Origin of the sequence: Paenibacillus tepidiphilus (genome assembly GCF_008635795.1) — a bacterium.
Lineage (GTDB): Bacteria > Bacillota > Bacilli > Paenibacillales > Paenibacillaceae > Paenibacillus_AQ > Paenibacillus_AQ tepidiphilus.
Genome location: NZ_VWRQ01000034.1, coordinates 1 through 47714 on the forward strand (window position 1 = coordinate 1; position 47714 = coordinate 47714).

32 protein-coding genes and 1 pseudogene are annotated in these 47714 nt (G+C 54.7%); 11 read left to right on the top strand and 22 right to left on the bottom strand.

What is annotated here, in order from left to right; all coding sequences use genetic code 11:
- The 3 genes and pseudogenes from F1379_RS27755 to F1379_RS27765 form a co-directional block, all read right to left on the bottom strand.
- A pseudogene (locus F1379_RS27755) lies at positions 1-2555 on the bottom strand (HNH endonuclease); the annotation flags it as partial.
- Positions 2556-2812: 257 nt separating this feature from the next.
- A complete protein-coding gene (locus F1379_RS27760; RefSeq protein ID WP_150275717.1) occupies positions 2813-3079 on the bottom strand; it encodes a hemolysin XhlA in 267 nt (88 codons plus the stop codon).
- 89 nt (positions 3080-3168) lie between these two features.
- Positions 3169-10734 (bottom strand): HYR domain-containing protein, encoded by a 7566-nt coding sequence (locus F1379_RS27765; protein ID WP_150275718.1) that lies wholly within the window; start codon positions 10732-10734, stop codon positions 3169-3171.
- Positions 10735-11086: 352 nt separating this feature from the next.
- Between F1379_RS27765 and F1379_RS27770 the strand changes: the two genes are divergently transcribed.
- Both F1379_RS27770 and F1379_RS30480 read left to right on the top strand, forming a co-directional pair.
- Positions 11087-11446: a sigma-70 RNA polymerase sigma factor region 4 domain-containing protein gene (locus tag F1379_RS27770; RefSeq protein WP_150275719.1), complete on the top strand. Its 360-nt coding sequence runs from the start codon at positions 11087-11089 to the stop codon at positions 11444-11446.
- Between the two features lie 29 nt (positions 11447-11475).
- Positions 11476-11604 (top strand): hypothetical protein, encoded by a 129-nt coding sequence (locus F1379_RS30480; protein WP_239004844.1) that lies wholly within the window; start codon positions 11476-11478, stop codon positions 11602-11604.
- A 174-nt stretch (positions 11605-11778) separates the two neighbouring features.
- Here F1379_RS30480 and F1379_RS27780 read toward each other — a convergent pair whose 3' ends face one another.
- A complete protein-coding gene (locus tag F1379_RS27780) occupies positions 11779-12315 on the bottom strand; it encodes a hypothetical protein (protein WP_203457188.1) in 537 nt (178 codons plus the stop codon).
- 245 nt (positions 12316-12560) lie between these two features.
- Between F1379_RS27780 and F1379_RS27785 the strand changes: the two genes are divergently transcribed.
- The gene (locus F1379_RS27785; protein WP_150275721.1) at positions 12561-12923 is read left to right on the top strand and encodes a hypothetical protein; all 363 of its coding nucleotides are present in this window, start codon (positions 12561-12563) and stop codon (positions 12921-12923) included.
- An 88-nt stretch (positions 12924-13011) separates the two neighbouring features.
- On the opposite strand, the gene F1379_RS30120 is transcribed toward F1379_RS27785, so the two are convergent.
- The 4 genes from F1379_RS30120 to F1379_RS27800 form a co-directional block, all read right to left on the bottom strand.
- Entirely contained in the window at positions 13012-13182 is a 171-nt protein-coding gene (locus F1379_RS30120) for a hypothetical protein (RefSeq protein WP_203457189.1), read from the bottom strand.
- Between the two features lie 124 nt (positions 13183-13306).
- The gene (locus tag F1379_RS27790; RefSeq protein ID WP_150275722.1) at positions 13307-15292 is read right to left on the bottom strand and encodes a chemotaxis protein CheA; all 1986 of its coding nucleotides are present in this window, start codon (positions 15290-15292) and stop codon (positions 13307-13309) included.
- Between the two features lie 18 nt (positions 15293-15310).
- Entirely contained in the window at positions 15311-15736 is a 426-nt protein-coding gene (locus tag F1379_RS27795) for a chemotaxis protein CheW (protein ID WP_150275723.1), read from the bottom strand.
- A 24-nt stretch (positions 15737-15760) separates the two neighbouring features.
- The gene (locus F1379_RS27800) at positions 15761-17350 is read right to left on the bottom strand and encodes a methyl-accepting chemotaxis protein (RefSeq protein ID WP_150275724.1); all 1590 of its coding nucleotides are present in this window, start codon (positions 17348-17350) and stop codon (positions 15761-15763) included.
- A 322-nt stretch (positions 17351-17672) separates the two neighbouring features.
- Between F1379_RS27800 and F1379_RS27805 the strand changes: the two genes are divergently transcribed.
- Positions 17673-18101, top strand: coding sequence for a PH domain-containing protein (locus F1379_RS27805; protein ID WP_150275725.1), 429 nt, complete (start codon positions 17673-17675; stop codon positions 18099-18101).
- Positions 18102-18262: 161 nt separating this feature from the next.
- On the opposite strand, the gene F1379_RS27810 is transcribed toward F1379_RS27805, so the two are convergent.
- The 8 genes from F1379_RS27810 to F1379_RS27845 all read right to left on the bottom strand — a co-directional run bounded on the left by F1379_RS27810 (position 18263) and on the right by F1379_RS27845 (position 28544).
- Positions 18263-19075, bottom strand: a complete 813-nt coding sequence (locus F1379_RS27810) for an alpha/beta hydrolase (protein WP_150275726.1) — start codon at positions 19073-19075, stop codon at positions 18263-18265.
- Entirely contained in the window at positions 19072-20118 is a 1047-nt protein-coding gene (locus tag F1379_RS27815) for an ABC transporter substrate-binding protein (RefSeq protein ID WP_150275727.1), read from the bottom strand. The genes F1379_RS27810 and F1379_RS27815 overlap by 4 nt, the downstream gene beginning before the upstream one ends.
- Before the next feature lie 63 nt (positions 20119-20181).
- A complete protein-coding gene (locus tag F1379_RS27820; protein ID WP_150275728.1) occupies positions 20182-21366 on the bottom strand; it encodes a helix-turn-helix domain-containing protein in 1185 nt (394 codons plus the stop codon).
- Between the two features lie 675 nt (positions 21367-22041).
- On the bottom strand, positions 22042-22872 hold the full coding sequence (locus F1379_RS27825; protein ID WP_150275729.1) for a GNAT family N-acetyltransferase: 831 nt from the start codon (positions 22870-22872) through the stop codon (positions 22042-22044).
- Positions 22873-22878: 6 nt separating this feature from the next.
- The gene (locus F1379_RS27830; protein ID WP_162551303.1) at positions 22879-24480 is read right to left on the bottom strand and encodes an HAD hydrolase-like protein; all 1602 of its coding nucleotides are present in this window, start codon (positions 24478-24480) and stop codon (positions 22879-22881) included.
- Positions 24481-24637: 157 nt separating this feature from the next.
- Positions 24638-25813, bottom strand: coding sequence for a sugar ABC transporter permease (locus tag F1379_RS27835; protein ID WP_150275731.1), 1176 nt, complete (start codon positions 25811-25813; stop codon positions 24638-24640).
- Positions 25814-25824: 11 nt separating this feature from the next.
- Positions 25825-27348, bottom strand: coding sequence for a sugar ABC transporter ATP-binding protein (locus tag F1379_RS27840; RefSeq protein WP_150275732.1), 1524 nt, complete (start codon positions 27346-27348; stop codon positions 25825-25827).
- Between the two features lie 89 nt (positions 27349-27437).
- On the bottom strand, positions 27438-28544 hold the full coding sequence (locus F1379_RS27845; RefSeq protein WP_150275733.1) for a sugar ABC transporter substrate-binding protein: 1107 nt from the start codon (positions 28542-28544) through the stop codon (positions 27438-27440).
- A 255-nt stretch (positions 28545-28799) separates the two neighbouring features.
- On the opposite strand from F1379_RS27845, the gene F1379_RS27850 reads away from it, so the two are divergent.
- A complete protein-coding gene (locus tag F1379_RS27850) occupies positions 28800-29837 on the top strand; it encodes an asparaginase (RefSeq protein WP_150275734.1) in 1038 nt (345 codons plus the stop codon).
- Between the two features lie 373 nt (positions 29838-30210).
- A complete protein-coding gene (locus tag F1379_RS27855) occupies positions 30211-30897 on the top strand; it encodes a hypothetical protein (RefSeq protein ID WP_150275735.1) in 687 nt (228 codons plus the stop codon).
- Positions 30898-31005: 108 nt separating this feature from the next.
- Here F1379_RS27855 and F1379_RS27860 read toward each other — a convergent pair whose 3' ends face one another.
- The 6 genes from F1379_RS27860 to F1379_RS27885 form a co-directional block, all read right to left on the bottom strand.
- Positions 31006-32562 (bottom strand): amino acid permease, encoded by a 1557-nt coding sequence (locus F1379_RS27860; protein ID WP_150275736.1) that lies wholly within the window; start codon positions 32560-32562, stop codon positions 31006-31008.
- A 344-nt stretch (positions 32563-32906) separates the two neighbouring features.
- Complete coding sequence (locus F1379_RS27865) at positions 32907-38330, bottom strand: diguanylate cyclase (RefSeq protein WP_150275737.1); 5424 nt, start codon at positions 38328-38330, stop codon at positions 32907-32909.
- Positions 38331-38343: 13 nt separating this feature from the next.
- Positions 38344-39519 (bottom strand): small-conductance mechanosensitive channel, encoded by a 1176-nt coding sequence (locus F1379_RS27870; RefSeq protein WP_150275738.1) that lies wholly within the window; start codon positions 39517-39519, stop codon positions 38344-38346.
- 86 nt (positions 39520-39605) lie between these two features.
- Positions 39606-39836: a hypothetical protein gene (locus tag F1379_RS27875; protein ID WP_150275739.1), complete on the bottom strand. Its 231-nt coding sequence runs from the start codon at positions 39834-39836 to the stop codon at positions 39606-39608.
- Between the two features lie 6 nt (positions 39837-39842).
- On the bottom strand, positions 39843-41057 hold the full coding sequence (locus F1379_RS27880) for a Ger(x)C family spore germination protein (protein ID WP_150275740.1): 1215 nt from the start codon (positions 41055-41057) through the stop codon (positions 39843-39845).
- Complete coding sequence (locus F1379_RS27885) at positions 41050-42576, bottom strand: spore germination protein (protein ID WP_150275741.1); 1527 nt, start codon at positions 42574-42576, stop codon at positions 41050-41052. The genes F1379_RS27880 and F1379_RS27885 overlap by 8 nt, the downstream gene beginning before the upstream one ends.
- 157 nt (positions 42577-42733) lie before the next feature.
- On the opposite strand from F1379_RS27885, the gene F1379_RS27890 reads away from it, so the two are divergent.
- The 5 genes from F1379_RS27890 to F1379_RS27910 all read left to right on the top strand — a co-directional run bounded on the left by F1379_RS27890 (position 42734) and on the right by F1379_RS27910 (position 47157).
- Positions 42734-43837, top strand: coding sequence for a GerAB/ArcD/ProY family transporter (locus tag F1379_RS27890; RefSeq protein WP_150275742.1), 1104 nt, complete (start codon positions 42734-42736; stop codon positions 43835-43837).
- Between the two features lie 73 nt (positions 43838-43910).
- The gene (locus F1379_RS27895) at positions 43911-44804 is read left to right on the top strand and encodes a TIM barrel protein (RefSeq protein ID WP_150275743.1); all 894 of its coding nucleotides are present in this window, start codon (positions 43911-43913) and stop codon (positions 44802-44804) included.
- 70 nt (positions 44805-44874) lie between these two features.
- The gene (locus F1379_RS27900) at positions 44875-45303 is read left to right on the top strand and encodes a VOC family protein (protein WP_150275744.1); all 429 of its coding nucleotides are present in this window, start codon (positions 44875-44877) and stop codon (positions 45301-45303) included.
- 122 nt (positions 45304-45425) lie between these two features.
- A complete protein-coding gene (locus F1379_RS27905; RefSeq protein WP_150275745.1) occupies positions 45426-46679 on the top strand; it encodes a serine hydrolase in 1254 nt (417 codons plus the stop codon).
- A 73-nt stretch (positions 46680-46752) separates the two neighbouring features.
- On the top strand, positions 46753-47157 hold the full coding sequence (locus F1379_RS27910) for a CBS domain-containing protein (protein WP_150275746.1): 405 nt from the start codon (positions 46753-46755) through the stop codon (positions 47155-47157).
- The last annotated feature ends 557 nt before the right edge of the window (positions 47158-47714 follow it).

Sequence of the window (47714 nt, forward strand, 5' to 3'; positions counted from 1 at the left end):
GCCGACAGCTTCCCGGCTTCTCCGGCGTCCGCCGCAGCCGTCTGCTCCGCCGCCGCTTCTCCTTCCGCCATTTCACCCAGCGGCTTCGAAATATCTACACCGAGCAGATATTCCCACATCTTGCCCTCCAGATGGCTGAACGAGCGTTTGGCCGCCTTGCCGAGTGCGCCGATCCGCTCCATGACATCGAGGAATACGCTGATGAGGATGGAACCCAGAGCCGAGATCAGCTTCGTATAGAATTTCTGCAGCGCACCGAGCGCCTGATCGACCTTGGAAGCGAGGAAGTCCAGCGCCTGCGCCGCTTTGGCCTTGAGCTTCTTGGCAATCTGGTTGACCAGCTTCACGGCCTTGTCGACCACACTGTCGATGCGGGCACAGATTCGCTTGGCAATCCCCGGAAATTTCGCGAAGACGACGTTGACGAGCTTCTTCAGCAGGGTACCCAGCCCTTTGATCAGTCCGGTAATCAGCTTGCGGCCGAGCTCAATGAGGCCGATAACCGCCTGTTTGGCTTTCTCGAAGATGAACTTCACAGCCTTGCGCAGATTGTCAAAAATAAAGTTGACCGCCTTTTTGACCAGCTCCACAACCGCTTCGAATTTATCCTTGATCCAGCCGAGCACACCGCCCTTCTTCTTTTTCTCTTTTTCCTCCTCTTCCTTCTTTTTGCCGTCGGCGTCCTTTTTGGCCTTGCTGTAGGCGACTGTAGCTTCCTGCTCCGCCTCTGACTGCTTCTTCTGCGCTTCGCGCTCCTTCTCCGTGCGGACCTGCTCAATTTCACCCTTCTTCTGCTGAACCGCTGCCCCGGCTTGCTGCTTATAATCCCCTTCGGCTGCATCCAGCTCGCTCCGCCATTCGCCCCTTAGCTTGTTAACCTCCGCTTTGGCGCCGGACTGCTCCTTGGTCTGCTGATCCTCCGCCTCCTGCTCGGCCTGGCGGATTTGCGTATCGCTTTCGCTCCTGGAGAGCTGGACCTTGTCGTCATACTTCTGTTTCTCCGCGCCGTATTCGGCCTGCTTCTCGCCAAACCGCTTGTTCATTTCCGGGGCCAATGCCTTGTTCATATTCGCTGCCATACCGCCCGGCAGCTCCAGTGCAGGAACGGCTTTGCCTGACGGCGCAGCGCTTCCCTTCAGCGCCTTGGCGGACTTCAGGCGTCCGCTGTCCGGTTCGGGATAAATGTCTTCCTCCCCGAACGGAACACCGATCTGCTGCTGCTCGGCCTGCTTCGCGGCAGCTACCTCCTGCCCAGCCTCCTGGTTAAATCCGGCCAGCTGATTAGGATCGGCCTCCCCGTCCATGCGGATGGCTGCCCGCTGGCCGGAGGCCGCGCGGATCTCGCCCAGAATGGCCTCGGGGTTGTCCCCGGAGCCGCCGGAGCGGATATTCATGCCGGCGGGCAAGCCCGCCGCAGCTGAACCGCCGGAGCGTTCGCTCTTGAAGCCTGCTGCGGCTTTGTGCACCGGCGCCGCCTGCTTCTTCCGGGCCTTCAAGGCCCGGCCCTTCAGCCCTGTCGGCACAGGAACAGCGGGCAAGCCCTGCTGCGCCTTACGCGCCTGCTTCGACATCGCCTCACCCGAAGCCTGAGCGGCCTGCGCATAGGCTTCGCCCATCTGGGTCGGCGGCACCTTGGACAGCTGCTCCAGAATCTGTCCCGGGTCCTCGGCGCGGATGTTTATCTTCTTGGCCTTGGCCGGCGCTTCTTTCTCCCCGGCCATTCCGCCAAGCAGATCGCCAAGCGACGGCTCCTTGGCGGCACCCGCCTCTTTCTCCCCGCCGGCCTTCTCTTCCTTCGGCTTGGCTTTGGCCGGCTTGGCTTCGCCCTGTTCCCCGCCGGGTTCAGGCTTGCCCGCTTCTGCTGGGGGCGTCTCCCGGCTTTCCTTTGGCTTCGCCTTATCGCCTGTAGGCTCAGCCGCCTCCGCTTGCCGTTCACCTTCCGCCTGCGCCTGACGTTCGCCATCAGCTACCGCCTCCGCTTGCGGCTTCTCCTGCTTGGCCCCCTGTCCCTGCGGGCTGGTCTTCACCAGCCCTTTGGCAGGGGCCTTGGCAGCAGCCAGCTGCTTATCGCCGTCTTCGGCAAGCTTAGATTCTTCCGCTGCTGCTCCGGAAGCCGGCTGTTTTATAGCTGCCTGTGTTTGCTGCACCTGGACAGGCATCTTTTCCTTCTCCTCCTGCACCTGGGCAGGTATCTCTTCCTTCTCCTCCGGCACCTGGGCGAGAACGGCATTACCACGCTCCTTCTCGGTAACCGGCGTCTTGCCTGCCGGCTCTCCTGCAGTTGAAGCTTCTGCCTTGTTTCCCTGCTCCTTCGCCCGGTCAGCGGACAGCTGTCCCAGCACTTCTGCGGCTGCCCGCCGTCCAATAGCCCGCTGCAGCAGGGCTAGCTCTTCCTTCGTCAATGACTCCGGATTGCGCCGGGCCCGGCGCAGCACCTCCACCGGGTCCGGACCGCGCACAGCTGCCGGCTTCACCGGCTCCAGCGGCTTATGATATAGAATCTGCCGGGCGGGAGCTTTATCCTTCTCTTTGCCTACACTAGCGTTGGTCTGCAAATCGTATCCCCCTTATGCCAAGATGCACTCTATAGATTAAGTAAAATTAGGGGGACTTTTCACAGCCTGAGAAGGAAACTTTTACATATAATGGAGTAACATAAAAAAGCCGCCCAAGGCGGCCGCACGTTGCTGATAAGTATTGTGATCGTTACAATTCAAGTTTCCTGGCACTTAGGCAATTCACTGGTCGATCGGTGACGCCGATATTCGTGTCAAGTCTGTTTGATCGTTTCTTTCCTTTTTAAATTGCTGCGCTACCCGACCATCATTTTCAACAGCAATCCGGCTGCCGCAATGAACAGTCCGGCGCTGCTGATGACCGTACCGGCCAGCCAGCGCTGATTCTCTCCCTGACGGGCCTTCAGCCTGGACAGCTCATCCCGTATCTCATCCATCCGCAGATGTGCGGATTTGCTGCTCTGCATGGCTTCAAGGGCAATATCCCGCGCGGTGTTCATAATATCTAGCTTGGTCTCGACGCGGGTTAGCCGCTGCAGTATCTCATTCATGTCGTCTGCCATATCAAGTTCCCCCGGAAGTAGAGCTGGTTTTGATGAAGCTCCGGACGCCGCCCATCTTGGCTGGACGTCCGGATATAATGCCGTAATGCTTAAGGTTCAATGCCTGCTACCAGATTTCCGGAGGCGTATACGGTTATTTTATTGGTATCCGTGTAATCTGTAGCTGTAGCATTGAAGGAATAATCGTTCGTTTGCATATAAGATGACAGACCGGTCTTCCAGAAGGTGCTTTGGATCTGCAGCTTTTCTCCCGCCTTGAGCGTTCCTGCCCCGCTGCCGAAGCTGATCTCCAGATAATAATCGCTGCCCGTCTTGCCTGCAGTCTTCTGGAAGCTGCCTGACACATGCGACAGAACGCTGCGGGAGCTTGAGGAACCGGACACACGGGCGTAGTCAAACAGATAGCCCTGGTTTCTCTCTCCGTCAATCGTGTAGTAATACCGGATCTTCACATTCGAGAGCTGGATATCGCTGCTTCCCGAATTCTCGATGGAGATCCGCGGTCCAATAACGTTAGTGGTTGCCGACCGGGTACTGTTGTACGATTGCACCTTGATCATTTGGGTGACGGTGACATATTGCACGGCCGTCGCAGTATTGCCGTTCACATCTGTAACGGTCCAGGTAACCGGTGTTTTGCCGACCGGGAAGCCGTCCGAAGGGGCATTATTCGTTATCTTAAATCCGAAAATATCCGTGGCGGTTGCCTGGCCGATATTCACCGGCGTCTTTGCGCCAGTAGCTATGACAGAGATATCCGCAGGAATCTTCAGCACTGGCTTCGTCTTATCTACTACCGTAATTTTCTGTTCACCAGTGACCGTGTTGCCGTTGGCATCCGTCGCGGTCCACAGGACCGTTGTTGTGCCCAGCTCATACGCTTCTGGAGCATTCGAGCTCACGGTTACCGGATAGATATCCGTGGCTGTGGCTGTTCCAATCACGACCGGCGTCTTCAACGCCGTAGCTTCCACCGTCTTGTCTTCCGGCAGCTTCAGCACCGGCTTCGTCTTGTCGGTAACCGTAATTTTTTGTTCACCAGTAATCGTGTTGCCATTGGCATCCGTCGCGGTCCACAGGACCGTTGTTGTACCCAGCTCATACGCTTCTGGAGCATTCGATGTTACATTCACCGGATAGATATCGGTCGCTGTGGCTGTTCCGATCACGACCGGCGTCTTCAACGCCGTAGCTTCCACCGTCTTGTCCTCCGGCAGCTTCAGCACCGGCTTCGTCTTGTCGGTTACTGTAATCTTTTGCTCACCAGTAATCGTGTTGCCATTGGCATCCGTCGCGGTCCACAGGACCGTGGTTGTACCCAGCTCATACGCTTCTGGAGCATTCGATGTTACATTCACCGGATAGATATCGGTCGCTGTGGCTGTTCCGATCACGACCGGCGTCTTCAACGCCGTAGCTTCCACCGTCTTGTCCTCCGGTAGCTTCAGCACCGGCTTCGTCTTGTCGGTTACTGTAATCTTTTGCTCACCAGTAATGGTATTGCCGTTAGCATCCGTCGCGGTCCATAGGACCGTCGTGGTGCCCAGCTCATACGCTTCCGGAGCATTCGAAGTTACATTCACCGGATAGATATCCGTCGCTGTGGCTGTCCCGGTCTCCACCGGCGTCTTCAACGACGTAGCTTCCACCGTCTTGTCTTCCGGCAGCGTCAGCACCGGCTTCGTATTGTCCGTGACTGTAATCTTTTGCTCTCCGGTAATGGTATTTCCGTTCGCATCCGTCGCGGTCCACAGGACCGTTGTAGTGCCCAGCTCATACGCTTCCGGAGCATTCGAAGTCACGTTCACCGGATAGATATCCGTCGCTGTGGCTGTCCCGATCTCCACCGGCGTCTTCAAAGCCGTAGCTTCCACCGTCTTGTCCTCCGGCAGCGTTAGCACCGGCTTCGTCTTGTCGACTACCTCAATTTTTTGCTCTCCGGTAATGGTATTGCCGTTCGCATCCGTCGCGGTCCACTGGACCGTAGTTGTACCCAGCTCATACGCTTCCGGGGCATTCGAGGTCACGGTCACCGGATAGATATCCGTCGCTGTGGCTGTCCCGATCTCCACCGGTGTCTTTAAGGCCGTAGCCTCCACCGTCTTGTCTTCCGGCAGCTGCAGCACCGGCTTCGTCTTGTCGACTACCTCAATTTTTTGCTCTCCGGTAATGGTATTGCCGTTCGCATCCGTCGCGGTCCACAGGACCTTCGTGATGCCCAGCTCATACGCTTCCGGGGCATTCGAGGTCACGGTCACCGGATAGATATCCGTCGCTGTGGCTGTCCCGATCTCGACCGGCGTCTTCAAAGCCGTCGCTTCCAGCAGAATATCTGCAGGTACTTTTAAGACCGGCTTGGTCGTATCCTTGATGTTCACGGTCACAATACCCGTAATTTCATTGCCGCTGCTATCCACAGCTGTCCAGATGACTTTGGTTATGCCCAATGCAAAACGGGCTGTAATATGGCCTTCTTCTGTAATTGGACTCTGCGGATCGAATCCAGGAGCGTTTGTAGTAAGAACTACCGGGAAGATATCGGCAATTGCCGGCACTTCCAGCTCCACCGGGGTCTCTAAGCCTGTCGCTTCCAGCTCGATCGCCAGTGAGCCCTTGAATGACATCGCCGGCTTGGTAGAGTCCTCCACCGTAATCTTCTGCACCGCCGTGGTTACGTTGCCGCTGGTATCCTTAACGGTCCAGAGCACTTCAGTGGTGCCGAGCGGATAATCCGCCGGTGCATTGGAAGTAACGGTCACCGGGAAGATATCTGATCCTTTCGCTACCCCGATCTCTACCGGAGTCCGCACTGCCGATGCTTCAGCATGAATGTCTTCAGGGATTTGGATGCCGGGCTTGGTCGTATCGACCACCGTAACCAATTGCTTGGCTGTTGTTTCGTTACCGTTCGCATCCTTGGCTGTCCAGATAACTTCTGTTGTACCCAGCGGATAATCCGCCGGTGCATCCGATGTAACGGTTACAGGGAAGATATCTGTCGCTTCCGCCAGGCCGATATTTACAGCTGTCTGCACCGCTGAAGCTTCGACCGTAATGTCAGCAGGCGCCTTCAAGTCGGGTTTTATCGTATCTTTCACCGTAATATTCTGTACAACCGTTACTTCATTGCCGCTGAAATCTGTGGCCTTCCAATGAATCACTGTCCGTCCTAGAGGAAGATGTGCAGTGATTTCTTCTCCGCCAACCAGCGGTTCAATACCGATGTAGCCCGGCGCATCCGTGCCGACAACTACAGGGAAGATATCCTGCGGAGCCGGAACCTTCAATTTCACAGGCGTAATGACAGCCGTCGCTTCCAGCGTCAGGTCAGCAGGTGTAGCCAGCATTGGCTTCGTGGTATCCGTCACCTTGATTTTCTGCACAGCCGTCTGCGTATTGCCACGGGTATCCTTGACGGTCCAGATCACTTCAGTGATGCCCAGCGGATAATCCGCCGGCGCGTTCGAGGTAAGGGTTACCGGAAATATATCGCTTCCCTGGGCCTTCCCGATGTCCACCGGCGTCCGCACCGCCGTTGCCTCAACCGCAATATCGGAAGGTACCTCTAATTCCGGTAATGTTGTATCCACTACCGTAATTTTCTGAACCGCCGTTGTCACATTGCCGCTTGAATCCTTGGCTGTCCAGGTGACTTCAGTTGTGCCTAGCGGATAATCCGCAGGCGCGTCCGAGGTAACGGTTACGGCAAAGATATCCGTCCCTGCTGCTTGCCCGATCGCCACGGGTGTCTGTACTGCCGATGCTTCTACCGAAATATCCCCCGGTATCTTGAGCTCTGGCCGTGTCGTATCCGTGATCGTAACCTTCTGTACCACAGAGGAGAGGTTGCCGTTCTCATCCTTGACCCTCCAGGTTACCGGCGTTGTCCCAAGCGGGAAAGCGGCCGGGGCGTTATGGCTGATCTCCGCAATATGGAAGATATCCGATACTGCCGGAGCCTTCAATTCTACCGGAGTTTCCTTTGCACTGGCTTCCAGCTTCAATTCCGCCGGAGGCACAATAACAGGCGCGGTCGTATCGACTATCGTAATCGTTTGGGTGCCGGTGGTGATATTGCCATGCTTATCCACCGCCTTCCAGGTGACAAAGGTGTTGCCGAGCGTATACGCTGCCGGGGCATTGCTGGTGATGGTCACCGCGAAGAGGTCGGTAGCTGTCGCTTTGCCGATATCGACCGGTGTATTCACCGCCGTTGCTTCCTTACGGATATCGCCGGGCACCTGCAGAACCGGAGCGGTGCTGTCGGTGACCTTCACTTCCTGCTTGCCTGTCGACGTTCTGCCGTTCGCATCCGTTGCGGTCCAGGTGACCGTCGTAATGCCGACCGGATAATCCGCTGGTGCATCGCTGGTTACCTTCACCGGGAAGATATCCGTGGCCGTAGCCTGCCCGATCTCCACCTTGGTCCGGTCTCCGGTCGCTTCTGCCTTGGCTGCCGCAGGCACCTCAAGCTGCGGATCCGTCGTATCGGTCACCGTAACCTTCTGGATATCGATAGCCACATTACCGCTGGCATCCTTCGCCATCCACTTCACTTCAGTAAGTCCTACGGGGAAATCCTGCGGAGCATCGTTCGTAAGCTTGACTTCGAACAGATCCGTGGCCTTCGCCTGCCCAAGAGCTACGATCGAGCGCACGGCTGTAGCTTCCACAGTTACATCTCCCGGCGCTTCGAGCAGCGGATTCGTGGTATCGACAACCTGAACCTTTTGCGTACCCTCGGTCGTATTGCCGTTTGCATCCGTGATCGTCCAATGTACCACCGTCTCGCCAAGCGGATAATCCGCCGGGGCATCATTCGCCACCGTCACCGGGAAAATTTCCGAAATGACCGGCTTGCCGAGTTCAACAGGAGTGCGGACCCCGGTTGCTTCTGCCTTTCGATCCCCGGGCAAGGTAACCAGCGGTGCCGTGGTGTCCACCACATTGATTTCCTGTTTGCCGGTTGTGATATTGTCATGTTCATCCGTTGCCGTCCAGGTGACTACCGTAATTCCTACGCCAAAAGCTTTCGGCGCGTTATGGGTTACCGTAACCTTGAAAATATCTGTAGCCTGCGCTGCGCCTAAATCCACAGGTGTCTCAATACCCGTAGCTTCTACAGTTTTATTGTCCGGCACGGCAAGTACCGGTGCGGTCTTGTCTGTAACCGTAATCTTTTGCACTTTGTGTGTCACATTGCCATTCTCATCCTTGGCCGTCCAGACCACCTCGGTCGTGCCGACCGGATAATCTGCCAGCGCATTGTTCGACAAGAGAACCTCGAAGATATCCTTGGCCGAGCCCTTGCCGATATCCAGCTGCATCCGTTTCGCCGTCGCTTCCACAGTAATGTCCTGCGGGATGGTCAGCTCAGGTTTGGTGGTATCGGTGATTGTAACGATCTGCTCCGCCAGCGTGACATTTCCGTTAGCATCCTCCGCTTTCCAGACCACCTTCGTGGTTCCGACCGGATAGTCCGCAGGTGCATTATTCGTTACCGTAACCTTGAAAATATCGCTGGCCGTAGCCTTTCCAATATCAACCGCAGTCCGTCTCGCTGCTGCTTCAGTGGTAATATCGGCCGGTGCATTCAGCTGCGGCTTCGTCCGGTCAACGATAATTACATTTTGCTTCGCGGTAATTTCATTGCCGTTCGCATCCGTAGCCGTCCAGATCACCTCGGTCGTGCCGACCGGAAACGTCTTCGGCGCATTGTTCTGCACAATGACCGGGAAAATATCGGTTGCCGATGCGCCGCTTAACACAACAGGCGTCAGCTCTGCCGTAGCTTCCACCACTACATCGCCCTGCACGGTAAGCACAGGCCTCGTAGTATCCTTCACCGTTATCTTCTGTACCTGTGAGGACTTGAGGCCAACCGGATCGACAGCCGTCCATTTAACGGTGGTTACGCCGATTGGATAATCGGCCGGCGCGTCGTTCGTAATTACGACATCCGGTATGGACACATCCTGTACAGTAGCCTGGCCAATGGCAACAGGCGTACGGACTGCCGCAGCCTCTACGGTGATGTCCTGCGGTACTGAAAGCACCGGAATCGTCTTGTCGATCCTGATCTCCGTCCGCTTGGCCGGCGTCTCGTTACCGGCTGCATCCACCGCCCAATAGGTAAGCGGGATCACACCTTCCGCCGTAACCTCGAACGATGTCTCTGCTCCCTGAATCACCTTCTCTGCGCTTGAGCCCAGAATGTAGTGGAGCTCCTTCACGCCGGAGCTTCCATCCGTTGCCTGGAGCAGGACCGTCACATTGCTGCTGTTCCAGCCGGCCGCATTCGGCTCTGGGCTGAGCAGCCCTGACATGACCGGTCCGGTCTTGTCGATCTGCACAGTCAGCGTACGGGCAGCTTCCGCATTCCCGGTCTTATCGACCGCCCAATAGCTGACAATGATTTTGCCTTCGGTATCCAGCTGCGTTTCGGCCGTGTTACCGGCAACCTTGACCGCCTCCTGATCACCGAGCTTATAGTAGATGGAATCCACACCCGAGAGATGATCCTCCGACAAGAAGCTCAGCGTTACCTTCTCACGGTTCCAGCCTTCCGGCTGACCGTTTGACAGCGACGCCGCCGTTACGGGTGCACTTTTGTCGATATGGATCGGGCCAAACGTAATCGTCGAAACATGCTTGGGATCATTATCGCTTGCCGCTGCACTGTCCACCGCTTTGCCGGTTGCGCTCTGGCCTGCACCTTCGGCGGAGAACGTCTGATCAGGAGTCAGCGATTTAATGCCCGATAACGTATCGGCCGCAGTGTAATGCACCTTTACGGTACGATTGGTCCAGGTCCCGGCAATATAGGGCTCATTATTGTCGGTAACCGCACTCGCACTGATTGTCGGCGGCGTCGTATCCAGCAGATTCGAGCCGACCGTTCCCACTTCGACCTTGAAGGTCACCGGGGGCAAGCCGGCGACACTGGCTGTGACGTCCAGTGTCCGGATAACGCCCATGGTCCTGGAGTAGAGCTGGAAGCCCTCACCGACGTAAGCGGTGTACGTATTCGCCGCAGAGGCATAGCCGTTGGCATCGGTCAGCACGGTAACACCGCTGCTGTTCAGGCCCCGCATAACAGCGGTCACTACGCTGTCTTCCGTAACCTGGAAGGTTACGGGAATGCCTGATAGCGGATTGCCTGCAAGGTCCTTGACGCTCACCCGCTGTGGAAGCATGAAGCCGCGGCCGCCGGGAACGACCGTAGAGGCCTGATCCAGTTTGATCTGCTGCAGCACCGGCGATTCCGCCTTCAGGGTTCCTTCAACCGCACTCAAGGCAGTGCTCATCGCATTCTTGCCGACCAGGAACGGGCCATGATGAAGCACGACACCCAGTGTGTCGTCGCCATATACCGAACCGTATACGGATTCATAGACGGATTCGAAATCCGGATCGGCATATACGGAGCCGCTGACCGTTCCCCTGGCCGCTTCCTCCCCCGGCTCCGGCTCATAGACGGCATCTGCCACTGCGCTTGCGCCCTGCTCAAGCAGCCTGGCCGTTCCCGGATTCTCGGAGCCTAGCACCACCCCGGGAGCGAGCACCATAACTAACACCAGCAAACAGAGCCATTTGACGAGTAAACCAGTTCTTTTTTGCCTCAGCTGTTCCGTTGTCTTCTTCGACTGTTTCATTATGCATCCCCTAACCTTTTTAGTGTAGCCGGCAGCTTGAACGCGGGCTGCCGGCTCCCTTCACTCAAAAAGGGAAGAAAACGCAGCATTTTACAACTGCATCCGCCGGTTAACAAAAATTTCGAATTTCACCGGTTACACCGGGCCTGCCTTCGACAATAGCCGGGTATTTTTCGCATAATATATGGAATCCAAAGTATTATCTTTACAACTTTAAGAAGTTTCATATCAAAGGTGTCAATTTATGTCTGTATTGGTTGTGTAAACTATGGAATTGTTTCCTTGTTATATGAGAAGACAACTAGTAGGGAAGTGTTAAGCAATTAGAATTTGGGAACATGGGGGATTTGAAATGATGACCTGTGATGAGGAACTAGTGGAGACCTGCAGAAGACTTTTGAAACGCTCAGCCTGGAGGATACAGTACAAGACCCGTATTCAGCAGCTCCGGGAGAGCCGCCCCATTTATGACAGTCAGGTGTATGACGCAAGCTTTGAGAGCATGGTCATATCGGAATTGTTCGTGGATGAAATGCTGCAGAAAATCCCGTGGGAGAAATGCCGTTACATTATCAAACGGACCGTTATTGACGGCCTGGCCGAGAAAGAGGTCGCTCGCGAGTTACACATGACTCAACAGGGGGTAAGCAAATGGAAACGCAAGGGATTGGACATATTGAAGGAACAACTGGACACTTCACTGAAACTGTGAAGAAAGCGCAGAGCGGGGATATGAATTCCATGGAGGATATTATCACGCTGTTCTCGGGGGAAATCGAATACCTGTCCAGGTTCATTATGCTTCCCAGAGAGGAAGCCATCCAGACGTTAAAAACCGAATTGATCAACATCGTCCATCAAAATTTATAAATGCCCGGAACAAGAATACAAATGTAACTGTTGCACTTATAGATTTCTATTATTAACTGAGTTTACACGAACCACTTTACTTTTAACCACAAACATTACAAATGAAACAGGCATCCCCTCCATCAAAACGGCAACCGGGATGCCTTTCCTATTGTTCATAGGCCGTCTATTCATTCAGACCTTCACGTCCGCCCACACCTGTACTTCTATGTAACGTTCCGGACCTTTGGACCCATCCTTGTTCCATTCCTGCGGAAGGCCATATTTGTCGATGAGCTGTAAAATTTCCTTATATGTATACAGTTGGCCGCGATATTCACGCAGATCCTGCACCCTTGGGCTGAACGTAGGAAACATGTCTCCATAAGTAAAAGACAGCGTATCCGGAGGAAAGTCGGATATACGCTTCCGGACGGAAGCCGGCTCTTTGTACCAGCTGCCGAGCCACTCACAGGCACCGACCACCATATAATGGGGCACCGTCCGCTGCGGCTTGCCGCCTTTGGCTATGAACAGGCTGCGGGCCATTGTCTCGAGCTCCCGTCTCCGTTCCATATATCCTTCCGGCCTACGCGCTGCCATAACCTCCCCGCCCTGCCGGATACTCTCCAGCACCTGTGACGCCTCCCCCGGATCAAGCTCCGATAGATTCCGGAATGGACCTCTGCTACTTTCATAATAATGATATAAATACACTGCCCGATCGCTCATTGCTGGCTCCCCTTTCTCGCTCACTGTAAACTCCTGAAATTACAAAATTATTGGAATTTGCACATTTGTGTTACCTATATCATTGACTTTGCTAAAAAAATATGAAAAACAAGCACTTGTACCTAGTTCGATAGACTTACTTTACCATATATTTCAGTGTTAATTGATTCATTTGCATGATATAATCTCTTAGTCCATGAATTAATCCTATTAACAACATAGGTTTATAGGAGAGGGAGATCAACATGAACAGTCATATTAAAATAGTAAAAGTTTCCGCCGCTATTGAAAAGGATGAATTTGACCTTTCGGTAACCCACTGGAAGCTTCTCCTGGAGACCAACCGGTATTATGAAATCAAGCCGGAAAGCGGACCCGTCAAGCGAATCTATAAAGAGAAACTGAACACGATTGTCGAAGAAACCAAATCCTATGCCGACGGCTTCCTGTCGTGCTCGGCTTTTTGCGATGAAACGCGGATTAATGAAATCCAGCTGGAAATTCTACGGAATCTGCAGCTCAAGATTAACGCTTATCAAGACGCGCTGTCTTTAAACCAGAAGGCCATTGAGCAGCAGAAGCTTTTGCCCAAGGAAGACCGGGAATAATGAACATGTGAATTTCGGCACAAAAAAAACAAAACCGGGACAGCGGCTGCAGATATTCCAGCCCTCCCGGTTTTTTTGCTGTGTCTTTTTACAGCAGCTCGGCATTTCTCACGGCATGCTCCCAGCTGGGGAAATAATACAAGGCGCTGCGCATCAGCTCCGGGTCACTTTTTTTGACCGACTTCTTATTCAGGCCGCCACCCGACTGCAGCTGCTTGATTCGTGAAATCACTTCATCCGAACTCAAGGATATCTCCACGTAAGCCCTCCTTTCTGCGCTTGTTATCCCCTATTTATCTCCATCAGTTGCTGTTCCATACCCTGCTAATCACAAAAAAAGACGCTCCTCCGCCCTGCCGGACTGAAGAAGCGCCCCTATCTTGTTAATGGCTTACCAAATATGAAGCGTCCAGGATCATCGCCACCTGTCCGTTGCCGAGAATCGTCGCCCCCGACAAATGACTCATCGTTCCCAGATAACTGCTCAGGGTCTTGATGACCACTTCCTGATTGCCGATGATCTCATCTACCGCAAAGGCGGCCATTTTGTCCACGGAGCGGACTATGACCACGGGAATGGTCTTCGACATGCGCTCGGTACGCTGGTAATGCAGCTTGCTGTGCAGCCAGGAGAACGGCACGATCCGTCCATGGTTAATGATCACCTGCTCACCTTGTACCGTCTGGATGTCGTCCGGCACAATCCGCACAATCTCCGCAATGTTGTACATCGGCAGAATCATTACCCGCCCGGACACCTTCATCAGCAAGCCCTTGATAATGGCCAGCGTCAGCGGCAGCCGGATGGTAAAGGTAGTGCCCGAGCCAGCTTCCGTCGCGATATCGATAATGCCGTTCAGTCTGCCAATCTGGCTGCGGACAATGTCCATCCCGACTCCGCGGCCGGAGACCTCGCTCACCTGGGCGGCCGTTGAGAAGCCCGGCTCGAAGATGAGCCGGATGATATCCTGCTGCGGCAGGAGCGCCGCCTGTTCCTCGGAGATTAGTCCTTTGGCCACCGCGGAGGCTTTGATTTTGTCCGGGTCGATTCCTTGTCCATCATCCTGCAATGTAATGACAACGTTGTTCTCTTCATGGAAGGAGGTTAAGGTGATGCAGCCCGCTGCCGGCTTTCCAGCCGCCAGCCGAGCCTCCGGGCTCTCAATTCCATGATCGGCGCTGTTGCGGATCAAATGGATCAGCGGATCACCCAGCTCCTCAATAATCATCCGGTCCAGCTCCGTCTCTCCGCCCTGAAGCACCAGCTCAATGTCCTTGCCGAGCTTGTGGGCCAAATCCCTGACCAAACGCGGGAAACGGCTGAACAGCTGGTCGATCGGCAGCATGCGCGTCTTCATGACCCCCTCCTGCAGCTCCTTGATGACCCTGCCCATATGATCGGAGACGCTGCCGATCTTGTGCAGAATTCCCGCCGGATCGCTGCGTTGACCGGTTGCATGCAGATCAGCCAGGGAAGTCTGGTCGATCAGCAGTTCACCGACGAGATTCATCAGTTGGTCCAGCCGCTCTACATGAATGCGGACGGTAGGCTGGCCGGAGCTTGCCTTGGGCCGCTCTTCGGCAGCCGGGCCACTGGGAGGCGCACTCACCAGCTCCGGAATGTGATTGTCAGCAGCTCTTCCCGCAGTAAGCGTGAACAATGCCAGCTCCGCACTCTCAACATCGGAGTCCCCGGCCAATTGGCTCTGTAACCAGTCCAGTGCCTGGGCAGCGGCAATAATGAAGGCAAAGCTGCTATAGCGGGCATCCTCGTCACCGTCCACTGGCTGTCCCGCCAGTGAAGAGGCAATCACAGCACCGCCGCACAAATCCTCCAGCCGCTGCTGCAGCATGAAATAACGCGCCGCCTTCATCAGGCAGTCTTCCTTCAATCTCACTTGTACCGCCAGAAGCTGCTGCCCGGAAGCAGCGGCTGCTTCCGCCTGCAGTATTTCGGCGGCGGTCAGCTCAGGCAACCGGATCGGCTTCTTAACCGGTTTATGCAGATGCCCCCTGATCTCCGCGACCACGGCACTGCAATCCTCATGGACAGAGCCGCTGATATATTGGCTGCGCAGCGTCTTCATGGCATCCAGCGCCCGGAACAGCATGTCAATCAGCTGACCGCTGATCTCCAGCTTCTTGTCCCGCATCCGCTCCAGCACATATTCCACTTCATGGGTAAGGTCGCTCATTTCGCGGAAGCCCATCGTTGCCGCCGAGCCCTTGATCGTATGCGCCGCACGGAATAGCGTTTGAATGATCTCCGCCGAACCCTCGCGCTCCAGCGCCAGTAGCGACTGATCCATCCGTTCCAGCTGATCGTTCAATTCCTCGATAAAAATATCGCGGTAGGCAGACAGTTCCATTCTTCTCTCGCTCCCTTCCTAACCGCCCAGTAATTCCTCAAGCTTCAAAATACCCACGAGCTGCTCCCCCTGCTGTCCGATCCCCTGGAACACGCCTTCCCTGAGGCGTCCAAGCGACGCGGACACAGGATGGAGCTCGCCGTAAGACGTCACCTTGATCACCTTGTCGACAATCAGGCCCACAAATTCCTCACGGTACCGTACAACGATGATCCGGCTCTCCCGGGTATAGGGCTCATCGGGCATTCCCAGCATATGGCGCAGGCTGAGTACACACACCACCTTGCCCCGCAAATTCACCACACCCTTAACCTCACTGCGGCTAAAAGGAATATCCGTGATGCTGAGCATCTTAATAATTTCATGAATTTCTTCTATGGGAATGGCGCAGATTTCTGCGCCTACGGCCAATTCTATATACTGATCTTTTTGCGGCGAAGCCATGCTCTACACCTTCCGTCCGTGGGATTAGTGGGTTTTGAAGGCAGCGGCGGAGTTAGCCAGCTCTTCAGAAAGCTGGGCCAGCGATTGACAGGCCGCAGCCGTCTCTTCCGCCGCAGCGGCAGACTCCTCGCTGGAAGCGGAGATCGCTTCTACCGAGTTCATGACCTCAGCAGCCTGGGCAGACTCTTCCTCGCAGGCGGCCGCAATTTCATTGACCTTCATCGCCGAATGGTTAACCATCCCGATGATCTGCTCGAACGCCTGGCTTGTCATCGCAGACTGCTCGACGCTCTCGGCAACGGCCCGGACACTCTGCTTGGTGTTATCCTGCATGGCCTTGATAATGCCGGTAATTTCTTTGGTCGCCTCTCCGCTGCGCTCTGCCAGCTTGCGGACCTCATCGGCAACGACGGCGAAGCCGCGTCCCTGCTCACCGGCGCGGGCAGCCTCAATGGCTGCGTTCAGCGCGAGCAGGTTGGTCTGCTCGGCAATATCGTCGATGACTTCGATAATATCGCCGATTTTGCGGGAATCGTCTTCAAGCTGGGTCATCTTCACATTGACCGCCTGCATGCCCTTCAGTGAGGCTTCTACGACTCCGCCGCCTTCGCGGGCGGTGCGGACCGTATCATTGGACAGCTCGGCTGCTTCTTCGGCGCTGGCCGCCACCGAATTGATCGCCAGCGACAGCTCACGGAAGAGTTCGGTAATGCTGCTGGCCGCAGCCGACTGGCTCGTGCTTGTGCTGGAAATTTCCTGGGTGCTGGCCGAGATTTCCTCGGAGGAAGCGGCTACACTTTGCGAATTAAGCGTAATTCCGTTCACCAGCGACTTTAGGTTGTCGACCATCCGGTTCAGCGCAGCTGCCAGCTGTCCGACCTCATTGGTCCCGGAGATATCCGTCTTCTGTGTCAGATTGCCATTTGCCACTTCCGCAGCGAGACCGGCCATCTGCTGAAGCGGCCGCGAGATGGAACGGGCAATGATATAACCGATCAACAGGCTGACGACGATCGCCAGCACCACCACGCTTACCGTAACAATCAGCGACAGGTCGTACGTTTCCTTGGCATTATTATTTGTCTGTTCCGCCAGATCGGAGTTCGAGTCGATCAAATCGCTGAGGCTTTGTGATACATTAAGTCCAAGCTCTCTGATAGCGGTAGCATCAAAATTGCCGGTTCCAAGCGAACCGCCCGATTGCACTACAGCAACAGCCTGATCGAACAATTGTATATAAGCCTTGTAATGCGAATCCAGATTTTGCAAAAGTGTCTGTTCCCGCTCCGTTGTCGCCAGCGGGCGGTAAGTGTCCACTTTCTGGTCGAACGCATCCCGGGCAGCGGCGATGTCCTCCATATATCGGGTGACTGCCGCGCTGCTCGCCGCGGTGCTGATATCCCGTAAAGAAGCATTCATCTTCTGATAGTTAATCTGTGCAGCGGAAAGCTCGCGTACCGAAATCAGATTGTTGTCATACATTTCATCCATGTTGCTGTTCATGCTCCGCAGCGTTGTCAATGAATAAACCCCGAAGCCTGCAAGGATGATGGCCACTGCCATAAATGCGGAGACAATTTTTGTTGCTGTCTTCATGTTCATAAACCACTTCATGCCGTATTCCCCCTGAGATGCAAATCTGTTTACTCCATCCGGGAGAGACTGCGCATGTTCCCCAATTCCGGTAGAGCTGTGATATATTTCGACATAATCCGCTTAATTTTGAATAGCTTAAAAATGGAAAAATCAAATATTAAGATTACATTTTCAGCCAATCGGCTCTACAGCTTGATTTTTCAATCAATGATTACTTAATATTTATCACTTTTTGCAGATGCTGGTGAACCGTGAGAAGGGAAATCGTGATGCTGTAGAGAAGTTGATACAGCAGGCGAATATAATGCTCGCCGGAGTGCAAAACACAGGAGGGAATAATATGGCTAACCTGTTTGGCGGATTGCTCGGTAACTATTCAGAGGTAACCATTCCAGAATTAACGAGCCAATATGGTGGATATCTGGCGGCTGACGAACAGATCCGCATGGGCTTTAAGCTCGTCCGCGACACTTTTATTATTACGGATGACCGCTTGATTCTGATAGACCACCAGGGGGTCACCGGCAAGAAGACCCGCGTAGCCTCCATCCATCTGAATTCGATCTTTGAGGTTACGATGGAGACGGGCGGCACCGGCTTTGACGATTGCGAGCTTACCCTCCACTATATCGTCTCTCCGTACCACAAGACGAACAATGTACAGACTGCCGCCTACAAATTCGAATTCGGCAAGAAATTTAATGTCCAGCCGCTGTATAGCGCCCTGATCAGCATTACCACCGACAATCTGAAACGCTTGAACGGCTGATGCGGGCTGTGTAAGCGTACAATTCACGGTATGATCAGACAGAAAAGGCTAATCGTCCCCGAACTGGATCTGAACCGTTTCTGTGATAAAGATAAGGATACAGAAGAGCCCCGGACTCCACTAAATGGTGGAATCCGGGGCTTGTTTGCTGCAGAGTATGTTCAGGGCTGTTCCAGCGCAAAACGCAGCAGCCGGCTGAGCGCCGCCGGAAGCACGCTGACATGTCCTTCCTCCGGGAATTTAGCCATTGCGACGGCCAGTCCCGAGGAGGCCAGCGGCGCGAGCTTATCCGGCAGCAGCTCCGCATCGGCGACCATATGCTCCAGCTCCTCCGCGCCGATGGTAATCAGCAGCCTGCGCGTAAGGCCGAGCGCAGGGAACATTCGCGTAAAGTGCGTAAGTTCTTCCAGCACAGCATACTCGCCCCACCATACCGACGGACTGCCTGCGGCATAATGCGTAAAGAGCTGAGGGCGGGTAAACAGGGTGTGCAGGACCAGCAGGCCGCCGAGCGAATGCCCGAACAGCGCCTGCCGGTTACGGTCTACCGGGAACATATCGCCGATCAGCGGCATAATCTCCTGCTCCAGCACGTCCAGGAAGCGGTCCGCTCCGCCATGCTCCGGCCACTGGCTGCCGTCCGGGCGCTTCGGAAGCGTCTCTACACCGACCGGAATCGTAAAGTCATTGCAGCGGCGGACCATATCGAAGGGCTCACCCGATGGATAGCCGATACCGACGATGACTGCGGGATCATAGCCATGCGGCTTGCGCGTCTGCAGCCGGGCCGACTCGGCCAGCGTATGGAATAAGGCGTGACCGTCTACGGCATAGATGACCGGATAGCCTTCCGGCGGGGCTTCCCCTCCGGGGGATGAGACGAGTATGCGGTATTCAAGCCCGCTTTCTCCTGCGAACAGGATATGCTCTTCACAGCCGGCATGCGGGTAAGCATGCTTCATATTTGTACTCATGGCACCAGAATCTCCAGTACATCGTCGATGACTTTGCCGTAAGCCACCAGCCCGCCGCCCAGCCAATAGCGGTCATCGACCTCATAGACTTGCCCGGCCTTCACTGCGGGAATGCTCTTCCAGAGGGCGCTTTCCTTCAATTCCTTGACAAAGGTCTCGCCGCTGTTCATCGAATCATTGGCCAGGAAAATATAATCGGCATCAATCTGCGGCAGCACCTCCAGCGATAAGTCCACACTGTTCTCAGTGGCGACCAGGTCGCTCTTCGCAATGCCCAGCTCCTCCGCCAGCACAAATCCGCCGTAAACGCCGCCCATGAGGAACATTCCGCGCGAGTTGAAGCGGATGATCAGCGCCTTCTTGCCTGCCATATGCGGCGCCAGCTCCGATCGGGCTGCATCCACTTTGCTGCGGTAATCTGCCAGCCCCTGTGCTGCGGCATCCTGCTTGCCCAGCAGCTCGCCCAGCACCGTCACCGAGTGGTCCAAATCACCCGCCGCCTGCTTGAACACATAGGTCGGGGCAATCTGTGAATACTGCTCGTACACGCCGTTCTCCGCATAATAAGCATTATGCAGAATAATCAGATCCGGCTGCAGCGCCATAACCACCTCCGGTGAAGGCAGACCGCTCGTGAAGTCCACCAGCGGCACATCGGCCAGCTGATCCTGCAGGTATGTCTGGCCTTGCCCGTTGTTGGCCCACTGGCCGGCCGGCTTCACGCCAAGCACCACCAGCGAATCCTCCATATACGGGGCGAAGACCCGCTCCGGCGGAGCTTCCAGCTTGACCTCATGGCCCAGCTCATCCGTTACCACAAGCGGATATGCCGCAGCCGGCGATGCCGCCGGTGCTGCGGTCTGTGCAGGTGACGGTGCTGCTGATTCGGCGGCTGCCGGAGCAGCCCCGGCATTGGCGCCATTACTGCCTGCGGCATCGCTTGCGAAATGGTTCCCGCAGCCAGCCAGCAGCGCCGGCAGCAGCACGGCAAATATCAGGACCTTTCTCGGCAGTCGGGTCTTTAAATCCTTGATTTGTTTCATAAAAAATCCCCCTTAATGATAACCATTCTCATTACTGGAGATTATAGCGGATAGCTGTATGCCTTAGCCATGGACGGCACCCTGCTGGCGGTTTGGACATTTCCCAGCAAAAATCAGTCTTGCCTCGTCCAGCATCCGTTCCAGCGCGGTTGCCGAATATTCGAACCAGGGGTCTGAGGGCAACAGATCCACCGCTCCGGCCTGTACGGCGCTAAGAGAACGCCAGCTGTCCCGGTGCTGCAGGGCAAGCCATTCCAGCCTTGTAACAGCATCGGGACAGATCAGGAGCAGCAGATGCTGCGGATTAAGCTGTGCCAGCTCCTCTAATGAAATCCGCTCATTATAGATTTCACCGCTGCCGCGATACACAGGCTGAAGTCCAAGTGTGCCGAAGAGCACCTCCCGGATTCCCCTGTTGCAGTAGGCATGCAGTTCATTCCGGGAGAGCCTCACCACCAGCGTCGGTACCGGGCCGCAGGCGGCAGCCACCTGAGTTCCGGCCTGCAGCGACCGCTCGGTATAGCCGGCAATCCACCGGTCGGCCTCTGCCTCTCGCCCCAGAAAGCCGGCAATCTCCAGCAGCTGGTCATCCCAGCGCTCCTGCTCGCGGGGAATGTACAGCGGGGCGGCATTCCGTTGCAGCGCCTCACGCCATTCTGCCGACATCGCTTCATCCCCGATAATTGCATCGGCCTGCGCGCGGATCAGCTTGTCGCACTCCCCCGCCTGATTCATCAGGTCCACCCGCAGATGCGTCTCAATCCGCGAATAGTACTGATTATAATAATAGAAGGTCCATTTCGGGTCCATCGGCGCAGCCACAGGGATAATGTCAAGAGCCAGCAGCTGGCCCATCATGGCTGCAGACCCGGCTGCGATCCGCCGTTTCTGCCGTCCGCTGAACGCAGATGGCGGCATCCCGAATGCTTTCTTGAATTTCCGGCTGAAGTAGAACTCATCGCTGTATCCCACTTTATGGGCAATTTCCCGCAGCAAATGCCCCGATTCCTGAAGATATTGCTTGGCCTTGCTCAGCCGCAGGCCGGTGAGATAGTCCATGGGACTCAGTCCATAGTTTCTCTTAAACAGCTCGCCGAAATAATTTTGGCTTAGCCCGGCCATCTCCGCCAGCTCCCGGATTGAAAGCTGCTGGTCGTAATGGCGTGCCATGTATTCACGAATATCATCAATAGGGAGCTTCCCGCTCCTCACAGGCTTGTCCCGATTCGCCCGTAGCTCCTGACCCAAGTGCTCCGCCCCCTCTTTGGTATAGTTTTATAGTTGCTTTAAACATATGATAATGATAATCATTATCTTAGAATGTTTCAACAAAAAAGGAACGCCCCATAGCGTTCCTTTGCCTCTGTATATCAATAGTTTAAATAGTCCGAATTGACTGGCCTCTTGAAGCCAACCGGCAGCGCTTAAAGAAACCGAGTACCCTGGGCAACCATTGCGTTTCATATATCCTCGCTATAGCACATTGTGGTCGATTATTCGCCTACATTGGGCCCGTTTAGCCTCGCACCAGCACATTGTGGTCAGTTTTTCGTACATATTTGGTCACTTTACCCTCGCACCAGCACATTGTGGTCGGTTTTTCGCCTACATTGGGCCACTTTACCCTCGCACCAGCACATTGTGGTCGGTCTTTCGCCTACGATTAGGAACGCTCGACCAGTGACCAGTACTGTATAGTTTGTCGCCCGGTTACGCGCATAAACACGATTCACGGGAATAACCGGGCGCTCCATAGTGAAGAAAAGTTGCGTCATTCAGGATGCGGATGTTGGAACACTGAATAAAGTATCAGGCTAACATTTCAAATTCGTCTCGTACAGTTCAAAGGACCCCTACGATAAAAGTGTACCAGGTCAATGCCAAGCACCAGGAATGATCGGCTGCATACATCGGTGAGATCGGTCAGACCGGCAAACGGTAATACGGCAATGTCACCGCCGGTACAAACCCCAGCTTCTGTGCCAGCACATAGGAGCCCTGATTCTCCAGACGGCAAGCCCATACCGGCTCCAGCTCATGCTCCAGGCAGTAATCAATCATTGCGGAGCATACGGCAAAAGCGTATCCCTTCCCCCGGTAGACTTCCCCCGTCTCGATGCCGATCTCCAGCTGCCGCTCCGTGCGGCAGGATGAGAACGCAGTAGAAGCGATTTCCCCGCCTGCCAGCAACGAGAAGCCGGCACCCGCAGAAGCAAAATGTGCCGCATCGCGCCAGAAATAGCGCGGAACCACGCCGCCTTCCGTGGTACGGAACAGCTCCGCATCCGTCGGGACAATCTCTGCTTCCGGCCACCGGAAGCGCGATTTAGCCTCCAGATAAGCCTCCCGGCTGAACCGGAAATTAACTCTGGTATTGCACTGTATAGTCCCGTCGTTCCCCGGCTCTTTGTCTGCCGAACGGGTATTATGCTCCTTCACCATTGTCTCCATTACGGCGGTCCATCCGCTGTCCGGATCGGCCTGCAGCCATTCCACCTGTTCCCGGGTCCCGGAGAGATTGCCCGTATAATCGTAAAGCCACTGCTTAAACGCCTCATTCTCCGGCTCACCGAACAGCAGCGACATCCCGTAGGGATGGGCTACATAATAGGCTTGCGGCTGCGCGGTACGGTCCACGTAAACTTTGCCGGGGACCTTCCCCGCCAGAATCGCCTCCGCGAACAGCGTATTGATCTTCATCCGTTCAAGCAGCGGCAGCACCTTGCCGAATTCCTTACTGTCCAGTTCAATCATGGCTTCCTATTCCTCCTTCGTATGATTACCGAAACGTTCGAACAACCAGCGGAAATTCCATTCAAATATATGCGACATCTTCCAGGTGTCGTAAGGCGCAGGTACGCCTTTGGCAAGCCATGCCTCCACACTGTCCTGTGTCGCCGCGGCCTTCTTGGCATACTGCAGGATACCGGTCAAATAACCGCTCATTTCGCGTAAATGATGCCTGCCGCCAATTTCCCCGTGTCCGGGAATCAGCCGTTCAAAGTCAATTTCACTGCTGATGCGCGTCAGTATTCCGAGCCAAGCCTCCGGACAGCCAGTCTGCATCGCCGGATGAGTCCGGTTCAGCACCAGATCGCCGGTTACCAGCACTTTAACATCCTCTATGTATACCATCGCATCGCTTTCCGTATGGCCGCCGCCGTAAGAGAACACCCGGAGCGAACGGGAAGCGCCGTGGAGGCGCAGCTCATCTGTAAAGGTGAGTGCAGCGGTCACTCGCCGAATTCGGGGAACGGCGGCGAGCAGTGCACTCTTGTCGGAAATCTCATCGGCAAGAGCCGCGCGGACCAGCGGGTCACCAGCGGCTGCCTTGACCTGCCGGAAGGCAGAGATTTGCAGCTGCAGTCCCTTTTGCCATACCCCGGGGACAGGCGCCTGCTCCCGGGTCAGTATATTTCGTGTCCCCTCAGTTGATAGGATCAGGCTGTCTGTAAACTCCTGGTTGCCGTAATGATGGTCACCGTGATAATGGGTGTTGATGACATACTTGACCGGATTCCCCGTCAGTAGCTCGGCGGCCTCCCGCAGAAGCCGGGCCGCTTCGGGCAGACTGAATGTATCCACTACGGCTGCGCTATCGCCGAGGTCAATAATCGCGGCATTGCCGAGCGCTCCGCTGCCCGGAATGACAATAGCCGCCCATACGCCTTCGGCGGCTTGCCGCAAGGTGAAGAAGCCGTTCGGCTCCACTCTCTCCATGGATAACGGAGCTGCCAGCTTGCGCAGGATCGTCTCCACTTCCGGGAAGACGTCAGCGATATAGTCGGCAGCGGACATTTCCTCACCTCCGAATCCGTAGGAGACGCCGACGGCAACTCCGCCGTTATCCCGTGCCGCCGCTATATCGCTGCTGCGGTCACCCACCATAACCAGGGTATCGGGATTATATTTCTGCTTCAGGGCTGCAACGCGCTCCGATTTGCTGAGCGGGCTGCTGTTATAGCTGATCTCGGCAAACAAGGAATGGAGACCAAACTTGTCCGCGATAGCCTGCACATATTGTTCACTGCCGTTCGTGCAGATGCACATGTCGATCTCCAGTGCCTGCAGCGCCTGCAGCGATTCGAGCACACCGGGGTATAAGCATCCGGCCCGGGGAATTTCCTCCAGTTCATGACGGATGACATTCTGTGTGAACTGTTCGATCAGCCCGGGTTGACCTCCCGGCAGCACTTGTGCGCAGATTTCCGCAAAAGGCAACCCAAACAAGCCGGTTATCTCTTGCGGCGCAAGCGGCGGGCAGCCGCACTTTGCGAGCGCCTGGGTGATAGCGGCAATATCCACGGTCTGTGTCTGAAACAGAGTGCCGTCCAAATCAAAGACGGCAAGCAATCTTGACATTGTTGCTTCACCTGCTTTCATGCCTTAAGTATTCACACATTATAATTCATTCGGAAATAAATGGAATATGAATTATTTCCGTTTACGCCAAGAAGCCGGAGTGCAGGTTGGCCTGCGCTCCGGCTTCTTCATGCTGCGTATGCGAGAGTAGAGATATCTACGCTCTTTGCTTGCGGGTGATGACATCGAAGATTACGGCTGCGGCCAGGACACCTCCGCGAATCATGTACTGGTAGGAGATGCCGACGCCCAGCAGATTCATACCACTGGAGAGCGAAGCCATTACCACGGCGCCGATGACGGAGCCGGTGATTTTGCCGACACCGCCCGCTGCGGAGACCCCGCCGACATAAGCGGCTGCGATGGCATCGAGTTCAAACAGGGTGCCCGCCGTCGTGGTGGCCGACTGCAGCCGGGAGGTGAACAGGATGCCCGACAATGCGGACAATAGACCCATGGAGCAGAAGACGAAATAGGTAATCTTTTTGACGCTGATGCCACTGAGATGGGCTGCCTCGGGATTGCTGCCAACCGCATAAATATGCCGTCCGATAACGGTCGAGGTCGTCAGGAAGTGGTAAATTACCACAACGATCAGCACAATGACTACAGTCCAGGAGAAGCCGTTGTACCCCGCCAGAATCCAGGTAATATAGGCAATAATGGCCGAGACAAATACCAGCTTGACGGCAAACATGCCCTTCGAGATGACCTCGAAGTTATATTTCAGCTTATTGTTCCGCTTGGAAATTTCAAAGTAGATGAAGAGCACGATAATCAGAGCGCCGATAAGGAGCGAGAGCAGGTTAAGGTTGCCGAGCTTGCCGAGTGAGGGAATGAAGCCGTTTCCGATAGCGTTAAAATGCTCGTCTTTCACAATGATGGTGCCTGTCTTTTCTGTAACCCGCAGCAGTGCGCCGCGGAAGATCAGCATCGCCGCCAGTGAGGCGACAAATGCGGGTATCCCCAAGTGGGCAACCAGAACACCGTTGAACAATCCGACGACGATGCCCATAATGAGAATGATCGGAATGGTCAGATATACCGGGACCCCGGCCTGCGTAAGAAGAATGGCGGCAATCGCCCCCAGGAACCCGGCGGCAAAGCCGACGGACAAGTCGATATGGCGGATTACGATGACCAGCGTCATTCCGACCGCCAATACAGCGATATAGCCGGTGGCGTCGATCAGGTTGCTGATGTTCCGCGAGGACATGAACAGACCGTCCGTGAGGATCGAGAATGTCAGCATGATGACGAACAGGGCGATGTACATCCCGTAGTCGCGAATGTTGACCTTAATCAACGTTTTTGCTTCGTTTAGTAATTTCACGGGTCTTCCTCCTATTGTGTAGCAAGTTTCATGATTTTTTCCTGATCGGCTTCCGCCGCTGTAAGCTCGCCCTTGATCTCCCCTTCGGCCATGACATAGACCCGGTCGCTCATGCCCAGCACCTCGGGCAGCTCGGAGGAAATCATAATAATGCTCATGCCTTCGCTGATCAGCTTGTTCATAATCGTGTAGATTTCGAATTTCGCTCCGACGTCGATGCCGCGGGTCGGCTCATCCAGAATCAGCAGCGACGGGCCGACAAACAGCCATTTGCCGAGTGAAACCTTCTGCTGGTTGCCGCCGCTGAGATTGCCGACGATCTGCTCCACGGAAGGGGCCTTGATATTCAGCGATTTCTTGTATTCATTGGAGACTTTGACCTCTTCGTTGAGGTTGATCCGGCCCCGCGCCGAGACTCCCTGCAGGTTCGCAGCGGAAATATTCTGCTTGATGTCCTGGATCAGGAACAGGCCGTCGCCTTTACGGTCCTCTGTGACATAAGCGATCCCCGCTTCAATAGCATCCCTGGGCGATTTGAAATTCATCTTCTTCCCGTTCATCAGCAGCTCGCCCTGCAGCTTGTAGTCCTTCGGGTTGCCGAAGATGCTGAGCGCGAATTCAGTCCGGCCCGAGCCCATCAGTCCGGCGATGCCGACGATCTCGCCTTTACGGACATGGAGGCTCAGGTTCTCGGCCACGTTCCGTCCGAGCCGCGGATCATAGGCTGTCCAGTTCCGCACCTCCAGCACATCTGCGCCGAACTGCTGGCCGCTGCGTTTCGGATAGATGTCCTCGATTTCGCGTCCGACCATATTTTTGATGATGACATTCTCGGAAATTTCATTCTTCGCCGCATCCAGGGTGCAAATCGTGCGCCCGTCGCGCAGCACGGTAACCTTATCTGCAATGGCGATAACTTCCTTGAGCTTATGCGAGATCATGATGCTGGTAATGCCCTGTTTCTTCAGCTCCCGCAGCAGCTCCAGCAGATTCTCGCTGTCGTCTTCATTGAGCGCCGCCGTCGGCTCATCCAGAATGAGCAGCTTGACGTTCTTGCTGAGCGCCTTGGCGATTTCCACCAGCTGCTGCTTGCCGACGCCGAGGTCTTTGACCAGCATTTCGGGATTGACGCTCAGGTTGACCTTCCGCAGCATTTCCTTGGCCTTGATGATGGTCCGGTTCCAGTCCACCACCGCCCCGTTCTTCACTTCATTCCCGGCAAAAATATTCTCGTACACCGTCAAGTCGGGAAACAGCGCCAGCTCCTGGTAGATAATCGCAATCCCGGCCTTCACACTGTCGCTGATTCGGGTAAAGCTCTGCACCTGGCCCTCAAACACAATATCCCCGGTATAGGTTCCGTGGGGGTACACACCGCTCAGCACCTTCATCAAGGTGGATTTACCGGCTCCGTTCTCTCCGACGAGACAATGTATTTCGCCCTGTCCGACCTTGAAGCTGACATTCGAAAGCGCCTTGACGCCGGTAAATTCCTTCGAAATCTCCTTCATTTCCAAAATATGCGGATTCTGCATCTTCATAGCTCCTTCGCAAAGCAAATCGTAGAATGGCGGAATAGTGATAGAAGGCTCTATCACTATTCCGGCCTTTACTATGGGTGTCCTTACAGTCCGGTAAACTCACCGGCTTCATAGTATTTGGAGTCAATCAGCGCAGCTTTTACATTTTCTTTATCCACCACTTGCACTTCGGTTTGTTTGGCTTTGACATCCACGTTGCCGTTGTTATAGGAACCGGTTGTTTCCGGGGTTTTGTCATCAAGAACGGCTACGGCCATGGCAATGGAATCCTTCACCAGATTGCGGACATCCTTGAAGACCGTCATCGACTGCTTGCCGTCAATGATGTACTGGATCGATGCTTTCTCAGCGTCCTGTCCGGTAACCACAAAGCTGCTCACAGCGGAATCCGAGGCGAATACGTCGGCGATGGAACGGGCGGTTCCGTCATTCGGAGCAAGGATCGCCACATCGCCCTTCAAATCGGCAGCGGCTGCTGTCAGGTGAGTCTGCGCTTTATTCTTGGCATCGCTCGGGTCCCAGTTGGTGGTGACCTGGCTGATGATTTTGGACTGCTCTTCACGGCTCAGTTCAGCCTTATCCTTCAGGGCCAGAGCTTCCGTTGAATTGGCAACGGTGAATGTGCCGTCAGCGATCTTAGGCTGCAATACCGACCAGGCACCCTCAAAGAACAGAAATGCGTTGTTATCCGAAGCAGCGCCGGCGTATAAATAGAGCGGTTGGCCATTGCCCTTGGCATGGTCGATCAGGTATTGGCCTTGCGCCTTACCTACGGCAACGCTGTCGAAGGTTACATAGTAGTCTACGGCATCGGTGTTCGTGATCAAGCGGTCATACGCAATTACGGTTACGTCGGCTTTCTTCGCGGCTTCCACGGCTGCTGCGGCAGCGTCGCCGTCCTGAGGGCAGATGATCAGCACTTTAATGCCCTTGGCGATCAGCGCGTCTACATTCTCCTTTTCCTTGGCGGACGACCCTTGGCTGAACAGAATTTCCGAAGAGTATTTCGTCTCCTTCAGGGCATCGGTAAAGCGCTGCTCATCCTGAACCCACCGCGGTTCATCCTTGGTCGGCAATACAATCCCTACATCCACTTTACTGCCGCTGCCGCCGCTGTTACAGGCAGATACCATTACTGCCAGCATCATGGCCACAAGCATTAACGGAATCGCTTTCAATAACTTTCTCATTGTCTAAAACCCCTCCCGATATGTTGGCTGCTGTCTTTCTTACACCCTGATGTTATCATCCGCCCTCTGCACCCGGAATAGAAAATTCTCCTCTGTTTCTTGAATATCCTCATGTGTAAAAAACGGCGGAAATCTTATATTTGAAGAAAGCAGTTGATCAAGCTTCCCGAATGAGGCAAAATAGGATTGTCCCGCCGGAGCATCTGCACCGGCTTGAGCAGCTACAGATCTGATCGTGAAAGGAACCTTCTATATATGCTTATACCGATTCCCGAACTGAATTTCAGCGCTTCCCCCTATTATAATCCGAGCCTGAAGAACGTGGTGATTCTCGCCACCGGCGGCACCATTGCAGGCAGCGGCGAAGCCCATAAGACCTTGAATTACGAGCCCGGCGCCCTGCCGATCCAGGATCTGCTGGACAGCGTGCCCCATCTGGAGCGGGTTGCCAACTGCGCAGGTGTGCAGGTCAGCAATCTGTGCAGCGCCGACATTACGAGCGAGCACTGGCTGACACTCGCGACACTCATCAACACACTGGCGCAGCGCGAGGACATCCACGGGTTCGTCATTACACATGGCACCGACACGCTGGACGAGACCTCCTATTTCCTGAACCTGGTGGTCAAGACCACCAAGCCGGTGATCATCACCGGATCGATGCGGCCGGCAACGGCGATCAGTCCCGACGGGCCGCTTAATCTGTATCAGTCTGTGGCGCTTGCCGCTAACCCTGAGGCGCATGGCCAAGGCGTGATGGTCGTGTTTGCGGAGGGCATATACAGCGGGCGCGACGTGCAGAAGGTCAATACGTTCAAGGCAAATGCCTTTGATGAGCGTGATTTCGGCTGTCTTGGCTATATGCGCGACAGTCAGGCCTTCTTCTATACCCGTTCGCTGAAAAAGCACACCACCGACGCCCAGTTCGACGTCTCCGCCTTGAACGGGCTGCCCGAGGTATCGGTCGCCTATTTCCATGTGGACGCGAATCCCGGTATCCTGGATTACCTCGCCACCGTGTCGCGTGGGATCGTTATCGCCGGAGCCGGCGGCGGAATTTACAGCAAGCCGTGGATCGACAAGGTCGGCGAGCTGAAGAACAACAACATTCCGGTTGTCCGCTGCTCGCGCATTTCCAGCGGCATTACGCTGAAGGACGCCTACATTGACTTATCGGCCAACTCCATTCCGTGCAACAGCCTGGTTCCGCAGAAAGCGCGGATTCTGCTGTCGCTGGCCTTGACGCAGACGACTCAATACGACGAGATCGCAGCGATGTTCAACGAGTATTAAGCGCAGGCCCCTCCAGCCTCGCATTGACATTGAGATAGAAGGCGTATACCCGGCAAGCGCTGATCTGGTGCAGATCACGCTGGCGTGTATACGCCTTTTTGCGTACAAAATCACCAGAAATAATGACAATTCAGTAGTAATGTTACATACCCTGAAATGCCATTGCCCGTACCTTGCCCTTGCTTGCAAACGTACAGTGGTCAACCCATTGGATTTTTAGTAGTCAGCGGCGAACGGTATTAGATGGTCGTCTTTTCATTACAGTCAAAAGCGTTTATTTACATTCTAGTAACTTATTTGCGAATATTTTCTATTACACTGGGTTTGCCCTGCAAGCAAGCGATAACCGCCCTAGAACATCAAGGAGGATATTATGAAGCGTCTACAACTATTTATAGTGATCACACTTGCCGCTGCACTCCTGGCCGGCTGCCAGGACACGGAGAATACGCCAGGCAGCAGCCCAACACCTGTTCAGGAAGCAACTGTAACACCTGCTCAGGAAGCAAACGCGACATCTGTTCAGGGAGCAACCGCAACACCTGCTCAGGAAGTAACCACGACACCTGCTCAGGAAGCAACCACGACAGACCATTCACCGGCGGCAGCTCCGTCTGCGGAGACCTCCGGGACGAATAATGTCCCTGCAAACACGGCAAAGCTTGACTTGCCGCAGCTGACCTATACGGAGGAGCAGAAGACCGAGATTCTGAAGGTCGCTGAACAGGCCGGTCTTGACCAAGTATACATTCCGACAGTTGGCTTAGGCACCGATGACTACCTCGACCGCATTGAGGTTCAAGAAGACACGGTGCGGATTGTGTTCATCCGGGGCGCCATCAGCCAATCGAGGCATGATCTCCGGCCGGTGGACGGGGCGCCTTCACGCAGTGTCCTGCTGCCCAATGGAATAACCGCAGAATGGATTAAGCAAGAAGAGTCTACCGTTGAATTTCTGTATTTCGAAAAAGACGGCGTGTACTTCTCCTTTACCAGCGCCAGAGCCATTATTGGCGAAGAATACGAAGCCGCCGCAGGCTCGCTGCAACCGTTGAAGTAGAGCTGATGGTCATATTCATGACGCAAAAGAACCTTGGATAAGCAAAAGCTTTATCCAAGGTTCTTTGTATTGGTTCACCCGCCGGGCGGGATTTCAGCAGGTATTGCTTCATTTTCCGGATTTCGGAGATGCTCCAGGCTTGGAGGATTCGGCGGATTTGTTTGCGCCGGGGGTTGCGGATACACCGGATTCGTTGGATATGCCGGGGCCTGCGGACATACCGGATTTGGCGAATTCGCTGGATAGCCGGTATATTCCCGGTTCTTCCCCCGCTTCCATTTGTGCTCTGGCAGCCGGCAGCGGCAACCCGGGTCTGGCAGAAAATCCTGCTCCCCTGGCGCGCCGGAGCTGTCCAAATGCGTACAAGCCTGCGAATAACAGCACAAACATCATTCCCGCAGCGAGACCACCGCCTTGGCCGGGAATCAGCGGCATGCTTGCCAGTACAGCTGCCAGTCCGGCCATACCAAGCCATGAACTGTATGGAAATCCGCGCAGTCCGCCTCCCTGCGCCAATGGGGCACCCCGGCGTCTGCGCAGCCGGTAATGACTGGCCAGGATGACCAGATAAGAGAACAGCAGCGCGAATCCGCCCGAGCTGACCAAGAACAAATACACGCCTTGCGGCAGCAGCAAGCCCAGCCCTAGTCCGGCCAGCATGGCGCCGCCGGACACCAGGATGCCGCGGTAAGGGATATCCGTACGGTCGCGCATCCAGGCGGGCGTGTGACCTTCTTCTGCGAGTGAGCGCAGCATCCTGCCGAGGCCGAAGACCGAGGCCAGCATAGTGGATAGGATCGCCGATACCAGCACGATGTTCATCGCGGTGCCGGCCCAGCCAAGCCCGTACATGCTGAGCGCGCTCACGAACGGGCTGACGCTCTCGGAAACGCGCGTGGCCGGAACAAGCAGGAATAACCCTGCCATCGCAGCCAGGTAAAGTCCGACCAGCAGCATAATGGTATACCGGATCGCGCGCGGAATCTTGACCCCGGGACTATTGGTCTCCGAAGCTGCCAGGCCCAGCACTTCAAAGCCGGCATAGGTGAACATGACCATCAGCATACTGCCGGCGATGCCGGCAATTCCGCCGGGCATCCAGCTCTGGCTCCCCAGCACACTGAAGCCTACGGCGCCGGTCCGGCGGAATGCAAGGCCGGCCATCAGGCATAGCGCAACCACGACAAAAGCGGCGATGGCCAGCAGCTTGACAGCAGCCAGCCCGCTCTCCAGCTTACTCAGCCGCTCTGCGCCCAATAGATTAAGCAGCGTAACGCCTGCAATAATCGCCATGCCCACCAGAGCAAGCGGCAAGGCTGGAAACCAGCCGCGCAGCAGAATCGATACTGCGGTTGCCTCGCTGGACATCGCCAGCACCAGGCCGGTCCAATACACCCACCCTACCGTAAACCCGGCACCCCTGCCAAAAGCCTGCTCGGTATACGTGCGGAACGAGCCCGGTGCGGGATCTGCCACTGTCATTTCTGATAGTGCGGACAGTATAAAATAGACAAGGACCCCGCCGATGATATAAGCAATCAGCACCGACGGTCCGGCGGCGCGGATCGCGACCGCCGAGCCGAGAAAAAACGAGCCGCCGACAACGGTCCCCAGCGCCAGCATGGTAAGCTGCCAGACAGATAAACCCTCTTTATTCCGATGCATAGTAGACCTCCCCGGAATGTTCTGTACAGAAGTATCTGCAAAAAGCAGGGGAATTAGCCGCTTGAAGGATGCAAAATGTATTTCAGAGGGAGTGCATCTGTGTCCCTAAGGAAATGAACGCAGGCTGTGTCACTCCGGATTCAGCGCAAGAAGGCCCCGGACTTTCCGTCCGGGGCCTGCCACTACAGCGACATATACGCGCAAGCGCCTTTTTCAGCGAGTCTGCCAATCAGCACCAGTCATTCAGCCATCAATCAGTCACTCGCCAATCAAACCCACCGCCAGTCAGCCAATCAGCCAAGCTATATGCTGCAATCCTATTTCACCAGCATGCCGACAAAACCTTATTTCTCGATGACAGTGACACAGTTTCTTCCTCTGGCCTTGGACTCATAGAGCGCATCATCGCCTAGCTTGTAGATGTCCTCCTCCGAGGACTTATCCACCTGCACAGCGGCAACGCCGATGGACACTGTGACAATGCCGTGCTCCTGGCTCATCTCATGGGCAATCCGCAGCCCGGAGATGCTGCGCCGGATGCTTTCGGCATATTCGCGGGACTGCTCGGCAGTGAAGCCGGGGACCAGAATGCCGAATTCCTCTCCGCCCAGCCGGAACGCGAAGCCGTCCGCCTGGTCGGCCATCCGCTGCAGCACCTCGCCTGCCTGCCGCAGCACACGGTCTCCCTCATAGTGACCGTAGGTGTCGTTATATTTTTTGAAATAATCAATATCCAGCATCAAGTATGCCAAGGTCCGCCGCTCGAGCGCCGCCTTCTCTACCTGCTCTGCGAAGACTTTATTGAAATATCTGCGGTTATAGAGCCCGGTCAGCTCGTCGGTAATGGAGATTTGCTCAATCAGCCGGACATATTTGTTCAGCTCGTCATTGTTGAATTCCAGCTCCGCAGTGCGCTCCCGGACGAGCTCCTCCAGATGCTCCTTATGCCGCAGCAGCTCCTCCTCCGCTTTTTTGCGCTCGGTAATGTCCTTGACGGTCCCTTGAACGGCCGGACGGTTCATATACGTAATCAGCGTAGGCTTGTGGATGACAATAATTTCGCGCCCGTCTTTATGCAGCAGCCTCGTCTCGTATTCGGGGGGAACCTGTTTCCCGTCCATCCGGCGCTTATAGTAATGCATGACCTTCTCCCGCTCACCGGGGGCGAGGAACGCCTCAAAGGGCTGCTCCAGCATATCTTCCGGACTATAGCCCAGCATTTGCGCCAGCGCCTCGTTGACGTAGCGGCATTTTGCGTCCTGGGTAATGAATATTCCATCCTGCAGATTGGCTACCAGCTCGCGGTATTTCTCTTCAGAGCGCTCAAGCTCGGAATAGAGGGTGGCATTCTCCAGCGAGAACACCATTTCCCGCGACAACAGATTGATGATTCTCATCCGCTCCCGGGTAAAGACACCGGTCAGCAGATTATTCTCCAGATAAATGATGGCAATGGTCTTGTTCTGGTTGATCAGCGGCATACAGACGAGCGATTTCGGACGGTGCTTGACGATATAAGGATCATTAACGAATGCGGTTTCCGAGTACGCGTCATTGTAAATTACGCTTTCCTTGCGCTCCTCCACCAGCTTCACAATAGAATCCGGCAGCTGGTCATACCGGTTATAATCGCGCAGCGCCACGTTGATCCGGTCTTCCTCGGGGTTATATTCGCCTTCGACAAGCAATCCGGTCTTCGAGGTCATCACAATGCAGCCGCGCTGGGCTCCGGCATTCTTGATAACGATTTCCATCAATGCTTCCAGCAGATTGCTCAGCTCAATCTCTTTGGAGATGGCCTGGGTAGCAAGCAGAATCGAATTCAGGTCCATGCTCTCGGTATAATCGGAAATCGTCCGCCGGTGCAGGAAATCCTTGGTGCTGATTTTGGTGACAAGTTCCGGATATTGACTGCCGTTAAAAACGATTTTGCCTTTGGCGCCCCACACCGAGTAGTAATATTCCGACTGCCTGAAGAGATACGCCGCAAACTCCTTATAATCCTTATGCAGATAAAAACGCGCGGCCAGTTCGCTTGTCAGCGCCTTATACCGGACAAACCCGCTTGCCTCGCTGGCTTCCATTGCCAGGTCGTAATAGTGGCCCGCCTTGTCGTCCTGCCCGGAAATCCGCGCCCACTCCGCCCGCATCAGGTACTCATGCTGACGAAATGTACCCGGTGCATGCCTGGCCCATTTGCGGACCCGGCCGAATTCCTTGCGCATCCGCCGCCGGGCCTTGGCCTTGTCAAGCACACTCATCTCCTTGTAGCTGTATGCCAGGTTGAGGAAGGTATACAAAGCGAACTCTTCCATAAACGCCGAGCCGGCCAGTGTGCCGATAATCGGATACGCCCGGTCGATATAGACCAGCGCTTCCCGGGAGCGTTCGTACGTAAACAGCAGCTTCATCTTATAAATATAATAAATTGCGATACCCGAATAATACCTCGCTTCGGTCAGCTCACGCAGGTAGACCTCTTCACTGAATCCGTCGCCGTCAAAAGAGGCGTTGTCCGCAAGCTCCCCCGCCAGATTCAGAAAATACTGCCGGGCCAGCTTCGCTGTCGCCAGCGATTCCTTGTATTTCGTATCCTCGATCATCGCAATGGTCCGGCTGCTCTCCTGCAGGGTGGCCGGGATATCCAGCGTGGGATTCCACAGGTTCACATAGAACGAGGAATGGGCCAGATACAGTAAATCCCCCGTCCGCAGGCTTGCCTCCATTGAGGCCGTAAACCATTCCTGCAGCGTATCCCAGGGCTCGGTCCACACATGGGAAAAGAGCGTGTACAGCACATAAGCCGCGCCTTTCCACTGCATGTTCTGGAACCTGTCGTTAATGCGGATGCCGAGCCTCCCGTAATCAAAGGCGCCCTTCGTATCGCCGAAGCCGGACAGGAGCATGGCGTAACCGATGAACGCCAGCGCCGATTCCGGCGCGTTGCCATGCGCCAGTGTCAGCCGGATCTGCCGCAGCACGACCAGACCGAACAATGAGGTCTCTCCGGAAATGAATGCCGGCGGAATGAAATTGACAAGCAGGCGCATCATCATCTGCGTCTCCGGCGCCGTCATTTCCGGCGCGGCGAACAGCTCCTCGACGCTTCGCCCGCGCAGCCGCGCCTTCACCTGCACCAGCTCCCGGAGCACGGCAGGCATGCCCACCTTGCCGGGAATCTTCAGACCGAGCACAGCCAGGCCCTTCCTGCCAGCGGCGATCGACTCCTGCATCATCCCCAGGTACATGTAGTAATTCGCCTGCAGCTCATAGACTTCGGCGAGTGCCAGCGGCTCCTGAAGATGAGCGGCCAATACGGCACAGGCCCGGTCGGCCTCATCCACATGATGCGTCAGGTAAGCGCACTCCGCATACAGCCGGTGTATCTCAGCCGTCTGCTGCATCTTCTCCTGCCAGGCATTCTCAGGCAGCAGTGTCATCGCCGCTTCCAGCAGGGCATGGGCGGCGGCGTAGCCAAAGCCCGCCTTGGCTTTACGGGCTGCCAGAAGATTCAGTGTAACCACCTCTTCCAGCTCTTGCCGGTCGCTGATCAGCTTCAGGGCCTTGTTCATATGCCCCGCCATGTCCACCAGCTTGTCCTCTGCTTCCCCCGGCTCCAGCCGCTCCAGCATCAGCCGGCCGATCCCCAGATGCAGCCGCTGCCCCTTCTCCTCGTCCAGCATTTGATAGAAGGCCTGCTGTATCCGGTCATGGGTGAAGGCAAAGCGGAGCTCCGTCTCCGGGGCAGCAGCCGCTCCGCTATCCTCCAGCAGGCCCAAGAACAGTCCGTAGCGGCCGTCCGCCGGCCGGATGAATTCTTCTTCCACTCCCACCGCAAGAGTCTGCAGCACCGTCTCCACCGGCGCGTCTGCCAGCCGGAGCAGCATCCCGTAGTCGAATTCATTGCCGACTGCTGCGCAGATGGTCAGAAGCTCCCGCTGCCCGGCCGGCAGTCCCGTCAGCTTGGTCATGAGAAAATCCACCACGCTGTCGTTGACCGGCAAGGCTGCGATCTCGCTCAGCCGCCAGGTCCATTCACCGTGCATATCGTCAAAATAGAGATATCCGCCGCGGTACAGCTCCTTAAGCAGCTCGTTGACGTAAAAGGAATTGCCTTTGGCTCGTTTATGAACGGCCTTGGCCAGCTCCAGTACCTCGTCCGGATGAGTGTACAGGGTATCGGCGACCAGCTGCTGGATATCCGGCAGCGGCAATGGCTCCAGATGGATCTCCTCTGCCTCCTTGCTCTTTTCCAGCCGGGCCTTCATCGCGAACAGCGGATGTCCTGCCGGAATTTCGTGGCTGCGGTAGGACAGCACCAGCATAATTCTCCGCAGCTGATTGCCCTGCATCAGCCGTTCAACCAGCTGCAGACTGGAGTAGTCCGCCCACTGCAAATCGTCAAGGAACAAGACAAGCGGCCGTTCCCCGCTTGTCAGGCCGCTGAGAAACTGGGCAAAGGTCATATAGAAACGGTTGGTCTCCTCGGCCGGATTCAGCGGCAGGGCGGCCGGCTGGGGACCGATAAAAGCGGACAGCTCCGGAATCAGGCCGGCAATCAGACTGCCATTTCCGTCCAGGGCCTGGCTCAAGGAGCGTCCGATGAGGGTTTTCAAATTCCCGTCCGGACTTTCCAGCAGCTCCGCCATTAGCCGGCGGCAGGCCTGAATAATGGCGCTGTAAGGAATGTTCTTGTTGTACTGGTCGAACTTGCCTTCGGCAAACATCCCTTTATCCCGGCTTATGTATCGGTGCAGCTCATGGACCAGAGCGGTCTTGCCTGCTCCGGCATCCCCGGTGACATACACAATTTCCGGCAGACTGCGGGCACAGCGCCTGAACGCGCCCTCCAGGCGCTTGATCTCGCCGTCCCGGCCGTAAAGCTTCTGGGGAATACGGAAGATATTCAGCCGGTCCTCCGAGCCGGTGACGAACTCGTCTTGAACGGACAGACATTTTTTCAAATCGGCCTTGATGCCGAAGGCGCTCCGGTAACGGTCCTCCGGGGATTTCTCCATCAGCTTCATGATGACAGCCGATAGCGGTGCAGTAACCTCGCCTCCGCTGGCCTTAACGGGAGGAACCGCCTCTTTGGCAATAATCGAATAGATTTGCTCCAGCATCTCCTCCGCTGCAAAAGGCCGGGTTCCCGTAAACATTTCATAGAGCATCACGCCGTAGGAATAATAATCACTGCGGTAGTCAATGCTGCGGCTCATCCGCCCCGTCTGTTCCGGGGAAATATAATACAGGCTTCCCTCAAGAACACCGCTGTTGCGGAACTCCTGCCTCTCCTTGGACAGCTTTACCGCCAGATCGAAGTCGATGATCTGCACCTTGTTCCGCTCACGGTTCCAGATGATATTGGATGGCTTGATATCTTTATGAATGACATGCTTGTCGTGGATCGCCCCGAGAATATCAATCACCTGAATCGCCAGCCGCAGCAGTGTCCGCTGATCCGGCCTGTCCTCGGCCAGAATCCGCTTGAGCGATGTTCCTCCCAGATCCTCAAGCACCATCATATAATAGCCGCCCATTTCCTGCAGATCGACAGGCCGGATTACACCGTCCAGCTGTCCGCTGAGCTCCTGCAGCAGCCTGTACTCCTGTTTGAAGCGCATGACAGCCTCTACACCGGCCAATTCAGATTTAAGCACCTTCAGGATTACAGTGCGGTCCATTCCCTCTTCGCTGCATCTGTAAACCGATTTTGCCGCATTGTCGGAAATGGTCTCCAGGATCTGATAGTTGCCGAACAGACTCATACGCACTCCACCTTTAATTATGTTCTTCCTTTAACTCGATGTCCGGGTCGAATTTGAAGACATACGCGGCTATCAGCCACATGATCCAGCAGTTCACACCGAAAAAGAGATATCCGTAATAACCGAGAACCGGCATCTCGGAGAAAATGTGCAGCTTGTCCAGATAGGGTACGGAATATTTCCAGTAATTCGGATTAGTGGGCAGGGAATCGTGGAACCATTCGCTGCCGAAATTCCAGAACTCCCAGAAGAACCCGTTCAGCAGCGTGGCTAGTGCAATCAGAATGACCTTGGACCAGTCGCCGTTCTTGATCGGCGTAAAAGGCGTCCAATAGCCGGCCAGTGCCATCGCGGCGGACAGCATGGGAACCAGCGCTACCCACAGCACCCAGAAGAGCAGGTACGGATAGTACCCCATGCCGAAGGCCAGGATCAGGCCCGCTATGTAAAAAACAACCAGAAACGTTGTGTTTACCTGCAGCTTCGGCCCCTTGCTGTAACGCTCCCGCACGGACGGGAAGGTCCGCAGCAGATGATACCATTCCACAATTGCCGGCAGTACGGTGGTATAAGATAAAGAGAACCAGAAGATATTGCCGAAATTGGAGAACACCTGACTGTTCGGATAATACCAATTCTCCATGACGAAAAAATTAAGATACTCAAAAGCAAACCAGCTGAAGCAGGATACCACCGCCAGCAGCTGCATCAGATGCGGCTTGCGGGATATGATGGAGACGCCGTTATTCCTGCGGTACACCAGCCCGTCCAATAAGAGAATAAAGGACCACCACAGCGGCACAAATGTATAGGCTTCAATGGAGACCAGCGCATCGATTCTGGCCCACATCAGGAACCAGCAGACAGCCAGTACCGGCAGGCTCCCCCAGAACCATACCGGGAAGCCTGGGCCGGACTTGTTCTCTAAGGCAACGGGGGTAATACGCTCCCCCTTCTTAAAGCCGAACCAGCGGGGGAATATCAGCACCAGCGCAATGACCAAGGCTACAACACAGGCCAGTGAGAAGTACAGCAGGCTGAAGCCCGGGTCTTCCTCCACCTTCTGGGCCGGAAAATCCCCGTATCCCGGCGGCAGGCCCTTCCACTTCGCCAGGCTCCCCAATAAAGGAAGCAGAAAAATCAAGGCAAAGGTCACAATCAGAAATACGGTCTTACGTCCCTTATTCATAGACAAACCCCTTCAGCTGGTATTCAATACTTGGAAGATTCCAATGTAATAATACCCAATGCCGGAGGAAATAGTCACTAAAAATTTTACGAGAACCATGCCGCGAACAAAGTGTTCACAGGTTGATAGACCCAGATGACCAGCAGCAATGGACTAGGGACGGGAAGATTCAGCAAGGAGCAGACAACCGCCGCCAGGCCGGCTGCCCATACAGATATCCATACCGCAAGATCGCGGCCCCTCCTGTGCCTCATCAGCTTTTTCAAATCGCTGAACATACAGGCTGCGGCAATGACGATAAACATGAACAGCAGCACGCCACATCACTCCTTGATTTCATCCAGGATTGTCCGGTCGATGGTGCCGATCCGGTTAATGGTAACCTTGGCCTTATAGTGGACAGGCAGCGACCGGAGGTAATCGTCTCCGTGCTTTTGCTGCAATCTGTACCAGGCTTTGGGGCTTTTCTGGTATATGATTTGTCCGAACCCGAAGATGTCAGTGTTAAACCGCTGGGTAATTCCCTCGTATGCGTTTTTCATCTTGGTAACCAGCACTTCCTCCGCCTTGCGCTCGATCTTTTCGATCTGCCGTTCCGCTTCCAGGTTGTCGGTGCTGAATACCTCCTGGATATTGCTGGTCAACGTTGCATCGATAAAGATGTGCGGCTCACCGCCGATCATTCTGACCTTTCTCTTCGTAGAGGTTTGCAAGGATTCTACGACAATCGGTTTCCCGTCCTCACCTGCAACCGATCCCGAATTCTTGACAACCTTGTTTGTCAGGTAATTGTAACCAACGGTCTCCTGATCCTTTAACCATCCAAGCATTCTATCTTTCCGGAACACAGCCACACTTTCATAGCGCAGCCTGACCTCGGGTGTCGTTTGCTCGACATTACCTTTCTTCTCGCCCTTGTCCGCCTCGCCGGACAGCTCCACGCCGGTCAGAACCGGATTATTGCCCTCGGCAAGTAAATCCTCAATGAATTCATCAAGACTGACGGCAACGGTCTTGGCGGAAATCCTGTAGGATTTGTCCAGCGCGTTGAACAGCTTGCTGGCCGGAATCTTGTCGAGGGGGGTGAGCACCTTCAGCACATTCTCGGCCGAGGTATTCCTGGCGACCATCACGTAAAAGTCCATACGGGACTCCCGGCTCCGCTTCAACACATCCAGCGTTTCGCCCAGCCCCTCCCGGGCCAGCTCCTCGCCGAAGACCAGCACACGGATGTGCCCCAAATAAGCAGACCGGGAGCTGACCAGATTGAATTTGCGCAGTGTTTCATAAATCGTCGGAACGGTAAAAGCGTATTCCACAACCGGCACCCCGCCGCTTCCGGCACCGCCGGCCACTTGGGACGAAATTGCGGAGGGAATAACGACCTGCAAGGATACTCTATAACCCGCTTCCGCCTTGTCAATCCCCATCCCCAGCACAAACGCCATCTCATTTAATTCCCGCCGTTCCCAGCAGCCTCCCAGCACCAGCGGCAGGAGCATGGCGAGCAGCAGGCGCGCTGCGGTACGTCTATTCATTTCGCCTCTTCCCTCCGGTCCTTTGTGCCGTTCTTCCTTGCCGGGTTATATTCTGAACATGCTGATGAGAAGGTCTTGTATTCAGCAGCGGCCAAGGCAGCCTGAAGATGGAATCCTTCAGATCACGTGCGGCATATGGTCCCAAAGGGATCATATACGGCATACCGAAGGACCGGAGCCCGGCCAGGTGAAGCACAATCAGAAATATACCGCACAATATTCCGAAGAGGCCCATGAATCCGGCAAGGCCAATCAGGCCGAATCTGATAATCCGTGCAGCAATCGCCATGCCGGATTCCGGGATCACAAAGCTCGAAATGGCGGTTATAGAGACAATAATGACCATGGCGGAGGAAATAAATCCGGCCTGTACGGCTGCTTGTCCGATAACCAGAGTGCCGACGATGGATATGGCCTGGCCGATATTTTTGGGAATACGTACCCCTGCTTCCCGCAGAATCTCATAGGTCAGCTCCATCAACAGTGCTTCTATAAATGCCGGAAAAGGAACACTCTCCCGCTGAGCCGCCAGGCTGATTACCAGATTGGTCGGAATCATCTCCTGATGGTAGGTAGTGATGGCGACATATAAGGAGGGTGCCAGCAGGGTGATGAAAAAAGCCAGGAAACGGATAAAACGCAGCAGTGTGGCAATGTCCGAGCGCTGATAATAATCCTCGGCCGATTGAAAAAAGGCGACAAAAAAAGCCGGAGCCAGCAGGACAAACGGTGTGCCGTCGACCAATACCGCTACCTTCCCCTCAAGAATACCTGCGGCAATCGTATCGGGACGGTCTGTATTATACAAAGTCGGAAAGGGAGTGGCTGCCGTGTCCTGAATGAATTCTTCGATGTATCCGCTTTCCAGGATGCTGTCGGTGTCAATCTTGGCCAGCCTGCGTTTGACCTCCTGCACCAGCTCCACATCAGCGATGTGATTCAGATACATAATGGAAACGTTCGTCTGCGTTACGCTTCCGATCTGCATCGTCTCCAGCCACAGGCGGGAATCCTTGATCTTGCGCCGGATCAGCGCGGTATTGGTGCGCAAATTCTCTGTAAAAGACTCCATCGGCCCCCTGACGACCGACTGTGAGCTTGGTTCGCTGACATTGCGGTCCTCCCAGCCGGGAAGGCCGATGCGAAGGCCCGCAGACGCGCCCTCCATCAGCACGATCACACTGCCTGACAACATTTCATGCAGCAGCTGCTGCATATCCGACACCTCCCCCATATCGCCGGCAATCAGAACGCGCTCTTTCAGCAGGGAAAGCTTGCGGTCCGGGTCCAGTCCGCTCAGTTCCAGGCGGGAACCACACTCCTGCAGTGAGTATAGGATGGAATGATGAAGCACCTGTGTATCCACAAGACCATCTATATAACACACCACTACCTGTGTCCCGCAATCAAGCCGAATTTCCTTTAGAATAAAATCCGTGCTGCTGCCCAGCAGCTGGATCAGACGCTCGCGGTTATTCTCCAGCCTGGCTGATAACCGGCCGTAATCGGCTGTCTCCATATATGCCCTCCGTTCATAGCAATTTTCATTAGTTTGGTACAGGCTCAGATATTTATTCCATGAGTGGGAATCTGTTCGGCTGGAACATATTTATGGAAATGGAAGCCATACTAAAGTCACGTCCGCAAGACATGGACCGGAGAGGGAGGTTAGCGGAATGGGGCTGGAGAAGGGCCGGATCAGCACAGCGCAGATGGTTACGTTAGGCGCATTTACATTGATAGGAGACATGGCACTGGTATATCCTTCCGTTATGACAGCCGGCTCCGGCCAGGATGCCTGGATTGCAGGATTAATCAGTATTCCGCTAGGACTGGTAACCATCAAGCTGATGGTAAGCGTAGCTGATATCGATGCCGACAAAAATCTGGTGGAGCTTTCCCGCATGATTTTGGGGAAGTGGGCCGGCAACGCCGTTGCAGCGTTTTATTTGCTCTTCTTTCTCCTGGCCGGCTCAACCTATATCCGGGAAATCGAAGATTTCATGTGCACGCAAATTTACGAAGGCACCCCCGGGGGAGTCATCCGGTTTATGGCCATCTTTCTGCTCGTATACGGGTTGCAAAAGGGGCTTGAAACGTTGGGCAGGGCCGCCCAGATCTTCTTGCCCTTTTTCGTTGTGTTTCTGATTCTCCTTTTCGTACTGCTCTTTCCGGACGTCCGGCTGGAGCGTCTGTATCCTATAATGAATACCCCGGTTCCGGATATGCTGCACACTGTAATGTTCGGTGTCTTCTATCCTTTCGGGGAGCTGTGCGTCTTCTTTATGGTCTATCCCTATGCCCGCAAACAAAGCACCACCGGGAGGGATATTTTCCTTACCCTGACTCTCAGCGCAGTAGCCTTGAATCTCATTTTATTTCTGTCTTTGACCGTGTTGGGCGTGTATTTTTCCGAGCATGAATTCTATGCCGCTTATATTCTCGCCCAGCGCATCAACGTCGGCAATTTCCTGCAGCGGATTGAAGCGTTAATGGCTACGACCTGGATCATCAGCACTTACTTCAAAACCGCACTCTATTACTATGCTTTTGTATTGGGTACAGCCGAATTTTTCAAGATGAAAAGCTACCAGCCGCTTATCTTTCCGGTCGCCTTTCTGCTCTACGGCTTATCTTACTTAATCGCAGAGGATATCATTTTCTATGTAAAGGAAATACCGGCATTCTGGGTGGACTGGGATTTTACCTACGGTTTTGTTCTTCCGCTGCTGTTGTTAATCGTTCATTCCTTGCGCAAACGGAAGAGTCCCTCATCTTGATCAGGCAGGATTATAGCGTTAATCTCCCGAATTTATAGTCTATTCTACCCCTCGGAATGGACAGGTGATCAGCATGCGGCAATTTATGATCGGTCAATACGGCGGCTTTGATGAACACAAATTTACCCGCGATTTCCGCAGCGGATTTCATGGCATTGAAGCCTGCAGCTTCACTTCCGGTGAAGACGCGGCCCGGCTGCATAACGCGGCGCAAAGCGGCGAATTTCAGATCGGCGTGCACTTTCCCTTCCGGGCCGGCCGTTCCGACTTGCGCGACGCCCTCCTGAGCTCTCCCGATCCTGCCGTGCGAAAGGATGCTTACCGGCTGGTCGCTGACGAACTTGCCGAGCTCGCCGCTCTGCAGCCGGAGTATGTGCTCTTCCACTATCCCAAGCCCGTGATCCTGGATGACTGGGTGAATTGGCATGGATGGCGGTTCGCCGACCGCCGGGAATTCATGTATGAGAGCGAGATCAGCGGTGAACAGCTGGAGGAGCTGACCGAAGAGCTGTTTGTCTGGCTGGCGAATCAGAGTGCCAGGTACCGCTTCACACCTGTTCTGGAGTTCGACGCGCTGAACCGGTATGTCTATGAACAGGATTTTCTGGAGCAGCTGCTTGTGCGTTATCCGCAAATCCGGCTGTGTCTCGATACAGCACGTTTATATTTGCAGGAACGGCTGGACCCCCATTTTGACGCCAAAGCCGTTCTGCGCAGGTACTCCAGGTACGCCCATCTGATTCATTTATCGAATGTGCAGGTGCAGGAGGGCGTGAGTCACAGCCACCACCCGGTGCTGCCAGAGCTGAGCCCGGAGGACGGCTGGGCGCCCATTGAAGAGTATTTACAGATCATCCGCTCAGGTAACAGCTCTGTAAAGATCATGTTCGAGCACCGCTCGGACCTTCTGACGGATGAGGAGCTGCAGCGCTGCTATGACTGGGTGGCGGCACAAGTATATTGGTAATGCGGCAGGCGCATGATACAATATGGGAAATCTAACGCTTAACCAATACGGCATCTAAGGAGTGTGGCTTGTGGGTATTGATGTGTATCTGAATTTTAACGGAAACTGCCGTGAGGCTGTCGAGTATTATGCCGACGTCTTCCAGACCGGTGCGCCGCAAATCATGGCATTCGGCGACTCTCCGCCCAATCCCGATTATCCGCTCCCCGAGGAAGCGAAGCATCTGGTCATGCACGCCAGACTGACAATAGAGGGCAGCAATGTGATGTTCTCCGATGTTTTTCCGGGAATGCCATTCATTCTGGGCAACAATGTGAGCCTCTCCCTGACCACCTTCGATGAGAAGAAGATCAGAACCTGGTTCAGCAAGCTGAAGGAAGGCGGAACCGTGGGCATGGAGCTGCAGGAGACGTTCTGGAGCAAATGCTACGGGAATGTGAAGGACAAGTTCGGCACTGAATGGCAGCTTAGCCTGGAAGGCGAGGAAGGGGCTCACTAGACGGCTCGGCTGGTAAGGTAAGTATACTGACAGATCAAACCGAGGATACAGACAGCACGCCGCGTTCTGTATCCTTTTTTCTTGCGCGGCAGCATCCTTTATAGTGGAGGCATTGTATATCTATGAATGCATTTTCAGAGCAAATCAGGAGCTACTTATCGGAATATGAGAAGATCTGGCCGTTCAGCGGCACCGTTCTCATAGCCAAGGATGGAGAGATGCTGCACCGCTCAGCTTACGGCTGCGCCAATGTGGAGCTGCAAGCACCCAATAGTATGGATACCCGTTTCCGCATCTGGTCGGTGACCAAGTCATTCACCGCTATGAGCATTATGATGCTGGCGGAACAAGGCTTGCTGCGTATCAAGGATGAACTCCGTTCGCACCTGCCTGAACTGGACCTCAAAGGCGTTACCGTCGCCCACCTGCTGAACCACACCTCCGGTCTGGCGAATTACAGCAGCATGTCCCGGTATAATAACAGGCTGCTGCGCCTCAGAATGACGCCTGATGAGGTAGTAGAGCTGTTCATCGGCGAACCGCTGGCCTTTGAGCCCGGCACTTCCTTCGCCTACAACAACTCCGGTTATTTTCTGCTCGGACTGTTGATCGAGAGGCTCAGCGGGCTGAGCTTCCGTGACTTCATTGACCGCCATATTCTCCAGCCTCTGGGCATGCTTAATACCGGCTTTGACGATAACCGTACGCTGATTCCCGGGATGGCGTCTTCCTATCAATCCAATTGGGAGCAGCTTACCCCCTGTGAATATATGGACATGAGCTCCATTGCCACGGCAGGCTGCATGTACTCCACGGTAGACGATCTGTACAAGTGGGATCAGGCGCTCTACACCGGCAGCCTGGTGTCTTCGAAGACACTGGAGACCATATTTACACCGGGGCACGGGAGTTACGGTTACGGCTGGTTCATTGATGAGCATTTGGGCCGCAGCCGTATCCATCATGGCGGTGCCTACCGGGGCTGCCGCAGCGAGCTGCACCGGTATCCGGAGGAGAAGCTTACCGTGATTATGCTCACCAATTACGATATCGTACCGGTCTATCCGCTGACGGAAAGGCTGGCCGGCTTGGCTCTCGGACAGGAGGTGCCGCTCCCCGCCCGTCCACCGGCAATTTCGCTGGATGACGCTATTTACAAGGCGTATGTGGGCACGTATGAAGGATACGGCTGTCAGGCGGAAGTGAAGCATGACGGGAAACAGCTCTATTTTATTTGGAATGAGGAGCAGTCCGTGCCGCTGTACCCGCTCTCTGAAACTAAATTTCACAGCACCTGGTACGACTGGGAATGCTACTTCGAACGCAATGCGCAGGGCCGGGTGACGTTTCTAGGAATGGACAAAACCAAAGGATAGCGCTTACAATACATTCTATGGTTTAATGTAGGTACCGCGAATGCCACTATCCCGCCATGAAGGAGACGATGCTATGGAAATCTCATATTTCCTCCTGCCCAAAGATCAGGTTGCTTACATCACCTCTTCCATCTCCATGCTGGAAGCGCTGGACGAACTGGAACGGCATTATTATTCGGCGATCCCTATTATCGACGGGGACGGGAAGTATGTCGGCACTTTATCCGAGGGCGATTTGCTGTGGAAGCTGAAGAATACGGCCGGACTTGATTTCGAGAATATGCGCGACATTAAAGTCAGCGATATCCAGCGGCATGTGCACAATGAGAGTGTCGAGATTCAGGCCCAGATGGAGGATATGCTGACCCTGGCCGCCGACCAGAATTTCGTGCCCGTTACCGACCGTTCCGGCGTCTTCCTGGGAATTATCCGCCGCAAAGACATTATCGAATATTATACGCGTAATATTACGGATTGAACGGACTGCAGCTCTGGTTCTGTTAAATGTTGGCTCAATCATATGCTTGCTCCTATATCAATAAAGCCATCCGTCGGCCAGCGACGGATGGCTTTATTATTGTTCGGTCTATTTGATTTCAAACACTATATAAGTTGAACAAAAGATTAGCCGGATAGGGCCTGAAAGTGACTTCAGTAAAGTTACGGATTTCCGTCCGCTGCCCGTTCCCCAGATTACCGGATGAATAACGCTAATTGCTGTATAATCCGCTGGCAGCCCGCTCTGTCTGTATAGGTATGATGAACGAAAGGCAACCCCTGTTTGCGGACTGTAGTGGAAAATCGCCACTTAATTCTACCTGTATGGAGGATAATCACAGACTTAATTGGATATCCGCCACTTAATATGGGTGAAAAATATTGATCTCATCAATTTCGACCATATTAAATGGCGATAATCGAATTAGATTGCTGAAATCCGGATGGCGTAAAATAAGTTGTGTACCAAGATTTGGGGCCTAGTCAGGCAACAAAAAAGTAGGGTATTCTCGGGATTGTTGAAGTCCACCAAGAAAG

Excerpts from the sequence above, each read along its gene's own strand:
- F1379_RS27760 (WP_150275717.1), bottom strand. The coding sequence starts at position 3,079 with ATGGCAGACGACATGAATGAGATACTGCAGCGGCTAACCCGCGTCGAG.
- F1379_RS27765 (WP_150275718.1), bottom strand. The coding sequence starts at position 10,734 with ATGAAACAGTCGAAGAAGACAACGGAACAGCTGAGGCAAAAAAGAACT.
- F1379_RS27770 (WP_150275719.1), top strand. The coding sequence starts at position 11,087 with ATGATGACCTGTGATGAGGAACTAGTGGAGACCTGCAGAAGACTTTTG.
- F1379_RS30480 (WP_239004844.1), top strand. The coding sequence starts at position 11,476 with ATGGAGGATATTATCACGCTGTTCTCGGGGGAAATCGAATACCTGTCC.
- F1379_RS27780 (WP_203457188.1), bottom strand. The coding sequence starts at position 12,315 with ATGAGCGATCGGGCAGTGTATTTATATCATTATTATGAAAGTAGCAGA.
- F1379_RS27785 (WP_150275721.1), top strand. The coding sequence starts at position 12,561 with ATGAACAGTCATATTAAAATAGTAAAAGTTTCCGCCGCTATTGAAAAG.
- F1379_RS27790 (WP_150275722.1), bottom strand. The coding sequence starts at position 15,292 with ATGGAACTGTCTGCCTACCGCGATATTTTTATCGAGGAATTGAACGAT.
- F1379_RS27795 (WP_150275723.1), bottom strand. The coding sequence starts at position 15,736 with ATGGCTTCGCCGCAAAAAGATCAGTATATAGAATTGGCCGTAGGCGCA.
- F1379_RS27800 (WP_150275724.1), bottom strand. The coding sequence starts at position 17,350 with ATGAAGTGGTTTATGAACATGAAGACAGCAACAAAAATTGTCTCCGCA.
- F1379_RS27805 (WP_150275725.1), top strand. The coding sequence starts at position 17,673 with ATGGCTAACCTGTTTGGCGGATTGCTCGGTAACTATTCAGAGGTAACC.
- F1379_RS27810 (WP_150275726.1), bottom strand. The coding sequence starts at position 19,075 with ATGAGTACAAATATGAAGCATGCTTACCCGCATGCCGGCTGTGAAGAG.
- F1379_RS27815 (WP_150275727.1), bottom strand. The coding sequence starts at position 20,118 with ATGAAACAAATCAAGGATTTAAAGACCCGACTGCCGAGAAAGGTCCTG.
- F1379_RS27825 (WP_150275729.1), bottom strand. The coding sequence starts at position 22,872 with ATGATTGAACTGGACAGTAAGGAATTCGGCAAGGTGCTGCCGCTGCTT.
- F1379_RS27830 (WP_162551303.1), bottom strand. The coding sequence starts at position 24,480 with ATGTCAAGATTGCTTGCCGTCTTTGATTTGGACGGCACTCTGTTTCAG.
- F1379_RS27840 (WP_150275732.1), bottom strand. The coding sequence starts at position 27,348 with ATGCAGAATCCGCATATTTTGGAAATGAAGGAGATTTCGAAGGAATTT.
- F1379_RS27845 (WP_150275733.1), bottom strand. The coding sequence starts at position 28,544 with ATGAGAAAGTTATTGAAAGCGATTCCGTTAATGCTTGTGGCCATGATG.
- F1379_RS27850 (WP_150275734.1), top strand. The coding sequence starts at position 28,800 with ATGCTTATACCGATTCCCGAACTGAATTTCAGCGCTTCCCCCTATTAT.
- F1379_RS27855 (WP_150275735.1), top strand. The coding sequence starts at position 30,211 with ATGAAGCGTCTACAACTATTTATAGTGATCACACTTGCCGCTGCACTC.
- F1379_RS27860 (WP_150275736.1), bottom strand. The coding sequence starts at position 32,562 with ATGCATCGGAATAAAGAGGGTTTATCTGTCTGGCAGCTTACCATGCTG.
- F1379_RS27865 (WP_150275737.1), bottom strand. The coding sequence starts at position 38,330 with ATGAGTCTGTTCGGCAACTATCAGATCCTGGAGACCATTTCCGACAAT.
- F1379_RS27870 (WP_150275738.1), bottom strand. The coding sequence starts at position 39,519 with ATGAATAAGGGACGTAAGACCGTATTTCTGATTGTGACCTTTGCCTTG.
- F1379_RS27880 (WP_150275740.1), bottom strand. The coding sequence starts at position 41,057 with ATGAATAGACGTACCGCAGCGCGCCTGCTGCTCGCCATGCTCCTGCCG.
- F1379_RS27885 (WP_150275741.1), bottom strand. The coding sequence starts at position 42,576 with ATGGAGACAGCCGATTACGGCCGGTTATCAGCCAGGCTGGAGAATAAC.
- F1379_RS27890 (WP_150275742.1), top strand. The coding sequence starts at position 42,734 with ATGGGGCTGGAGAAGGGCCGGATCAGCACAGCGCAGATGGTTACGTTA.
- F1379_RS27895 (WP_150275743.1), top strand. The coding sequence starts at position 43,911 with ATGCGGCAATTTATGATCGGTCAATACGGCGGCTTTGATGAACACAAA.
- F1379_RS27905 (WP_150275745.1), top strand. The coding sequence starts at position 45,426 with ATGAATGCATTTTCAGAGCAAATCAGGAGCTACTTATCGGAATATGAG.
- F1379_RS27910 (WP_150275746.1), top strand. The coding sequence starts at position 46,753 with ATGGAAATCTCATATTTCCTCCTGCCCAAAGATCAGGTTGCTTACATC.